59 protein-coding genes (2 of these 59 running past the window's edge) are annotated in these 57,671 nt (G+C 40.1%); 42 read left to right on the forward strand and 17 right to left on the reverse strand.

Annotation, left to right across the window (positions count from 1 at the left end):
- From CDG61_RS08330 to CDG61_RS08370, 9 genes are all read left to right on the forward strand, one after another.
- Window positions 1-14, forward strand: the final stretch of a protein-coding gene (locus CDG61_RS08330; protein ID WP_087550118.1) for a DUF1833 family protein. Its footprint begins 484 nt before the window's first position; only the last 14 of its 498 coding nucleotides appear in the window; its start codon lies off the left edge, out of view; the stop codon is at window positions 12-14.
- Window positions 14-406 carry a hypothetical protein gene (locus CDG61_RS08335; RefSeq protein ID WP_087550117.1) on the forward strand — a complete coding sequence of 131 codons (393 nt, stop codon included), beginning with the start codon at window positions 14-16 and terminating at the stop codon, window positions 404-406. Before CDG61_RS08330 ends, CDG61_RS08335 begins: the two co-directional genes overlap by 1 nt.
- Complete coding sequence (locus CDG61_RS08340; RefSeq protein WP_087550116.1) at window positions 363-3,170, forward strand: host specificity factor TipJ family phage tail protein; 2,808 nt, start codon at window positions 363-365, stop codon at window positions 3,168-3,170. The genes CDG61_RS08335 and CDG61_RS08340 overlap by 44 nt, the downstream gene beginning before the upstream one ends.
- A gap of 51 nt (window positions 3,171-3,221) precedes the next feature.
- Window positions 3,222-4,958, forward strand: coding sequence for an SGNH/GDSL hydrolase family protein (locus CDG61_RS08345; RefSeq protein ID WP_087550115.1), 1,737 nt, complete (start codon window positions 3,222-3,224; stop codon window positions 4,956-4,958).
- Window positions 4,959-5,702 carry a hypothetical protein gene (locus CDG61_RS08350; RefSeq protein ID WP_087550114.1) on the forward strand — a complete coding sequence of 248 codons (744 nt, stop codon included), beginning with the start codon at window positions 4,959-4,961 and terminating at the stop codon, window positions 5,700-5,702.
- Between the two features lie 71 nt (window positions 5,703-5,773).
- Window positions 5,774-6,160: a hypothetical protein gene (locus CDG61_RS08355; protein ID WP_087550113.1), complete on the forward strand. Its 387-nt coding sequence runs from the start codon at window positions 5,774-5,776 to the stop codon at window positions 6,158-6,160.
- A 431-nt stretch (window positions 6,161-6,591) separates the two neighbouring features.
- Window positions 6,592-6,789, forward strand: a complete 198-nt coding sequence (locus CDG61_RS08360) for a hypothetical protein (RefSeq protein WP_087550112.1) — start codon at window positions 6,592-6,594, stop codon at window positions 6,787-6,789.
- A gap of 77 nt (window positions 6,790-6,866) precedes the next feature.
- Window positions 6,867-7,454, forward strand: a complete 588-nt coding sequence (locus tag CDG61_RS08365) for an N-acetylmuramidase family protein (RefSeq protein ID WP_087550111.1) — start codon at window positions 6,867-6,869, stop codon at window positions 7,452-7,454.
- Window positions 7,455-8,052: 598 nt separating this feature from the next.
- Entirely contained in the window at window positions 8,053-8,568 is a 516-nt protein-coding gene (locus CDG61_RS08370; protein WP_087550110.1) for a hypothetical protein, read from the forward strand.
- A 70-nt stretch (window positions 8,569-8,638) separates the two neighbouring features.
- Here CDG61_RS08370 and CDG61_RS08375 read toward each other — a convergent pair whose 3' ends face one another.
- Window positions 8,639-8,872 carry a DUF2171 domain-containing protein gene (locus CDG61_RS08375; RefSeq protein ID WP_087514236.1) on the reverse strand — a complete coding sequence of 78 codons (234 nt, stop codon included), beginning with the start codon at window positions 8,870-8,872 and terminating at the stop codon, window positions 8,639-8,641.
- Window positions 8,873-9,152: 280 nt separating this feature from the next.
- Here CDG61_RS08375 and CDG61_RS08380 point away from each other — a divergent pair, with 280 nt between their 5' ends.
- Together CDG61_RS08380 and CDG61_RS08385 are read left to right on the forward strand one after the other, a co-directional pair.
- Window positions 9,153-9,434 (forward strand): type II toxin-antitoxin system RelE/ParE family toxin, encoded by a 282-nt coding sequence (locus CDG61_RS08380; protein ID WP_087550109.1) that lies wholly within the window; start codon window positions 9,153-9,155, stop codon window positions 9,432-9,434.
- A gap of 24 nt (window positions 9,435-9,458) precedes the next feature.
- Window positions 9,459-9,743, forward strand: a complete 285-nt coding sequence (locus CDG61_RS08385) for a HigA family addiction module antitoxin (RefSeq protein WP_087550108.1) — start codon at window positions 9,459-9,461, stop codon at window positions 9,741-9,743.
- Between the two features lie 20 nt (window positions 9,744-9,763).
- Here CDG61_RS08385 and CDG61_RS08390 read toward each other — a convergent pair whose 3' ends face one another.
- On the reverse strand, window positions 9,764-9,937 hold the full coding sequence (locus tag CDG61_RS08390) for an excalibur calcium-binding domain-containing protein (protein ID WP_087550107.1): 174 nt from the start codon (window positions 9,935-9,937) through the stop codon (window positions 9,764-9,766).
- A 150-nt stretch (window positions 9,938-10,087) separates the two neighbouring features.
- Between CDG61_RS08390 and CDG61_RS08395 the strand changes: the two genes are divergently transcribed.
- Genes CDG61_RS08395 through CDG61_RS08405 form a run of 3 tightly spaced genes read left to right on the forward strand, consistent with a single transcriptional unit; the run spans window position 10,088 to window position 13,844 of the window.
- Window positions 10,088-11,278, forward strand: a complete 1,191-nt coding sequence (locus CDG61_RS08395) for a DNA adenine methylase (RefSeq protein ID WP_171405585.1) — start codon at window positions 10,088-10,090, stop codon at window positions 11,276-11,278.
- Window positions 11,279-11,281: 3 nt separating this feature from the next.
- Window positions 11,282-13,039: an AAA family ATPase gene (locus CDG61_RS08400; RefSeq protein WP_087550105.1), complete on the forward strand. Its 1,758-nt coding sequence runs from the start codon at window positions 11,282-11,284 to the stop codon at window positions 13,037-13,039.
- Window positions 13,026-13,844, forward strand: a complete 819-nt coding sequence (locus tag CDG61_RS08405; RefSeq protein WP_087550104.1) for an HNH endonuclease — start codon at window positions 13,026-13,028, stop codon at window positions 13,842-13,844. The genes CDG61_RS08400 and CDG61_RS08405 overlap by 14 nt, the downstream gene beginning before the upstream one ends.
- Window positions 13,845-13,908: 64 nt before the next feature.
- Here CDG61_RS08405 and CDG61_RS17805 read toward each other — a convergent pair whose 3' ends face one another.
- Window positions 13,909-14,430 carry an Arc family DNA-binding protein gene (locus tag CDG61_RS17805; protein ID WP_228199629.1) on the reverse strand — a complete coding sequence of 174 codons (522 nt, stop codon included), beginning with the start codon at window positions 14,428-14,430 and terminating at the stop codon, window positions 13,909-13,911.
- Window positions 14,431-14,569: 139 nt separating this feature from the next.
- Between CDG61_RS17805 and CDG61_RS08415 the strand changes: the two genes are divergently transcribed.
- The 5 genes from CDG61_RS08415 (at window position 14,570) to CDG61_RS08435 (ending at window position 19,756) form a co-directional block, all read left to right on the forward strand.
- Window positions 14,570-15,385, forward strand: coding sequence for a Bro-N domain-containing protein (locus CDG61_RS08415; protein WP_087550103.1), 816 nt, complete (start codon window positions 14,570-14,572; stop codon window positions 15,383-15,385).
- 243 nt (window positions 15,386-15,628) lie between these two features.
- Window positions 15,629-16,636, forward strand: a complete 1,008-nt coding sequence (locus tag CDG61_RS08420; protein WP_087550102.1) for an NAD-dependent epimerase/dehydratase family protein — start codon at window positions 15,629-15,631, stop codon at window positions 16,634-16,636.
- A 121-nt stretch (window positions 16,637-16,757) separates the two neighbouring features.
- On the forward strand, window positions 16,758-18,152 hold the full coding sequence (fumC, locus tag CDG61_RS08425; RefSeq protein ID WP_087550101.1) for a class II fumarate hydratase: 1,395 nt from the start codon (window positions 16,758-16,760) through the stop codon (window positions 18,150-18,152).
- Window positions 18,153-18,418: 266 nt separating this feature from the next.
- Window positions 18,419-18,910: a hypothetical protein gene (locus tag CDG61_RS08430; protein WP_087550100.1), complete on the forward strand. Its 492-nt coding sequence runs from the start codon at window positions 18,419-18,421 to the stop codon at window positions 18,908-18,910.
- 243 nt (window positions 18,911-19,153) lie between these two features.
- Window positions 19,154-19,756: a nitroreductase family protein gene (locus CDG61_RS08435; protein ID WP_087514225.1), complete on the forward strand. Its 603-nt coding sequence runs from the start codon at window positions 19,154-19,156 to the stop codon at window positions 19,754-19,756.
- A 114-nt stretch (window positions 19,757-19,870) separates the two neighbouring features.
- Here CDG61_RS08435 and CDG61_RS08440 read toward each other — a convergent pair whose 3' ends face one another.
- Together CDG61_RS08440 and CDG61_RS08445 are read right to left on the reverse strand one after the other, a co-directional pair.
- Window positions 19,871-21,085 carry an MFS transporter gene (locus tag CDG61_RS08440; protein ID WP_087550099.1) on the reverse strand — a complete coding sequence of 405 codons (1,215 nt, stop codon included), beginning with the start codon at window positions 21,083-21,085 and terminating at the stop codon, window positions 19,871-19,873.
- Window positions 21,075-21,521, reverse strand: coding sequence for a MarR family winged helix-turn-helix transcriptional regulator (locus CDG61_RS08445; protein WP_087550098.1), 447 nt, complete (start codon window positions 21,519-21,521; stop codon window positions 21,075-21,077). The genes CDG61_RS08440 and CDG61_RS08445 overlap by 11 nt, the downstream gene beginning before the upstream one ends.
- Before the next feature lie 260 nt (window positions 21,522-21,781).
- Here CDG61_RS08445 and CDG61_RS08450 point away from each other — a divergent pair, with 260 nt between their 5' ends.
- The 7 genes from CDG61_RS08450 (at window position 21,782) to CDG61_RS08485 (ending at window position 28,111) form a co-directional block, all read left to right on the forward strand.
- The gene (locus CDG61_RS08450; RefSeq protein WP_087550097.1) at window positions 21,782-22,228 is read left to right on the forward strand and encodes a DUF2946 domain-containing protein; all 447 of its coding nucleotides are present in this window, start codon (window positions 21,782-21,784) and stop codon (window positions 22,226-22,228) included.
- Between the two features lie 267 nt (window positions 22,229-22,495).
- Window positions 22,496-23,968: a cytochrome ubiquinol oxidase subunit I gene (locus CDG61_RS08460; RefSeq protein ID WP_087550095.1), complete on the forward strand. Its 1,473-nt coding sequence runs from the start codon at window positions 22,496-22,498 to the stop codon at window positions 23,966-23,968.
- Window positions 23,968-24,972, forward strand: a complete 1,005-nt coding sequence (cydB, locus tag CDG61_RS08465) for a cytochrome d ubiquinol oxidase subunit II (RefSeq protein WP_087550094.1) — start codon at window positions 23,968-23,970, stop codon at window positions 24,970-24,972. The genes CDG61_RS08460 and cydB overlap by 1 nt, the downstream gene beginning before the upstream one ends.
- A gap of 52 nt (window positions 24,973-25,024) precedes the next feature.
- The gene (locus CDG61_RS08470; protein ID WP_087514218.1) at window positions 25,025-25,144 is read left to right on the forward strand and encodes a DUF2474 family protein; all 120 of its coding nucleotides are present in this window, start codon (window positions 25,025-25,027) and stop codon (window positions 25,142-25,144) included.
- Between the two features lie 143 nt (window positions 25,145-25,287).
- Window positions 25,288-26,094 carry a hypothetical protein gene (locus CDG61_RS08475; RefSeq protein ID WP_087550093.1) on the forward strand — a complete coding sequence of 269 codons (807 nt, stop codon included), beginning with the start codon at window positions 25,288-25,290 and terminating at the stop codon, window positions 26,092-26,094.
- 112 nt (window positions 26,095-26,206) lie between these two features.
- Window positions 26,207-27,679, forward strand: coding sequence for a PLP-dependent aminotransferase family protein (locus tag CDG61_RS08480; protein ID WP_228199630.1), 1,473 nt, complete (start codon window positions 26,207-26,209; stop codon window positions 27,677-27,679).
- Between the two features lie 129 nt (window positions 27,680-27,808).
- Window positions 27,809-28,111: a hypothetical protein gene (locus CDG61_RS08485; RefSeq protein WP_087550092.1), complete on the forward strand. Its 303-nt coding sequence runs from the start codon at window positions 27,809-27,811 to the stop codon at window positions 28,109-28,111.
- Between the two features lie 9 nt (window positions 28,112-28,120).
- Here the strand turns inward: CDG61_RS08485 and CDG61_RS08490 are convergent, their stop codons facing one another.
- Window positions 28,121-29,038, reverse strand: a complete 918-nt coding sequence (locus CDG61_RS08490; protein WP_087550091.1) for a LysR family transcriptional regulator — start codon at window positions 29,036-29,038, stop codon at window positions 28,121-28,123.
- A gap of 128 nt (window positions 29,039-29,166) precedes the next feature.
- Here CDG61_RS08490 and CDG61_RS08495 point away from each other — a divergent pair, with 128 nt between their 5' ends.
- The 10 genes from CDG61_RS08495 (at window position 29,167) to CDG61_RS08540 (ending at window position 37,394) form a co-directional block, all read left to right on the forward strand.
- Entirely contained in the window at window positions 29,167-30,405 is a 1,239-nt protein-coding gene (locus CDG61_RS08495; RefSeq protein WP_087550090.1) for an acyl-CoA dehydrogenase family protein, read from the forward strand.
- A 109-nt stretch (window positions 30,406-30,514) separates the two neighbouring features.
- On the forward strand, window positions 30,515-31,636 hold the full coding sequence (locus CDG61_RS08500; protein ID WP_087550089.1) for a phosphotransferase family protein: 1,122 nt from the start codon (window positions 30,515-30,517) through the stop codon (window positions 31,634-31,636).
- Window positions 31,633-32,331: a histidine phosphatase family protein gene (locus tag CDG61_RS08505; RefSeq protein ID WP_087550088.1), complete on the forward strand. Its 699-nt coding sequence runs from the start codon at window positions 31,633-31,635 to the stop codon at window positions 32,329-32,331. Before CDG61_RS08500 ends, CDG61_RS08505 begins: the two co-directional genes overlap by 4 nt.
- Window positions 32,332-32,344: 13 nt before the next feature.
- Complete coding sequence (locus CDG61_RS08510; protein ID WP_087550087.1) at window positions 32,345-33,088, forward strand: SDR family oxidoreductase; 744 nt, start codon at window positions 32,345-32,347, stop codon at window positions 33,086-33,088.
- A gap of 214 nt (window positions 33,089-33,302) precedes the next feature.
- On the forward strand, window positions 33,303-33,674 hold the full coding sequence (locus tag CDG61_RS08515; RefSeq protein ID WP_087550086.1) for an MbcA/ParS/Xre antitoxin family protein: 372 nt from the start codon (window positions 33,303-33,305) through the stop codon (window positions 33,672-33,674).
- The gene (locus CDG61_RS08520; RefSeq protein ID WP_087550085.1) at window positions 33,671-34,432 is read left to right on the forward strand and encodes an RES family NAD+ phosphorylase; all 762 of its coding nucleotides are present in this window, start codon (window positions 33,671-33,673) and stop codon (window positions 34,430-34,432) included. The genes CDG61_RS08515 and CDG61_RS08520 overlap by 4 nt, the downstream gene beginning before the upstream one ends.
- Window positions 34,433-34,447: 15 nt before the next feature.
- A complete protein-coding gene (locus CDG61_RS08525; RefSeq protein ID WP_087550084.1) occupies window positions 34,448-35,158 on the forward strand; it encodes an SGNH/GDSL hydrolase family protein in 711 nt (236 codons plus the stop codon).
- 349 nt (window positions 35,159-35,507) lie between these two features.
- Window positions 35,508-35,918, forward strand: coding sequence for a hypothetical protein (locus CDG61_RS08530; protein WP_087550083.1), 411 nt, complete (start codon window positions 35,508-35,510; stop codon window positions 35,916-35,918).
- Window positions 35,919-36,173: 255 nt separating this feature from the next.
- Window positions 36,174-36,701 (forward strand): hypothetical protein, encoded by a 528-nt coding sequence (locus tag CDG61_RS08535; RefSeq protein ID WP_087550082.1) that lies wholly within the window; start codon window positions 36,174-36,176, stop codon window positions 36,699-36,701.
- Window positions 36,702-36,803: 102 nt separating this feature from the next.
- Window positions 36,804-37,394 (forward strand): uracil-DNA glycosylase family protein, encoded by a 591-nt coding sequence (locus CDG61_RS08540; RefSeq protein ID WP_087550081.1) that lies wholly within the window; start codon window positions 36,804-36,806, stop codon window positions 37,392-37,394.
- 69 nt (window positions 37,395-37,463) lie between these two features.
- Here CDG61_RS08540 and CDG61_RS08545 read toward each other — a convergent pair whose 3' ends face one another.
- Window positions 37,464-38,327 carry a DMT family transporter gene (locus CDG61_RS08545; protein ID WP_087550351.1) on the reverse strand — a complete coding sequence of 288 codons (864 nt, stop codon included), beginning with the start codon at window positions 38,325-38,327 and terminating at the stop codon, window positions 37,464-37,466.
- Between the two features lie 203 nt (window positions 38,328-38,530).
- Between CDG61_RS08545 and CDG61_RS08550 the strand changes: the two genes are divergently transcribed.
- Complete coding sequence (locus CDG61_RS08550; protein ID WP_087550350.1) at window positions 38,531-39,925, forward strand: PLP-dependent aminotransferase family protein; 1,395 nt, start codon at window positions 38,531-38,533, stop codon at window positions 39,923-39,925.
- 55 nt (window positions 39,926-39,980) lie between these two features.
- Here the strand turns inward: CDG61_RS08550 and CDG61_RS08555 are convergent, their stop codons facing one another.
- Entirely contained in the window at window positions 39,981-40,415 is a 435-nt protein-coding gene (locus CDG61_RS08555; protein ID WP_087550080.1) for a hypothetical protein, read from the reverse strand.
- 160 nt (window positions 40,416-40,575) lie between these two features.
- On the opposite strand from CDG61_RS08555, the gene CDG61_RS08560 reads away from it, so the two are divergent.
- Window positions 40,576-41,217 carry a class I SAM-dependent methyltransferase gene (locus tag CDG61_RS08560; protein ID WP_087550079.1) on the forward strand — a complete coding sequence of 214 codons (642 nt, stop codon included), beginning with the start codon at window positions 40,576-40,578 and terminating at the stop codon, window positions 41,215-41,217.
- Between the two features lie 38 nt (window positions 41,218-41,255).
- On the opposite strand, the gene CDG61_RS08565 is transcribed toward CDG61_RS08560, so the two are convergent.
- Window positions 41,256-42,734: a phospholipase D family protein gene (locus CDG61_RS08565; RefSeq protein WP_087550078.1), complete on the reverse strand. Its 1,479-nt coding sequence runs from the start codon at window positions 42,732-42,734 to the stop codon at window positions 41,256-41,258.
- A 191-nt stretch (window positions 42,735-42,925) separates the two neighbouring features.
- Here CDG61_RS08565 and CDG61_RS08570 point away from each other — a divergent pair, with 191 nt between their 5' ends.
- The gene (locus tag CDG61_RS08570) at window positions 42,926-44,035 is read left to right on the forward strand and encodes an S-(hydroxymethyl)glutathione dehydrogenase/class III alcohol dehydrogenase (RefSeq protein ID WP_087550077.1); all 1,110 of its coding nucleotides are present in this window, start codon (window positions 42,926-42,928) and stop codon (window positions 44,033-44,035) included.
- Window positions 44,036-44,131: 96 nt separating this feature from the next.
- Here the strand turns inward: CDG61_RS08570 and CDG61_RS08575 are convergent, their stop codons facing one another.
- Entirely contained in the window at window positions 44,132-45,727 is a 1,596-nt protein-coding gene (locus CDG61_RS08575; protein ID WP_087550076.1) for an ATP-binding cassette domain-containing protein, read from the reverse strand.
- A 294-nt stretch (window positions 45,728-46,021) separates the two neighbouring features.
- Window positions 46,022-47,227 (reverse strand): aromatic amino acid transaminase, encoded by a 1,206-nt coding sequence (locus tag CDG61_RS08580; RefSeq protein WP_087550075.1) that lies wholly within the window; start codon window positions 47,225-47,227, stop codon window positions 46,022-46,024.
- Window positions 47,228-47,974: 747 nt separating this feature from the next.
- Here CDG61_RS08580 and CDG61_RS08585 point away from each other — a divergent pair.
- A complete protein-coding gene (locus CDG61_RS08585) occupies window positions 47,975-49,030 on the forward strand; it encodes a 3-deoxy-7-phosphoheptulonate synthase (protein WP_087550074.1) in 1,056 nt (351 codons plus the stop codon).
- A gap of 242 nt (window positions 49,031-49,272) precedes the next feature.
- Complete coding sequence (locus CDG61_RS08590) at window positions 49,273-50,469, forward strand: PilT/PilU family type 4a pilus ATPase (protein ID WP_087550073.1); 1,197 nt, start codon at window positions 49,273-49,275, stop codon at window positions 50,467-50,469.
- A 39-nt stretch (window positions 50,470-50,508) separates the two neighbouring features.
- Here CDG61_RS08590 and CDG61_RS08595 read toward each other — a convergent pair whose 3' ends face one another.
- Complete coding sequence (locus CDG61_RS08595; RefSeq protein WP_087550072.1) at window positions 50,509-51,687, reverse strand: MFS transporter; 1,179 nt, start codon at window positions 51,685-51,687, stop codon at window positions 50,509-50,511.
- Between the two features lie 260 nt (window positions 51,688-51,947).
- Between CDG61_RS08595 and CDG61_RS08600 the strand changes: the two genes are divergently transcribed.
- The gene (locus CDG61_RS08600; protein WP_087550071.1) at window positions 51,948-52,277 is read left to right on the forward strand and encodes a hypothetical protein; all 330 of its coding nucleotides are present in this window, start codon (window positions 51,948-51,950) and stop codon (window positions 52,275-52,277) included.
- A 71-nt stretch (window positions 52,278-52,348) separates the two neighbouring features.
- Here the strand turns inward: CDG61_RS08600 and gcvH are convergent, their stop codons facing one another.
- The 5 genes from gcvH to CDG61_RS08625 form a co-directional block, all read right to left on the reverse strand.
- The gene (gene gcvH, locus CDG61_RS08605; RefSeq protein WP_087550070.1) at window positions 52,349-52,723 is read right to left on the reverse strand and encodes a glycine cleavage system protein GcvH; all 375 of its coding nucleotides are present in this window, start codon (window positions 52,721-52,723) and stop codon (window positions 52,349-52,351) included.
- An 88-nt stretch (window positions 52,724-52,811) separates the two neighbouring features.
- Window positions 52,812-53,843 (reverse strand): AraC family transcriptional regulator, encoded by a 1,032-nt coding sequence (locus CDG61_RS08610; protein WP_087550069.1) that lies wholly within the window; start codon window positions 53,841-53,843, stop codon window positions 52,812-52,814.
- 144 nt (window positions 53,844-53,987) lie between these two features.
- Window positions 53,988-54,437 carry a MaoC family dehydratase gene (locus tag CDG61_RS08615; protein ID WP_087514061.1) on the reverse strand — a complete coding sequence of 150 codons (450 nt, stop codon included), beginning with the start codon at window positions 54,435-54,437 and terminating at the stop codon, window positions 53,988-53,990.
- A complete protein-coding gene (locus CDG61_RS08620; RefSeq protein WP_087550068.1) occupies window positions 54,437-56,290 on the reverse strand; it encodes an ABC transporter ATP-binding protein in 1,854 nt (617 codons plus the stop codon). Before CDG61_RS08620 ends, CDG61_RS08615 begins: the two co-directional genes overlap by 1 nt.
- Before the next feature lie 247 nt (window positions 56,291-56,537).
- Window positions 56,538-57,671, reverse strand: partial view of a mechanosensitive ion channel family protein gene (locus CDG61_RS08625; protein ID WP_171405587.1) — the 3' portion only. 138 nt of this gene lie beyond the right edge of the window; only the last 1,134 of its 1,272 coding nucleotides appear in the window; the start codon falls outside the window, past its right edge; its stop codon occupies window positions 56,538-56,540.

The raw sequence follows: 57,671 nt of genomic DNA on the forward strand, positions 1-57,671 counted from the left end.
AGGCATTCTTCTGATGAAAAGTATAGATGTGCTGCTCGACAGGCAGTATGACGCAGAGACTTATCATTGTGTCCATTTTGTGATTGAAGCAGCTGAGTATCTTTTTACCCAGAATTATTCAGACAGTTTTGTAGGGCTGACAGGTAATCTTCATGAGTCTTTACGGACTTCACGGCATACTGCAACCCATAACAGAAAGGTATCTGTTCCCATCAATGGTTCAATTGTACTGATGACCAATGCAAAGGGCAGATCTCATGTGGGTCTGTTTTATCAGGGCTGTGTCCTGCATCTGACAGAGCTGGGTGTGCATTTTCTGCCGGTGATTTCAGTGAGAAAATTTTATAAACGGATCCGATATTATGAGCCGACTGCGTATCATCACCAATCCGCTGGATGCGAATGACGGCATCCTGCATGTCAGATCAGACAATGTTCTGAAAGTATTTGAAGAAGTCAGAAAGAAATATCCGCAAGCGCGGATTTTTTTACGCCCTGCATGTCAGCAGAATGATGTGACACCTGCAAATCATGTGGATGGAGCAGGTCTTCAGATGCTGTCTACACAGCATGATTTTGATATTGTCTGCTGTGCAGGTGAACCTGCAACGATTCTGGCTGTAGTCTCGCTGGTACTGTCCGTAGGTATGGCGGTTCATACCTATATGAATATGCCTGAAACACCTCAGCTGAATCAGAAGTCAGGCAATAATGAGCTGTCCAACCGTATGAACCGTGAAAGGATCAATGCACGTGTGCCGGATATCTTTGGAAAAGTGAAATCAATACCTGATCTGATTGCTCCTCCTGTTCTTTACTATCGGGAAGATGGGACAGAGATAGAGGAATGCCTGATGTGTATCGGGCGTGGAGCATTTGAGATTTCAGATATCAGAGATGGAGAGACTTATGGTGCGACCATTGATGGGTTTGCGGCTTCGGTTTACAGTCCCGGACAGTCGCTGACAGGTGTACCTCAGGTACAGATAGGACAGGGATTCAGCCAGGCACCACTGGTGGCTAAGAAATCTTCAGCAGTAACAGGACAGACCATGGAAGCATGGTCACAGCCGGTTATTGATACCGCTGTGGAAGGAACCATGTATCCTCAGTGGCCAAACAGACTCTACCTGGTCGGGGGCGGACTGAATGCAAAATTTACAGTGGGTGAATCCGTCATTGTGGATGCAGAGCCACTGCTGAGTAAGGATGAAGTCCTTTCTGGGCATTCAGCTGTTAAGAAAACAGGAATACTGACAGTTACGGTATCTAACGATATTCCGGATGCAGTAAATTTCAGAAAAATTCAGATCAATACTTTACTGGTGGATGATGCTGTGAACGGCATGATTGATCTTGCGGGTCTTTATGATGTTGAAAGTATTTCACAGGATGGTGCTGCTTATGAGGTTGTTCTTAAAGATTATGAAGACATCAATCCGAACTGGCTCAGACTCAGCAGTGACAGTCATGCCACGATATCATCCCTGCTTACAGCCAATACGGCTTCAATCAATATTACAGGGACTTATCCGACCATACTGAATGTGACTTCTGAATATCTGGTGCTCAGTATTCCCTCAGCTTTACAGCCTGAATGGGATAAACTTCAGGGAAGACATATTACAGAAGCCGTGATTGAGCTTTCAAAACCCACGGATAACTGGCTCGGATGGTTTTATATCAACCATGATGAAATTGATCAGCTGATTCTTAATTTTTATTTCCCTAAAGGGATGTATTCAGTCGGGACTAACGGCAAAAACTACAGCTATAACGTGGTTTATGCAGTGGAGTATCAGGAAACTGATGTGACAGGTGCTCCGGTCGGACAGGTATATGAACATCACTTTACCAGCTGGGATCTCAAAACATACGGATTCGGGCTTTCACAGATTTTTGCTCTGCCTGCTGCATTTGTTCATGGTGTCCGTATCAGAGTCAGAAAAGGTGGTGATGTCTGGGTGTCCAGTAAGACTTCAAGAGTGAATGATCTGAAGCTGAAATCCATCTATGCCTGTTCCCGCTTAAAGAAACTGAACTACCCTGAAGTTACACTGATCCGTTCAAGAACCGTTGCCACGGATGGTGCTCTTTCAGTGAAGGAAAGACAGCTGAACTGTACGGCTGCCCGTAAGGTTCACAGTTATGCAGATGGAAGTAAGTCACCGACGGCTCATGCTTCATCAGACTTTGCAGATATTGTGTGTTCACTTCATACGGATAAGCTGATCGGTCGGAGAGAAATAACAACACTCGATACGGTCGGCCTGTATGAAACCTCAAGGCAGATTGCAGAATATTTTGGGACGGACAAGGCGACTGAATTTAACTATACCTTTGACCAGAGCAATACTTCTTATGAAGAAACCCTTGCTCAGATCGCGTTATGTGTCGGATCCTCAGCTCGCCGTGAAAGTGATCAGATCTACCTGCAGTTTGAATCTGAAAATCCAGACTCCTGTATTCTGTTCAACCACAGGAATAAAAAACCTTATTCAGAGACACGGACCAGGAACTTTGGAATCAACCGTGATTTTGATGGTGTGGAAGTGGTATGGGTGGATCCTGCTGACAACTGGACTGAAAAACGTCTGAAGCTGCCCAGTGATCTGATTTCAAATCCCAAAAAAGTTGAACTGAAAGGTGTAACCAACCACCTGCAGGCGCATTTCATCGCACACCGGACATGGAACAGAATTCAGTTTCATCGAAAGACTGTGCAGTTTACGGCATACGGTGAAGCTGATCTGGTTACCCTGAATGACCGGATTTCTGTTGCAGACGACCGTATAGCTCAGGTGATTTCAAATGGTGATATTACTGAGTGGTCAGGACAGCAGATCAGGATATCTCAGCCTGCACGTCTTGATGCAGATCTTCAGTATGTCATTCACCTGCAGCTGGTGAACAGATCTGTTGAAACCATGCGCGTAACACAGGGTAACAGTGAGTTTGAGCTGGTGCTTGAACGAATGCCTGTCATGCCATTAATCACAGGATATGGGTGCTCAAAGTATTCGGTCACACTGAAATCAGAAAATAACAGTGAAGCTTTTCTGATTACTGAAAAGAGTTCATCCGGGCAGTTTGAGAGTCAGATTACCGCAATCAACTATGACAGTCGTTATTACGCAAATGATAAGGACTATATCAAAAATCTTGTTTAAAACAGGCTTAACCATACACCCGCATTCAGCGGGTTTTTTTATGGGTGGAATATGACAAACGAAATCGTAAAAACGGTGCAGGAAACAATCCAGGACTGCCAGCATATTCAGAGTTTCAATAATGATGAAGATACTGAAAAAGTGATCACCTCCAGGCTTGGCCGTCAGTCACTGACCATGGCTGGATATATCCGTCTGCTGATGGACACAGGTGGTTTTGAACCGTTTCAGACGGAAGTCGCACTGAAAGCCTCCAGACCTACAGTAGCCAAGAAAGCGGCTAAAGCAATGGATACCAGCAAAATCTGGTACTGGAATGGAACAGTATGGACAGATACGGGGCTGAGTGAGTTTGATAAGGCGGTATCCAGAGCTCAGGAGCTGGATGATGAAGTGATAATTGCAGCATCGGCAGAAGCAGACCAGAAAGCTGCGACCGCTGTAATCAATGCCAATAAATATACGGATAACCGCGTTGGGACATCAGTTTCAAGCCGCATTATTCCATTGGCTGTGGATGCTGAAGGATATATTCCTGTATGGCTTGAAGAAGGTGCTCTGGATTTTGCTGACAGTGTTGTTATTGGAAAAGCATCCTCAGGTTCACTTGTGCCCATGGCTGTGGATCGGGATGGAAATATTCCGGTATGGATTAAAGATGGCAAACTGGGTTTTGCAGGGCTGTCTGATGAAGCGGTCGAGCTGCTGAACAGACGCTATCTTCAGACAAAATATCTGACCAGTGTCGTCAGTCTCAGACCTATCGTATCAGATGGAACATCACTGTTTCAGTGGAAAGCCAAAGCAGCAAAAATTAAAACCGGTGCAGCTCAGCAGCTCCGGGTGGCCATTACTGGTGACAGCTGGACAGAGCACAGTGTGATTACAGGTGAACTGATCAAACTGCTGAGAGCTGAATATGGTGAAGCAGGTTCAGGCTGGATCAATCTGGGAGCTGAACGGAATATGCTGGATGGCATCACAATCACTTATTCCAGCGGATGGATCATTAACGATATGGACAATGGTGCAGCTGCATTTCCCTATGGCTGTGGTCCTGATGGATTTACTCGAACCAGCAGTACAGCAGGCTCAAAAATTACACTTGGAAATCTGAGTAAAGGAAATGAGCTGAGTGTGTTTTTTGGAAATACGGGTGGTGTGTTCAGTTATTCAGTCAATGGATCCGCTGAGACTGAGGTTACAGTGGATGCTGCACAGAGACTGATGATTAACCTGTCCGGGACTTCATCCGTGGTACTGACCGTGAAAAGTGGTGAAATCTGTTTCTGGGGTATGCACATGCGGAAAACTACAGGGGCAGGTGTCGAAGTCAATAAGCTGGGTAACGGGAACTGTACTGGTCGTGATTATCTGAAAATTTCACCCGGTGCTCAGGCCAATTTATCAGAATTTATTGGTGCTGATGTAGTCATTATCATGCTGGGTACAAATGACTACAGGCGAGGGCATTCAACTGCTGATTTCGCCAATGGTATTGCCCGGATCATCAATGGGTACCGAAGTGCATCACCCGGCTGTGCCTGCATTGTCGTTGCACCGGCACAGTCCAATGTGGCCACACCACCAATACCCCTCGTGGATTTCACTGAAATGGTCTTTCTTTTAGCACCACAGATCAGAGCGGAGTACTACAACATGTATGACGACTGGGCAGGCTTTGAATCTGAAAACGCACAGGGTCAGTGGAATGACAACCTGCATGTCAGCCAGGCAGGCGCATACCGCCTTGCAAAGAAAATATATAAATCATTTCTGGAGCTTTAAATGAACGGTTATCTGAAAATTAATGCAGTACTGCCATCGGGTCCCCAGTACAAACGGCTGACAGATCTCATGCTTTTACCCTCGCTGGTTAAGGATGGACTCGCTGCCGGCTATGCCCTGAAAGATCATGGTGCATATAATTTTGCAACGGGTCTGTATTCTGAAATGATGGGATCGCCGGTGCAGGGACAACATGGACTTAAGTTCAATCAGACAAACTATATAAACACAGGAATACTGAAGCCGGAAAGCTTTACCTTTCTGGTTGTTGCTCAGAAAACTCCAGGGATGGGCTTTCTGATGGGAGACTTCGTTGATAAAACCCAGGCAGCAGATGGCAAGGAGCATGGAACCACGATGTCATCCCGTGGAGATGTATATGCAGGTGTTCCTGGTGGTGTTGGACTGGCATTCGGTCAGCAGAGTACCAACGTTAACGGTGAATATGTACTGCTTGTATATTCAGCAACGAAAAACAGTGCCACATCCTACAGTCAGGAATATGCCAATCTGCAGGGAGGTCGGGATATTTTTCTTTCAAGGGCAATTCCTGACCTCGTGAATATTACAGACAATCCAGTTGGAGTCGGCTATTCAGTGAAGTCATCACCACTGGGCTGGGTTGCAGATACCGATGTGGTTTATGCCTGCCTGTACAGCAAAGGTTTCACTAAAGCGGAACTTGAAACATGGGCAGCACAGATACGTTCTGAACTGATGCAGCTCAAAGGTATTCAGATCTGAAGTGTTTCAGATTCCAGAGCATCCGAAAGGGTGCTTTTTTATTGCTGAAAATAAAATACAGGGGGAGTTTTATGGAACCGGTTTCTACAAGTGGGGTGGCAGCATTTCTGAAATTTTACGGGATGCTGATTGTTACGACACTGGCAATAGCCATGGTTGCAACTGTTGTGCTGATGATGCGTTTTCCAAGATCACCGCAGGAATGGGCAGTGGGTCTGATCTGTACGGTGGTTTCAAGTCTGACAGGTGGAGCTTTCATTATCGTCAGATGGGGACTGCATGAATGGATTACCGATATATGGGGAGTGATCGCTCTGGGCGGTTTCTTTTTTGTCTGTGGACTACCAGGCTGGGCAATTGTCAGGTGGACGTTCAATTTTATTGACGGTCAGGAAGGCAGAACGATTATTGATGTCGTGAAAGAGCTGAAAAAAGCAAAAGATGATTTTAAAAACTGACAAAGAAAAGCCTCGATGCGGCAAACATCAAGGCTTTTTAAACCCATCAAGGAGCTTATGAAAGTGTCTATAGAAAAATACGGATTGTGGCAAACGATACTGGCTTTCTTAATACTGTTTTCAATACCGGTTTTAATCTGGAAATTGCCTGAAATTATTGCTGCTATTAAAGCCTGAACTGACACGTGGAAGCTGACTCCTTCTTTGCTTTTGAGTTACCTGATCTGCAAAAACATAAAGGACAGTTTTTAATTGTCTTTAACAAATGTAAGGCGGAATGAATGCTGAATTTGTTAATGGCTAAATGAATAAGAGCGGTGTGATTAAATAGCACACAGTTAATATTGTGATTTAATTCACTTTAAAGTGTTGATTAGCTGGTTTGTTATCAATATAATGCGCAAACTTTGTTATGTATTAAGGATTTTGAGATGGACACAATTTTATGGGATGAAGAAAATACTTTTCCTGAGAAGATTGAGTCTTTTAAGAAGTTCTTAAATAAATACTTGATTTCAGTGAACAGTGCAGATATTCTCGAAAACAAGCCATTCAATTATGATGCTGAAAATGATGAGTTTTTAAACTCGGATATTCAGGAATATTATGAGTTGTGGCAGATGGCTTAGTGCCTATGTAACCAAATTCCAGATTCAAAGTTTATACCGCCTTCCAGGCGGTTTTTTTATGCCTGAAGGAAAGTAAAATGAACAAAAAACTGACTGTGGGACAGATAGCAGCACAGGCTGCTGAGCTTGGTATTGAAGTTGCTGTTTTACGCGCCGTGATAGAAGTGGAATGCAAGGGTTCGGGTTTTAATGTTGATGGTACACCTGTCATTTTGTTTGAGCGACATGTCATGCGTCAGCGTTTGATTGCCAGTAAGCAGACAGAGATACTGAATGAAATGATAGTTAAACGCCCTGATCTGTGTAGCAAAACATCGGGTGGTTATGGACTGTATTCGGCTCAGCATGGACGTTTAAATGCAGCAGCTCAATACCACCGGACTTCAGCACTTGAATCAGCCAGCTGGGGCATTGGTCAGGTGATGGGCTATCACTGGGCGGTGCTTGGATATCAATCGCTTCAGACATTCATTAATGCAATGTATAAAGACGAAGCTTCACAGCTTGAAGCCATGTGTCGATATATCAAAGTGAATAATCTGATCAATGCTCTGAAGAGTAAGGACTGGAAATCCTTTGCACGTGGCTATAACGGGATTGCATATGCAAAGAACAGTTATGATATAAAGCTGGAAAATGCTTACAAAAAATGGGAAATAAAGTGATAAAAGTACCCAGATTCTTTTTTTATCGGGCTGATTTTTTGGAAGATAGAGCATGTGCTGCAAGGCTTTGAATATTTGAATACCCCAATTAGGGTATATTAAAATTTATTTAATAATGTACCGTATTGAATTATGAATGAAAATTCAGAATTATTATTTTTTTAAGAGGGTACTAAAATGAAAATTCTAAAATACATTACTGCAATAATTATTTATTCATTATTTTTCAGTTCATCACAGGCTATGGCTGAATCTCCTAAAACGGCAATTGCTGTTTGTTGGTTGTCCGATTCAGGGAGATATTATTGTGATGGACCAACACAAAGGACATCAAGTTCCTATGACACGGTATCGGAAGCCCTAAGCTTATCGGGTTGCAGTCAAGGTAGAACTGTACAATCCAATTTTCTGACTCACCGTTCTTTAGGACGACTTTATGCTAAGGTCTATAGTTGTAATTTTATGCTGAGGGAAGGAAGTACAGCTTCGTATACATCGAATAGAGATGTTCGTGGATGGTGGGATGGAATTACTTTTTAATGCATTAAAAGTCATTAATTTCATAATTTATTATCAATTAACTTCAGGATAACAATATATGAAAATATTATCTGCAATGTTGATTGTTGGAATGATTACTGCTTCAGCCAGTGTGTATGCTGAAACAAAACAGCAATTCAGTACTATCGAAGATGCTCAAAAGTATCTCGTAGAGAAACAGAAGCGTTATGATCTCAATGGGTTTATTGGCAATAAAAACGCAACAATTGTAGAGTTTTCAAGCCAGGGTTGTCTTACCAAATATCTTCAGATTGGTAGCAGTGTAAGTTACAGTGGTCATAAGATTGACCTGAGACAAGAAGTTGTAATTGATTGGAGTAAAGCTCGAAAGTTAAATAAAGGTTTTACTAATGACAGTTCCAGTGGATTAAGAATTATTGCGATTGGTAATGTTTTTTATACGCAATATGTCAAACTGGTCAGAGGATGGAACCCCCAAGAAAATGGAAGTGTTGTAGTTTTCAGCTTTAATAGTGATTTGGATGATAAATCAGTTTTAAAGACAATTGAGGCAATGAATTTCATCCAGTCAAAATGTTCAAAACAGGCATAGATCCTGATTAGAACGTATGCAGTCTTCTTATACATGATTCAAAGAAGCCCTCTCCAGAGGGCTTCATTATTTAAATTTGTACCCAGGTATCTTTAACTTCCTGTGAATCTTTGTTGAGTACAATTTTACTGTCAGTGATTTCACCAACCCATGAAACAGGGATCAGGTGGTGATGTCCATCCCCATGCTTTGTCAGCTTAATTTGATCTGTACCTTGCATGTGGTCGACTTCACCGACTTTGGTGCCACAGGAAGCGATAACATCTGCATGGCTCTTAATATTTTCAACATTAATAGTAGTCATTGGATTACTGTCCTATTTAAATGTGATTGAATATTCAGCCTATAGGAAAACATAATTGATATCTGAGTTTGCAATAGAAGGGCTACAAAGACGATAGGATTCTTACGCTCTTACATAGTTTTATTACATTGTAGTATTTAGACATAAGACGAAAGGGCTGAGCTACTCAGATACTAATTTCTCTTTTTCTTTGCATTCCTACACGGTAAGGATTTTTATAGACATATTTTGCCTTGTTGTGTATATTGTATATATACGCTATACATGTGGATGCTGAAGCTTGATTAAGAGTTTTAAACATAAAGGTCTTCAGGCTTTTTTCCAGACAGGCACAACAGCAGGTATTCAGGCCGCACATTCTTCCAAATTGCGTTTAATACTTGCCGCATTACATGCAGCGTCTACAGTGAATGATTTAAGAACACCCCCGAATTGGCGTTTACATAAATTAAGCGGCAATCTGCAGGATCAATGGTCACTGACTGTAAATGGTAATTGGCGGGTAATTTTTAAATTTGAGGATGGTGATGTCTACATTGTGGATTATTTGGATTATCACTAAGTTTTCAGTTCAGGAGTTATGATCATGAATATGATGTTTAATGCACCCCACCCAGGCGAAATGTTGCGGGAATATATTGGTGAAACTCCAGTGACTGAGGCTGCTCAAGCGTTGGGTGTGACCCGGGCAAATCTGTCCCGTATTCTAAATGGTCATACTGGCATTTCGGCTGATATGGCACTTCGTTTAAGTGCGGCTTTGGAAACTTCACCTGAGTTCTGGTTGAATTTGCAGATGCAGCATGATTTATGGAACGCAAGTCAGCGTCAGAGACCAGTCATTAAGAAATTGGTTCAAGATTTTGTATAAATAGAGCGCCGTGTGGTGCTTTATTTCCTCTTTTTAGGGCACTTCTTCCCATTTCCACCTGGCAGACAATCACATGCCTGACCATCGCCATCGCGGTCTAAACTTTTCCAGCCCGTCTGTCCTGAATTTTTCCTTTGTTCATACCACTTCTGAGCCTGCTGCTGTGTAGAGAAGTCAGCACATTTTTTACACAAACCTGAATGAAGTGAACTTCAAAACGGATAGGGGGAAAATTAATTTCTTATTTTTTGATCAAGCTATAACGTGAGGTTTAGATATTAAAAAGATACTATGCTAACATGCCAAGTAGACGCACAATCCAAGTTCTTTTGTTAGGTTTCTTTATGCAGTTAGCTCATACATTTCAAAGAGAAGATGTACCGCCTCATTTGATAAAATACATGGGCTCTAAGGCTAATATTATTGATTTTATTGTAGATAATATTAATAAAATCAATTGTGATGGAAGTCGAAAAGTATACGATTTATTTGCAGGTACATGTATCGTGTCCGCGCACTTGAATCGCAGCTATGAAGTGGTAATTAATGATGTACAAGAGTACTCTACAGTACTTGGAAAGTCATATCTAAAAAAAGTAAAAAAAAATGATATTAATGTTGATATATTTGTAGAGCAAGTAGAACAATATGTCGCTTTTTTTAAGAAAAAGTACGATGTAGATTTTTGTTATGGGGCAAATATTAGTCGAGATGATTATTTGGAAATTGAACAATCAGAGAGACAGTTATTATTAAAAAAATTTAATAAGAAAGATAATCACTTATTTGTACAAAATTACTCTGGAACATATTGGTCATTCCAGCAATGTTTGTATATTGATTCTATATATCGTATTGCTCAGCAATATCGTTCTACTACAGTATATGAGTTGATTTTAAGTTCTTTAATGTTTGCAATGTCGTATTCTTCACCCAGTACTGGGCATTTTGCTCAGTATAGGGATGTAAAAGATGATAAAAATTTTAAAGATATCCTTTTATATAGAGTTAAATCAGTTATTGAGTTATTTTTATCAAAGTTGAATCAGCTACTTAACTATAATCGTGCAGATAATAAACCATTCGAAAGTTTTACATTGTCTTTTGATGAGTTGTTAGAGAAATCTGATGAAAATTCAATAATATATGCTGATCCTCCTTATGGCAGTGTGCATTATTCACGTTTTTATCATGTGTTGGAAACTTTAGTTAAGTACGACTACCCTGAGGTCAAGTTTAAGGGGAGATATAGACAAGATCGTCATCAATCACCTTTTTGTAAAAAAAGTGAGGCTAGCAATGCTTTTGAAAAAATGTTCTCTTTAATTAAAGAGAAAGGTTCAGCTATGGTATTGAGCTACAGTGATGCAGGTGTTATAGAGTTAAACAGTTTATTGGCTCTTGCACAAAACACTTTTGGAGAATCTTATGATGTAAGTATTCAGACTATGGAATATTTACATAGCAGGCTTGGTCGAACTGGTGGGAAAAATATCAATGTCAATGAAATATTGATTATTGCTAATAAGGTATGATCTATGAGGTATGATATTACTAGATTAAAAACGTCTTGGACGAAATATGATATTGTTCAGACTTTAGATTTACTTTTCGACAAAGATACTCTTATTTCTTATATAGAGGCTGCTAAAGCAGGGACTCCAAAAATTAACACTCCTATTTTAAAGGCATTTTTAGGAGTTGAAAATTTAGATATTGAAGCTTTGCCTTTCTATTGGTTTGAAATTTTAAAATACCCCAAAGAAAAAAAGTTATTTGGATTGTTCTCTCTGATACTCACGCATCATGAAGTAATAGATGTTTTTAAAAAATCCTCATCTTTAAATATGATGGGTAATTTTAGTTTTGAACGGACAACAAAACAGAATACTAATATTCGCAGTTGTTTAGTTGAGTCGGAGGCAGCTAAGCCAATTTTTAGAAGAGAAAAAGAAGTCCCTTATGATTTTTCTACTATTCTATTAAATAAGAAGGTTGGTGCATTATTTAAAGAATTATTAATGGATCGGTTAAATATAATTTCATTAACTACTGAAGTGACCGAAGACAATTACTATAATTTAGTTGAGGAGCTTGAGCTCTATAAATGTTTTTGTTGTGATAATGAGGTATTTAGAAATTGGCTTGAAGAATCATCATTTTCTATAAATAATAAAAATGTAAATTTTCCACATCTAAAGGAAGTTAAAATAAATCAATTTTACTCTATTGAGGAAGAGATTGAGCTTGATTTTGAAGAATCGAAAGAGATTTATTTTGTTGGTGAGAATGGTGATGGTAAGTCCTTGATATTAATGGCGATGTATTTGACATTTAATAAGGACTATATTTTTGATCATACTGATCAAGAAAAAACAGGAAAAATTAGAGATATAATTAATGATAACCAAAAATTAATTTTATCTGGAAAAGATACAAATGGAAATTCAAAGCATTTAATTAATTTCTTTACCTATGGAACTCATCGTGGCAGATTTTCAGCAGAAAATTATGAACAATATGGGTTCATGTCTTTATTTGATTCTAATGAAACTTTAATTAGTCCTGAACAATGGATAAAAGATCAAGCATTACTAAATATGAATAATGCTGGTGTTAGTATTGAATTTATTAAACAGACCTTGTTTGAACTTCTTGATAAAACAGTAAATATTGAATTGAAAGAAACCGAGCTATTTTTTGAAGAAAAAAATAAAAAAGGGCTAAAGTTTGATCAACTTTCTGAAGGGTTCAAAAGTATTACAATTTTTGTTGTTGATCTATTGTTCAGATTGCAAAAGATATCTGGTGATAACAGCGATATTTTTCAAACTTCAGCAATCGTTGTTGTTGATGAAATAGACTTACATTTGCATCCAAAATGGAAACAAACAATAGTATCAAAGCTGAGATCAATCTTTAAAAATATTCAATTTATTTTTACTACGCATAGCCCAACTATTATTCAAGGTGCATCTGATGATGCAATTATTTTTAGAGTTTTTAGAAATGATGATGGCGTAACTCGTATTACTGATAAGTATTATCGTAAAGATTTAAATAATATGATGTTAAATACTTTAGTAACTTCATCATTATTCGATTTGGAGTCTGCTAGACTAGATCAAGATAATAATAATGCTGATACTAGTGAAAATTTTTTAATGTCAAAAATTTACGAAAGAGTTTGTCTGGAACTTGAAGAAAGTAAAAAAGATAGAAAGTTTATGAGTGATGATGAGATTGATTTTTTAATCGATAATGTTTTGAGTAAATATCAAAATGATGAAAGTTAAAAAAGACTTAGACAAAATTCCTCCTTCGTTAAACTCTCAACTAGATAGTTTGGTTAGCCATGATCGAACAAAAGCGAGAACAACTCATAAAAGAAGGTTGGAATTAATAAGTTTTAAAAATTATAAAGATGAAAGTCTATACAATGATAGATATAAAATTCAAGATATAAAAAATGCTTTAAATTTAATTTATTATGGAAAGTGTGCTTATTGCGAGTCTAATGAAGAGTTATTACATGTTGAACACTATAGGCCAAAAAAAATATACTATTGGTTAGCGTATAGTTGGGATAATCTATTATATGCTTGTTTTTTTTGTAATACTGGAAAGAATAAAAGTTTCAGTATAGAGAGTTCTGTTAAAGCTGCTTTTAAACCTAGTGCAAAAAAAATATTGTCTATAAATAATTTATCATATATTTACGATAAGTTTGAAAATCCTAAAATTATTAATGTTGAAAATTTTGATCCATATCCATATTTAGAATTTTTTCATAATGGAAAAATTCGAGCAAATCATCCTAGAGTTAGACATACGATTAATATTTGTAATCTTAATAGAGTAAAATTAAAAGATAAAAGAAGAACAATTATAGATGACTTTAAAAAAGAGGTAACTATTGCTTTTAGAGAAAAAAATAAAAGTAGACGTGCTGCAAAACTGGAGCAGGTTATTGAGAGTTTTGTCATTAAACTCCAAGAACCTGAAAGAAATTTCTTAGCATTACGAAAATATCTTATTGATAAAAAAGTTATATATGAAATCATCAAAACGATAAGAAGCCAATCTACACAAGTTGAGTAGATTTTCATATTTATTGGAATGTTTTGTATTATTTATCTATTACTAAGATGAAATCTAACGAAAGTCAGTTTTCTTCACTTTTTCTATACAAATTTTCCATATATTTATCAGTGATATGATCTTCTACTGTCAACCACCCAAGACTTCCTTCACCATTATCAACTACATCAATATGATTATCGCCTTTGTAGACTAGAACATCTTTACCTAAAAACTTTAATGAATTCCAAAAAGAAGAATCACTTAAGACCTCAAGAGCAAGATGAATATCGTCACGAAGTTGATCAAGTTCTTGTGTGTAATCTAAGCTAAGATTATTGACAAGCTTGCCGTAAATAACACGCTTCTTACCATTTTTTAAATGAAGAATTTTTACATCGGAACGTGCAGGTACGGAACTATCCTTCTTTAAAAAACTATCCTCTAATCTTGCAATAATATCTGCATTCATCGATCGATTATGTTCTTTTGCTGATTCAACGATCTTATCTTTAAGATCTTGCGTCATACGCATTTTGTATTCAACATCTGCTAGGTTTTTACCCATATCTATTTCACTTGCAAAATATCGATTTATTAAAATCATAATAATATCCCTAGTAGGGATTGACAATAGGGTGTGATAATAATAAATTTAAAACATCCCTAGCAGGGATATAAAAACGCCCCGAATAATCTTGGCGGATCACGGGGCGAGTTACCAATCATTTTCGAGAATAATTGATATGAACAGTCTATCATTTAATGCAATGCAATTTCATCCAATTCAGCGTAATGATGATCAAATTTGGATTACATCCTCTGATCTTGCTCGCGCTTTAGGATATGCACGTGAAGATTCAGTTTCACGTATTTATGACCGTAAGGCAGATGAATTTACTTCTGATATGACATTGACCGTCAAATTGACGGTCAATGGAATTAATGAAAGTGTACGTGAAAAAGAAACACGTATCTTTTCTTTACGTGGGGCTCATTTGATCGCCATGTTTGCGAAAACACCAATAGCTAAAGAGTTCCGCAAATGGGTACTCGATGTCCTGGAAAATGAAATACAGCATCAGAATATCGGCACTCGGGTAAAGATCAACGCAGGACAGCAGGCGGAACTGAAGGAAATTGTTGATCGACGGTGCAGGGGTATCATCAGTCTCCGAACAGAATTATGGAGCAGACATAACAGACATTTCCGTATACCACGTTACAGTGAACTCTTGGCCATACATTTTCAGGATGCGGTGGACTACCTTGAAACCATGGAGCTTAAAAGTGGAACGGGCATAGTCATAGAGGACAATCAGTCACTCCGTATACTGTGTACCCATTCAAAGCTGTTTATGACGTGGTGGAGAACACACAGCCCGGCACTGGGGAAACTGAATCCTCAGCTTGTATACATGCTCAATGACAATATGTTCTATATGTCCTGCGCCATAGATGACCTGTGTAAAAAGTACGCCATAGAGCTGCCGGCTTATGACTACCAGCGTATGTTCCTGCTGGAGACAGAATCAGATAAAAGATTCAGATTGATCGGATAAGAAAAGACCGCCTGAAAGGGCGGTTTTTTTATCGTTAAAGAAAATACAGTTGATCACCATAATTGCTACATACTCAATATTCTAAAGCTGTAAGATAATAGGTAAAACCTCTTAGTGGTTCGTCTGCTCACAAGAGAGTTTCAGCTGGGTTTGAGGTTTCTGAAATCAGACTGAATAACTGTGAGCACCAAATCTGCACCATGAAGATATAAGGTTCTGATAATCAATTGGAGATTCTAAACAATGATTTTAGTGACTGGTGGTTTAGGCTTTATAGGCTCACATATTGCTTTAAGTCTGATGGCTCAGGGTCAGGAAGTCATTATTGTTGATAATTTGTCCAATTCAAGTCTGCAGACTCTTGAAAGGCTTGAATATATTTCTGGTCTGTATATTCCTTTTGTCAAAATTGATGTCAGAAATACGCCGGCATTAAATAAAGTCTTTGAGCAGTATTCAATCCAGGCGGTCATACATGCTGCCAGTTTTAAGTCACTTGAAGAGTCGGTTCAGAAACCACTTGAATATTATAATGATAATGTCAGTTGTATCATGAGCCTGCTCCGCGCCATGCAGCGTACTGGAACCCGTAACCTGCTGCATATTTCAAGTCTTGTTGTTTATGGGCAATCCAGTCTGGAGTTGACGGAAGCGACTGAATTCAATTATCGGTTCCAGAATCCCTATGTGAAGTCGCAGCAGATGGTTGAAACCATTATTCAGGATACTTACAGTACAGACGATGAGTGGAATGTTGCCATTTTAAGACCTGGTAATATCGCGGGTGCATTTGAACATGGTGTACTGGGTGAGTTTGTTACACCATTACCTAAAAATATTGTTCCTCTTGCAATGCAGGTGGCTTCAACACAGCGCGACTTCATAGAACTGCACAAGCATGCGCAGACAGAAGATAAAACAGCGGAGCGCAGCTTTCTACATGTCCTTGATTTCTGTGACGCAGTATCTAAAACATTACAGTGGTTAAGCATGCAGCATCATGCATGTGAAGCTTTTGATATTTATGGTGATCATATTTCCATTTTGAAATTGCTGAACTTAATTGGTGAAACGACACATACAGAAATACATACAGTGGATGTTGAAAGCTGTGAATATCCTGTACTGGATCAGATTGGAAGTGTATCCACCAAAGCACACGATGTCCTCCAGTGGCAAAAAGTCCGATCCTTAAAACAAATGATTGAAGATGAATGGCGGTTTTATCAGCAGTCATTAAGGTCATACTGATTTTGGGTTTTAATGAAAATAATTATCATTTACTTAATGGCTTGAATTGATTAGTATCAATGCAGCCATAGCAGATCAATTGCGCTTAGCCAGTCTATTCTGAACATACAAGAGGTTTCAAATGCAGACACGTATTGAACATGACACGATGGGTAATGTGGAAGTTCCATCAGAAGCAATGTGGGGCGCACAGACTCAGCGCAGTTTGCAGAATTTTAAAATTGGCGGTGAGCGATTGCCACGTGCAATGATCCGTGGCATGGGGCTTGTAAAAAAAGCTGCAGCAATTACCAATGCTGAGCTTCAGCAGATTCCTGAGGAACTGTCAGGTTATATTATAGGTGCAGCTGATGAGGTTATTTCAGGTCAGTGGGATGCACAGTTTCCATTAGTGGTCTGGCAGACTGGTTCTGGTACGCAAAGTAACATGAACTGTAATGAAGTGATTGCCAATATTGCCAACCAGAAACTGGGGAATCCGCTGGGTTCACAGAAACCCGTACATCCAAATGATCATGTTAACCGTGCTCAGTCCACCAATGACTCTTTCCCGACGGCTATTCATGTCGCTGCAAGCCTTCAGATCAATGAACTTCTGATTCCTGCTGTTCAGAGATTAAGAGATACACTGAATGCAAAATCAGAAGAATTTTCAGAAATTGTTAAAATTGGTCGTACACATTTACAGGATGCTACGCCATTAACGCTTGGACAGGAATTCAGTGGTTATGTTTCTCAGCTGGATCATGGGCTGAAACGTCTTCAGCAGGCACTGGCAGGATTATATGAATTACCTTTAGGTGGTACAGCTGTCGGGACAGGACTGAATTCACATCCTGATTATGCAGAAAAGGCAGCTGTTCAGCTTGGCAGTCTGACGGGTCTTCCATTTGTAACTGCACCCAATAAGTTCGAAGCACTGGCTGGACGTGATGCCGCCGTGTTTGCGTCGGGTGCGTTAAAAACCCTGGCTGCCAGTCTGAATAAAATCGCCAATGATGTTCGATGGCTTGCGAGTGGTCCTCGTTGTGGTTTTGGTGAAATCAGTATTCCTGAAAATGAGCCAGGCTCCAGTATTATGCCAGGTAAAGTGAATCCGACTCAGAGTGAAGCGATGACCATGGTTGTTGCTCAGGTCATGGGGAATGACACCACCATCAATATAGCGGGTGCATCCGGTAATTTTGAGCTGAATGTTTTTATGCCCGTCATTGCATTTAACCTCTTACAGTCCATTCAGTTGCTTGGAGATGCCTGTAACAGCTTCAATGATCACTGTGCTGTTGGTATTGAACCTGTACGTGAAAAAATTGATTACTTCCTGCATAACTCTCTGATGCTGGTTACAGCGCTGAATCCTGTGATTGGTTATGAAAATGCAGCAAAAGTCGCTAAGACCGCTTATAAAGAAGGTAAGACTTTGAAACAGGTTGCTGTTGAACAGAACCTGGTGACAGAGGAGCAGTTTGATGCAGTTGTTAAACCTGAGGACATGATTGCTCCAAATGTAAAATAAGTCGCAAGTTGCTTACATTCAGTACAGCTCAGAAAATGAGTCTGTACTGAACATAAAAACTGATATAAAACCTGTTGTTTTTTTATGTAGCAGTTCACGGGAGCAGTATGCGGCCTGATGGATTGGTAGCTCATTGGCATTGAATAAAATGTCAGAATTGTTAGAATGCCTTTCTTTTTCTGTTTTCATTTTATTGTTGATGTGACCAGTTGAACTGGTAATGCAATAAACTGAGTTATAAACAGTTTTGTATCTAGGATTTTTTAATGCTCTCTATCTATTTAACCGATGTTCGTAAAAATGTGCAATTTAGTGATTATCCTGGCGAGCATCCCGTTAAATTTATTCTGAGTTTCAAAAAAATCTTTCCGAGTGTCATGGAACTTTTGTTGCCAGTACTGCCTGAAAATGAAAACCTTGAAGAAATGACCTGGGAATCTACAGTTGCAGATTTTGAACTGTTTAAACTTTTACTCAGCGGTTGGGGCGTGGTTGAATTACGACTGAATGCTCTGGCGGCATTTCGTGATAAAAAATTTGCAGACCAGACTGTGGTAAAGATCAAACAGAAGCGTAAAGAATTTTCAGTAAAAAACAGTGCACTGACTTCAGTTGAACTGGATTATCTGTTTTTACATGAGCTGCATGCTCAGATTGATGCAGAACTGGTTGAGGTTGGTGAAAAGTTTTATTTACCCGTACTGCGTGATATCTGGAAAGGTCATGTATCAGACAAGGTGCTGAACGCGAAGTTCTGAAGATCAGATTTTTAATCCTCCATATATGGGGGATTTTTTATATGAATGCTGTGTACAAGTTGAATGCTTACTGTACAGGCAGTTCCAGGATATCAATAAATAACAGTATCAACCAATAAAAATCTATAACATATTTGCATTGTTTTGGCTTTACAAAGCAAGCTTATTCACGGTTAAGTTCAACTAAATAGTTGAAACGTCGCTTTCAAAATTTCCCGAAGATATATTCAAGGATTTCATCAAATGTCGAATAACTTTTTAGAATTAATTCAGAATCGTCGTACTATTTATGCAATTGGTAAAAATGTTAAGCATGATGCTGCATATTTAACAGACCTGATTCAGAATGCAATCAAGCAAAGTCCTTCTTCATTTAACTCTCAGTCTTCACGTGCGGTGATTCTGTTTGGTGCTCAGCACGAAAAATTCTGGAACATCGTTAAAGATAAACTGAAATCTTATGCAAAAGATGAAGAATCAGCTGCAAAAACATCAGCAAAAATGGACAGTTTTATTGCAGGTGCAGGTACGGTTCTGTTTTTTGAAGATATGAATGTGATTCAGGGTTTACAGGAAAACTTCCCATCTTATGCTGACAACTTCCCAGTATGGGCAGAACATTCAACAGCAATTGCTCAGTTTGCTGTATGGACAGCACTGCACACTGATGGGCTTGGTGCATCACTGCAGCACTACAACCCGATTGTAGATGAACAGGTTCATGCAGAATGGGATATTCCTCAGAACTGGAAACTGCGTGCTCAGCTGGTTTTCGGTTCTGTTGAAGCGCCAGCCGCAGAAAAGTCCTACATGTCTGATGCGGATCGTTTTAAAGTATTCCAATAATTCTGATGTGTGAATAAAAAGCCTCTTTGACAGAGGCTCTTTATCTGGCGAATCTTTAAAATCAGCCCCGTTGTATATTTTTAAGTTATTCAGTGCTGGCTGAAAACAGCTGAATCAGTGAGGCTGCTTCCGTATACGTATATCCGCAGCTTTTTTCCCATGAAGTACATAATAAACAACGATACAGAACAGTGTGAATATCGCGCTGTATAGATAAAGTTGCTGAAAACTGATCCAGTTTAAGGCAAGTCCGAGAAAATAAGGACCAAAACCAAGCCCTGCATCAAGGAAAATGAAAAAAGTGGATGTGGCAAAGCCCATACGTTCAAGGTTTGCACTTTTGATGGCAATGGTCTGACAGACAGACTGAATATTGCCGTAGCCAAATCCGAGAAGTGCAGCGCTGATCAGCAGTGTTGTGGCATGAGTGGCAAAGCTCAGTGTAATCAGCCCGAGTGCCATAATGATGAATGCCGGGTACATAATAATGTTCTCACCTTTACGGTCCAGCAGTGGACCTGTGAAAGGGCGGGAAATCAAAATGGCGATGGCATACATCAGGAAGAATACAGAAGCACTTTCAATCAGGTTGATTTCTTTGGCATAAAAATGAATAAAAGACAGAACACCTGAGTAACAGATGGAAGCCAGCAGCATAACCAAGGAAACGGGCAATGCATTTTTTTCAATAAATTTTGAGATAAAGCCCGTTATGTTACTGGCATCAGTATTTTCACCTTGCCGAGTTTCTTTTTTAATTTCGGGAATTTTGATGAACTGTGCTGTAATGACACAACAGCAAGCAATGAAACTGGAAATGATAAAAATCACATGATAACCGGTATGTATCATCAGCCAGATTGCCATAAATGGACCAATTGCAGTGCCGAGAGTACTGCTCATGCTGTAATAGCCAATGCCTTCACCACGCCGTGCAGGGGGAAGGATCTGAGCAATAATGGTTCCCAGTACCGTCGATGCCATGCCCATCATAAATCCGTGTGCGAATCTGACCAGTAAAAGCATGCCTACTTCAAAATGAATGAAATAGAGTCCCGAAAAAAGTAAAAATCCCGTCAGACCTGTCAGTAATGTTGCTTTCTGTCCAAATTTTTCAAGGAATCGACCTACCAGTAAGCGTCCAATCAGCGTACCCACAATAAACAGACCGGAAACCAGACCTGCCTGAGCGGGACTTGCATGCAGTTCAGCTACTGCATAACCGACGATGACAATCACAAGTAGGTAAAAGATCAGAACCAGCTGAAAGTTGATGGCACTGACCAGAATAAAATTTTTGGTCCATAAGGGGGCATTTTCAGTGTTCATGATGTACACCTGATTTTTTATGCTGCAATTGTTGGGTCAGTTGATGAATCAGCTTAATACTCAGCTGAATATCAGTGTCACAACTTTGCTCAAGCAGTTCCTGCTCAAGTTGATCTATTTTGTGCATACACTGAATAACCAGCTGTTGTCCTGAATCTGTCAGCCTGAGTATCCTGACACGTCGGTCAGTTTCTGTGTACTGTGAAACAGCCTGTAGCTTTAATAATGGCTGGATGCGTTTGGCAATGGATGGTCGTGAAATATTGAGATATTCAGCGATTTCGGTAGAGGTGCAGGGCTGATGCTGCTGAATATAGTGAAGAACCTGCCACAGAGAATAGTTCAGTTGATGTTCAAGCAACAGCGTGTTTATTTCATCATTTAACATTCTTGAAAATTTAAGAATGACGGATCTGAATTTTAATGAAGTGCTCATAAGAATAGTCAGCTACTGAATCAGTTACCCTGGGTAATGATTTAAATTTACGCTCATTTATGTGAATTTTCAAATTATCTTTCTATTAAAATAAAAAAGTGATTGGAAAAATAAATACAGTAAAAAGTGAAACGGCAGACCACTTTTAAAATATGTTTTTATAAACTATATTGAACAGAGTGGAAAGTTGATCACACCGCTTGGTTTTTAAGCAGTCGTGAACTTTTCAAATTTAACGAGCGAAGATCTGAGATTCTGTTTTGCTGAAACGCAGTGGCTTGTTGCTTGCTATAGCAACAATACTTTTACAGATAGCTGTTCACTTACAGCCTTTGCTACCGGAAAAATATCATATTGCTCCGGTATGTCTTTCTATCACTCATAATTTGATTGCTTCACCACTTCATTCTTCTGAGACTCAGATTTCAGCTCATGAGCCACACGACATTCACAGTCATTTACATTTTCTGAAAGATTATTTTGATTATCATCATGAGCATGTTCACGATGCCCATAATCATCAGTGTCAGTACTGTACGGTTTATGGTGATCTGGTCATGCCGCCCGAACTTGGGGTGCAGGAAGTCTTTGACCGTCTGAATATCCGGCTGATCACTTTTGAGAAAGCGCATAAGCACATCTACTTTGAGCTGCAAAAACTTTTTCTCATGCCTCAGGGGAGAGCCCCACCTTCTTTATCTGCATAAACCACAAATTAATGAATTTTAAGCATTAACTTTTATGTAGGTAACACACATGAATCCTGAAACAATCTGTTCTGTACAGAGGGACTTACACATCCTGAAATTTGCAGAACTGCACAAAATATCAGCAAAAAATAAGCAACAGACAGTCTTTTCAGAGAAGCGGTATGCTTTGAATGACAGACTAAATAATGATTTTAATGATGGCTTCAGCAATATCGGCTTAATGCATATTTCTGCAAGTCCTGTGCTTATCAAAAAGGTGGTGTCATGAATCTGGGACTGACTGCACTTGAGCTGGCGCGTATCCAGTTCGCTTTTACTGTTTCATTCCATATTATTTTTCCGGCGATTTCCATTGGGCTTGCCAGTTTTCTGGCGGTGCTTGAGTGGCGCTGGCTGAAAACCCAGAATCCTGTCTATCAGGATCTGTTTAAATTCTGGGTCAAAATCTTTGCCGTCGCTTTTGGTATGGGCGTTGTGTCTGGCGTAGTCATGAGCTATCAGTTTGGGACCAACTGGAGTGAATTTTCACGGATAGCAGGCTCTGTAACCGGACCTTTACTGACGTATGAAGTCCTGAGTGCTTTCTTCCTGGAAGCAGGCTTTCTGGGCATCATGTTGTTTGGCTGGGGGCGCGTTGGACCAAGGGCACATTTCTTTGCCACTGTTATGGTTGCGGTCGGAACCTGTATTTCCATGTTCTGGATTCTGTCCTCAAACAGCTGGATGCAGACACCGCAGGGTTTTGCTATAGAAAATGGCATTATTGTTCCGACAGACTGGTTTGCCATTGTTTTTAACCCATCATTTCCATACCGACTGGCTCATATGGCAGCGGCGGCATTTCTTGTGTCTGCTTTACTGGTTGCATCGACAGCAGCGTGGCATTTGCTGAAAGGTCGCCGTGACGATCTTGTTAAAAAATCTTTTTCCATGGCAATGTGGATGATTCTGATTCTGGCTCCTTTACAGGTCATTATTGGAGATAACCACGGTCTCAACACATTGAAGCATCAGCCTGCAAAACTTGCTGCCATTGAGGGACACTGGGAAACCAATACAGATGAAGGTATGCCGTTATATCTCTTTGGTATACCAGATATGGAAGCTGAAGAAACAAAATATGCCGTTGGTATTCCCAACCTGGGCAGCCTGATCATGACTCACAGCATGGATGGTGAGGTGAAAGGTCTGAAAGAATTTGCACCTGAGGACCGTCCAAATTCGACTGTTGTATTCTGGAGTTTCAGGATTATGGTCGGTCTGGGCATGTTAATGATTCTGCTGGCTTTCTTTGCACTTTTACTCAGAAAAGGTGGAAAACTTTACGAAAATAAATGGTTGCACCGTTTTGCATTTGTGATGGGGCCATCCGGTTTTATTGCGCTGCTGGCGGGCTGGTTTACGACCGAAGTGGGTCGTCAGCCCTGGGTGGTATATGGTGTTCTTCGTACCAAAGATGCACTGTCGCCAGTTTCTGCTGAACAGGTGGGATTAACACTGATTATTTTTGTTGTGGTCTACTGTGTCGTGTTTGGTATAGGCATCTATTACATGCTGAAGCTGATGCATAAAGGACCACAGTTCATTCATGCGACTCCTCAGGGACAGGTTCACAGTGAAGAAGCCGTGATCCTTGCATCTAAACGTCCGTTGACCAGTGTGGAGGACAGTGTTGACTCAGAGCCGTCATCTACATCTGAAAAACCTGAAAATGATCATCAACAGGAGCAGAAATAATGATTGATTTATCTTTAATCTGGATTGTTATTATTGCCATTGGTGTTTTTATTTATGTCGTGCTCGATGGCTTTGATCTGGGTATCGGTATTCTGTTTCCCTTTATTCAGGGGCAACAGGAGCGTGATGTGATGATGAATACGGTTGCACCTGTCTGGGACGGTAATGAAACCTGGATGGTACTCGGCGGCGCAGCTCTGTATGCTGCATTTCCGCTGGTATATGCAACGGTGTTGTCCGCACTGTATCTGCCGATTATTTTAATGGTGGTTGCATTGATATTCCGTGGCGTGGCTTTTGAATTTCGTTTTAAAGCCAACAGAACGAAACATCTGTGGGACAAAGCCTTTATTGGTGGTTCAATACTGGCGGGTTTTTTCCAGGGAATGATTCTTGGGGCATATATTCAGGGCATAAAAGTAAGCAATAACATGTATGCAGGTGGTGGACTGGACTGGCTGACTCCATTTTCAGTATTTACCGGCATTGGTGTGGTTGTGCTTTATGCAGCACTGGGTTGTGGCTGGTTAATCTTTAAAACTGAACTGGATCTGCAGAATAAAATGTACAGCCTGATGCCAAAACTGATTATTGCATTATTTGTTATTTTTGGCGCCGTGAGTATTTATACACCAATGGCTCATCCTGAAATAGCAGCCCGCTGGTTCAGTCAGCCTCAACTGATGTATTTCAGTCCTGTACCTGTACTGGTGGTTGTATTTACATTGCTGATTTTACGTGCCTGCAAGCAACGTAAAGAACTGAGCCCGTTCATTTATACACTTGCTTTGGTGTTCCTGGCATATACAGGCTTTATGATCAGTTTATGGCCTTATGTTATCCCGCCATCCATTACCATCTGGGATGCAGCAGCTCCAGAAAGCAGTCAGTTATTTGCTTTGATCGGTGCTTTGATCCTGATTCCGATTATTCTGATCTATACAGGACTTTCCTACTGGGTATTCCGTGACAAAGTCCGTGTAGGCGATGAGGGCTACCATTGAGATATGGCTGTAATTAGCATTGTGTCGTTACGAGATTGAGAGGAGTAGGCAAATGAAACTTTCACAAAAACTGTCTGAGACTCAGTGGTTCATAGTGTTATGGCTGGGCGGATTTCTGGCGCTTGCAGTGATTGCAGGTTTGTTCAGAATGCTGATTCAGCTGGCATATTAGTTTTCTGATATTCTCAGCCTGATTTGAGTTACTGAAAAAGTGGTCTGATGAATCAGACCACTTTTTTTATATCCAGCAGACCATTAACATGGATAACCTCGTTATAGTGGCTGTTAGAAAAGTATCGGTATTGCGGGTAAGGCATGAAGTTGGAAAGCATCAGTTCTGTATTCAGTTTATTGCAGGAATCATTGGATGTGACAGAGCCAGAGGCACTGAAAGCACTCAATCTGCTGGGTTTTGAAAATGAACAACAATATCAGGAGCAGCTGGCGCAGAATCATACGAAACGTAGAGAGCAGACTGAAAAGCATATTTATGTGATTCAGAATACAGGTGCTCAAAATAGCCTAAGCTTTTTATTCACTCCTTTCATTTACTCCGTTTTAAATCTTAAAACAGTCTATATCACCTCAAGAATGCCATTGACCGAACAGGTTTTTGCACACTATTTTCGACTGGAAGCACTGGAACTTCAGCACAGCTTATCACTGTCTGAAATGAATATCAGTCTGGAGCTGGTTGAGGAAAATCAGTTTCAGTTCTATGCATTTCTAAAAGCATTACTTGATCCATATTGTCATCATATTGACTGGATCACTGCATTGGCAGGTCAGGAAGAACTGACACAGCAGCTGAAACAGTTGAATATCAGACTGAATACGATCGTTGTAGGGGAACAGAAATGTGGTATCGAGTCTGATCAGATTGATTTTGCAAAACTGTTATGGAAAAGAAAAAATACCGAAACAGCCAGTATCTGTGAATATATCTGCAAGGACAACGCTCCACTGGTCAGTCAGCACCTGAACATCAGTCTCAAAGATGCTGAAAGACTGGTGGATGACCTGATGTACAGTGAACATTTATTTGAAAAATTTTCAGTCTTTGGTGAGTTTACAGAAACTGTTTTTAAACAGCACAATTCAACGCAGCGGCTAAATGCCTGATCCAGCGTTTGCATTTAAAATGGAATCAGTTTCTTTAGGGTTCTGAAGCTGTCGCAACTGAAAGCTGAATGTAGATGAACTGATCGCGTGGATTTTTACTGATAGCAGGCTAATGATGAATCAAAAAGAGTTTATGGAGCTATTAAGGCATAATCTTGAAAAAAATAACGATGCCCGGCTAAAAGTAAAATTTTATCAGTCCCTTAAATCACTGGTTTTGAGTATTCAGAATACAGAGGATTTTAAATGTCCATCCTCCCGATTTCTTTCTGAAAGTTTTGGGGTCTCCAGAGATACTGTTGAGAAAGTTTATACACAACTTGAAGATGAAGGCATTTTATACCGCATCAAAGGCAAAGGTAGCTTTGTTTATGCAAAATCGGGGCAGCACAGGCAGTCTGCACAAAATATGCAATACGATCTGGCACCCGAAAGCCAGCAGCTGGAAGATCTGTTCTTTGATCAGAATCTGAATTTCTTTGCCGATGGTATCCCTGAAATTCGGAATTTCCCGTTTAAAAAGTGGTATGAAACTGAAAAACAGGTGCTATACAGTGTCGGTCTCAGTATTTATATGAAAGACAACAGTGCCGGAAATGAGCTGTTACGCGAACAGATTGCCCAGCTGGTTAACTTACACCGCCACACCCAGGTCAGTCCAGAACAGGTGCTGATTGTGAACAGTACGCAACAGGCAATGTATTTATGTGGCAGGGTGCTTTTACCCGAAAACAGCCAGGTAATACTCGAACATCCGTATTATTCAAATGCCTATCATCTGTTTAAACATATGCATATGAGTCTGAAATGTATAGGACTGGATGCTGAAGGTCTGAAAATTCAGGATGCAGAAAAACTCGAAAATATCAGGGCAGTTTATGTGACGCCTTCCTGTCAGTATCCATCTGGGATTCAGATGAGTGAACAGCGCAAAAGACAGATTATAGAATTCGCTGAAAAGAAAAATGCATACATCATTGAAGATGATTACGATGCATTTATGCTGAAAAAAGAAAAAAATAAAGCTGTTTTTGCTTCTGATCATTATCAGCGTACAGTTTATATTGGTTCTTTCAGTAAATATCTATTACCTGGATTACGCCTGTCTTACCTGATTTTACCTGAAAGACTGGTTGAACCGTTCAAGCGTTACCGTAACTATATTGATGGCAGTGCGCCATCTCAGCATATACAGGTACAGCTGGCTCATTTCATGAAAAATGGTGAATATGCAATATATCTGCATAAAATGCAGCAGATATATCTGAAACGTTATCAGGCATTTATTCATTATTTTAATCAGTATCTTGCATTTTATTGTGAGCTGAAAGAGCATCATCCTTCCATGCAGATCGCCTGTTATTTCAAAAACCTGAAACTGGCAGAAAAGCTGGAAGACGCACTGGTCAAAGGGGCAGAGCTGAAAGGAATTGCCATAACACATTTGAGTCAGTTTTATGAAAATGATCCTGAATATGGTTTTGTTCTTGGATTCAGTGCGTTGAATGATACAGAGATCAAGGCCTGTATGCTTGAATTGACCCAGATGATTTCTGCTGAAATCAAACGCGTAAATACAAAGTAGGGGATTAACCTGGATTGAGATTTTCATCAATTTAATATTTAATTTGTGTGACACAATTCAAACAAACCTGATTTATATTTTTAATTAAAATGATTAAATATTCACCAGAATAAAAATCAGGTACGTGAAATGAACAGTCATAATTCAATTTTTATTTTTAAAGCAGAAAATGCTGCGCTGACTTCCGCTGTTTTTTCCAGTTTTGAATCCATGTGTGACTGGATTCAGAAATATTATCTCAGTGGTATGGTAATTGAGTATCCACTGGATGTCTCAAGCTATGACTGGGCGGTGGAAAATGGCTATTTTGCAAGAAAAAGCCCGATTGATTCCGCACCGATTTTCATTGCAAGTTTTGTATCTGCATATCAAAAGCAATGGCATTTCAAACATGGTGAAATTCTTGAAGAAATTACTGAAGAAAATCAGTAGTAAAATAGCCTAAGCAAAAATTTTAATAATTTCTTCTCTTAAAAACTGATGTCTGGAATTCTCCTGAATATCCTTATGCCAGTAAATTCCCATATTTAAAACAGGGATATTCACAGGATGTTCAAAAACCTGAATCCGACTGGACATCTGCAAATTATCCAGGATGCCCTGAGGGATTGTCAGCATGGCTGAAGGGTACTGTTCCAGTACCTGTAGTGCGGTGGAGTAATGCTGACAGCGTAAAAATATCTGACGTGTCAGCTTATTTTTCTGAAGATACATATCTTCCAGCAGGGTACCTGTACGTCTGGAAGAAACGCCAATGTGTGGTGCGCTCAGATATGAAGCTGTATCAATGGAACCATGATGTGTACAGATCACAAAATGGTCCTGAACCAGATTGTGATACTGAACTTTTTCACCATAGCTTTGCTCAAGATCAATAATAAAATCAATCTGTTGTGATGCTAAATCTGCAACCGCATTTTTACGGTCAACTTTGGAACTCAGAAACTGAATATCAGGATTGATTGCCTGAAAGTGCTGAATAATTTTAGGGAAAATAATCGGTTCAATTTCATCATGAACTGCAATTTTCAGGGTTTTAATCACCAGAGGATCAAACTGCTGTTTCTGCCTTGAAATATTCTGTATGGCGTAGAGTGCGTTTTTGACCGGCAGATAAATCTGTTCTGCAAACGGTGTGGGAAGCATTCGGGTACCTGCTCTGACAAATAAGTCATCCTGTAAATGTATACGCAGACGCTGTAGAGCATGGCTTGCAGCAGACTGAGTGATATACAGCATATGTGCAGCCTGAGAAATACTTTTCTGTTCATAAACAGCAATAAAAAGTGGGTATAAATTAATATCAATATGGTGGAAAACTGACATATCTATACGAGTTTTATTATGAATATCATTCATAGTGATTAATAAAATTAAATCATTTTATTCATAATAGTTTTATGGGTACTGTGTTGTAAAGCCTCCATAAATAATTACTTTCGAGTGGCTCCCGGATTTTGTGAAATATCCATCCAAAGGATCTGAATATGTTTGAATTATCAGCACGTGCGCAGGATTTTGTAGAACGCACCAAAGCTTTTATTAAAAATGAAATTGAACCTGTAGAAACGGAGTTCTGGAATGAAGTCCATCATCTGAATCAGGGTGGGGACTGGACAAAATGGCAGTGGCCAGCTCAGCTTGAAGTCCTGAAGAAAAAAGCAAAAGATGCGGGTCTGTGGAATATGTTTTTACCTGATGCCGAACTCGGTCAGGGCTTATCTGTTCAGGAATATGCACATATTGCAGAACTTTCCGGTCGCAGTCTGATTGCACCGACTGTATTTAACTGTAATGCACCTGACAGTGGAAATATGGAAGTCCTGTGGCGTTATGGCTCTGAAGCACAAAAAGAACAATGGCTGAAACCTTTACTTGAAGGAAAAATCCGTTCTGTATTCTGTATGACTGAACCTGCTGTTGCATCAAGTGATGCGACCAATATGCAGGCTACAGCAGTTGTGGATGGCGATGAAATTGTGCTGAATGGTCGTAAATGGTGGTCTTCAGGTCTGGGAGACCCAAATGCAAAAATCATCATTTTCATGGCACACACGCCTGATGAAAGCAAAGATCGTCATCATCAGCATTCGATGGTACTGGTTCCTGTTGATACACAGGGTGTAACGATTGAACGTATGTTGCCGGTTTTTGGTGATTATGATGCACCACATGGACACGGCGAAATCAGCTTTGATAATGTCCGCGTTCCTGTAACCAGTTTTATCGGTGGTGCAGGACAGGGCTTTGAAATTGCACAGGGTCGCCTTGGGCCTGGTCGTATTCACCACTGTATGCGCTGTATCGGTGCTGCTGAAAAATCTTTAGAGCTGATGATTGGTCGTGGTATGAGCCGTACAGCTTTTGGTAAGGAAATTCTTAAACTGGGTGGTAATCTTGAACGTGTAGCAGAAGCCCGCGTTGCCATTGATCAGGCACGCTTACTGACTTTATATGCTGCTTATAAGATGGACACACAGGGGAATATGGCTGCTTTGACTGAAATTTCAGCGATTAAAGTGGTTGCACCATCAGTGCTCGAAAAAGTGGTGGATATGGCGATTCAGATTCATGGCGGTATGGGCGTTTCAAGAGATACGCCCCTGACAGGATTTTTTGCTCAGGCACGCAGTTTAAGACTGGCTGATGGTCCTGATGAAGTGCATAAAGGCATGATCGCAAAACTTGAACTGAAAAAACATGGATATGGTTCACGTAAAAAATAAATCAGTGACTGATCAATAAAATTTACCCTGCATCACTGGATAATATTCAGGATGCAGGATAATCTTTTTATAGACGTTATATAAGAAACAGAAAATTCAGGGAAAAAATATGTCAGTTATAGATGTTGGTGGAAAAGTTCGTGAAGGTGAAGAACTGGATATACGTGCTGTCAGTAACTGGTTAATTGAAAATGGTTCAGAAATTTCAGGACCTGCCGAAGTGACACAGTATTCAGGCGGGGCTTCCAACTGGACTTATCGCTTGAAGTATGAAAATGCCGATCTGATTTTACGTCGTCCACCAAAAGGTACGAAAGCAAAATCTGCACATGATATGGCACGTGAATACAATGTTCAGCGACTGCTTGCACCGTTCTATCCGGTTTTACCTGAAATGATTGGACTGTGCCAGGACGAATCCGTCATTGGTTGCGATTTCTATGTCATGAAGCGCATTGAAGGGATTATTCCACGTGCCAAATTACCACCTGAGCTGCAGTTTGGCGAAGCTGAGGTCCGTAAACTCTGTATCAATGTCATTGATAAACTGATTGAGCTGCATCAGGTTCCATATCAGGGAACTGAACTTGAGAAAATTGGTAAAGGTGATGGTTATTGCCGTCGTCAGGTTGAAGGTTGGGATGCCCGTTATGAAAAAGCACATACCCTCAATGTTCCTTCATTTAAATATGTCCGAAAATGGCTGAATGACAATATTCCTGAAGATTCGACCAGCTGCATTATTCATAATGACTGGCGTTTTGATAATGTCATTCTTGACCCGAAAAATCCGACAGAAGTGATTGGCGTACTGGACTGGGAAATGGCAACCATTGGTGATCCATTGATGGATCTGGGTTCTGCACTGGCTTATTGGGTGGAAGATGCGGACAATCAGATTTTCAAATCGACCCGTCGTCAGCCAACCAACTTAAAAGGTATGTTTAGCCGTAAAGAAGTGGTTGATTATTATCTTGAAAAAACGGGGTTACAGACTGAAAACTGGAGCTTTTATGAAGTATTCGGAATTTTCCGTCTTGCTGTAATCGCACAGCAGATTTATTACCGTTATTATCATAAACAGACCGACAATCCGGCATTCAAAGATTTCTGGATTGTCATTCATGCTTTACATATCCGTGCACTGAAACTGATTGGTATGCAGAAACTGGAAGCCAATGACATTGCTCAGAAATATATAGAAAAATTTAAGGAAATTTTAGGAAAATGACCACCATATATCTTGTTCGGCATGGTCAGGCATCATTTGGTGCTGAGAGTTATGACAAACTTTCTGCCAATGGTGAGTTACAGGCAAAAGTGCTTGGGCAGTATTTTAAAAGTATTTTAAAGGAAATGCCTTATGTCGTTGCAGGTTCCATGCAACGACACCAGCAGACTGCCAATATAGCTTTGGCTGAGTGCTTTCCCGATGCAGCTGTAGTGACTGACAGTGAATGGAATGAGTTTAACCATCAACAGGTTTTTTCCCTGTATGAGCCGAAATTCAATGAACCTCACTTACTGAAACAGGAAGTTGCAAAGGAAGCAAATCCAAGAGCATATCTTGCGAAGATTTTTGAGTCTGCAATTGGACGCTGGACTGGTGGTGAATATCATCATGAATATGATGAAGCATGGCCATCATTTAAAGGGCGTGTGGAAAATGCCCTGGAACAGCTCTGTCTTGAACTGGCTGAAAAAAAACCACGTTATGCTGTTGTATTTACATCAGGTGGCGTGATTTCTGTAGCAGCAGGTCAGATTCTGGGGCTAAGTCCTGAAAAAACTTTTGCACTGAACTGGGCAATTGCCAATACAAGTCTGACCACATTGCGTCTGGTTGGCACTGAACCACAGTTACTCAGTCTCAATGAGCATCATTTTATAAAAGCAGAAAATCCTCAACTACTGACATGGATATAACAGGGAACTGATCATGGCTAAAACAATTCTGATAACAGGAGCAAGTTCAGGTATCGGTGCCGGTATGGCACGTGAATTTGCTCAGAAAGGCTACAACCTTGCTGTCTGCGCACGTCGTCTTGAGCGTCTGGAAATATTGAAACAGGAACTTGAGTCAAAATATGGAGTGAAAGTCAGCTGTAAAGTTCTGGATGTCACCAATTATGATCAGGTCTTTCAGGTGTTCCGTGAGTTCAGACAGGAGTTTGGCACGATTGACCGTGTTATTGTCAATGCAGGTGTAGGTGACGGTCGTCGTATTGGAAATGGTAAGTTTGAAATCAACAGAGCAACTGTAGAAACAAACTTTATCTCAGCTTTGGCTCAGTCTGAAGCAGCGGTCGAAATTTTCCGTGAACAGAAGTTTGGTCATCTGGTTATGATTTCGTCCATGAGTGCAATTCGGGGGATGCCTAAACATCTGACAGCTTATGGCGCAAGTAAAGCTGCGGTAGCTCATCTGGCAGAAGGTATCCGTGCTGAACTGATTGATACTGACATTAAAGTATCCACGATTTTCCCTGGTTATATTCGTACTGAAATTAACGAAGGTGCTAAAAAACTGCCTTTTGAAGTGGATGAAAAAACAGGATCACATCTACTCGCAAAAGCAATTGAAAAAGAACCGGTGAAAGCTTACGTCCCACAGTGGCCGTGGTTGCCACTTGGTCTGGCAATGAAAGTCTTACCTCTGAAAATTGTCAATAAACTGGGATAATATCGGTCTGCAGTTCAGGTAAATATCCGTATAGAAATAACAAAAGGCTCTTAAAGAGTCTTTTGTTATTTATGGAAACTGGATTGCATTCTTCAGGCTTAAATCCTGAAAATTTATTCTCTGTGCCTACAGATTGAATACACTTGACTTGTTGTGAAAAAATAACATTTACTATATATTATGTGAAAATACATCATAAAAAAGGTTTTTGGTTATGAGTGCATTACTGAAACAACCTATAGAAAAAAATGTCGTTCTGGCAAAAGCTGTACTGAATGCAGCAGAACAGCTGGAACTGAAACAGACACAGCTGGCTGCCATTTTAGGTGTCCATCGTACTGCCATCAGTCGTTTAAAAAGCAATCCTGAGCTTGATCCATCATCCAAGCAGGGTGAACTGGCACTGTTGCTGATTCGTATTTACCGTGCGCTTTATGCTCTGGCGGGTGGAGATCTGGATTGGATGCGTCATTTTATCAATACACCGAACCTGGTCACAGGTGGTGTACCTGTACAGCAGATTGAAAGCATCACAGGTCTGGTCAGCGTGGTCAATTTCCTTGATGCGCTGCGGGGTAAAGTATGACTGCTGTACTTGATCTATGGCAGGAATGTCATGGACAGCAACAGATCAAGCCTATAGCAGGTACGCTGTACAGACTTGTAGAAAGTCAGGAACAGATCGCAACCCGACAGCTTGTCGACACACTGGAAGAACAGGCTTTACTGGAGGACTTACTCGAATCAGTGAAGCCACCCTATCCAGCAGATATGGAAAAACTTCATTACCTGCTGAAATCACCATTCAGATACCCACCTTTAAAATGGGGTTCACGCTATGGAAGGACTTTTGAGCCGAGTATTTTTTATGGTGGATGCAGCGTAGCAGTTACTTTGGCAGAATCTGCATACTATCGTTTTGTATTCCTGAAATCCATGCAGGGCACATCTGTAAAAAGTATGATACGCTCAGAACATACTTTATTTTCAGTGGGTTATAAGTGTAAAAAAGGTCTTCGTTTACAGGATGTACCTTTTAACAGACATCTGGAACTGTTGGCTCACCCTAAAAATTATGCTTATTCTCAGGCTTTAGGTACATCCATGCGTGAAGCGGGTATTGAAGCGTTTGAGTATCCATCTGCACGGGATGAAAATCATGCAACCTGTGTTGGATTGTTCAGTGCTCAATATTTTACAGGAAACAGCCCTAAGACCAGAGAACAGTGGTTCTGTGATGTTTCTGCAAATGATGTCGTATTTAAAGCGGTAGAAAGTGCAACCATCGTCCGTTTTGAACTGTCTCAGTTTTTGCAGCACGGACAGTTTCCTTTACCTGCCTGAAAGTGTCTTCTGAATATGCTATTAAAACTATATACACTGGCGTTATTACCTTCCCTGATTGTGCAGGGTTATACCGTAAAGAAAAATACGCCACGGTTACCCGAACCTGAAGGGATACGCAAAGGTCAGACTGCAACAGGTAAAAAGTCGCTGTCAGTCTTGATTGTAGGCGACTCAGCCGCAGCAGGTGTCGGTGTTCAGACACAGGAAAATGCTTTACTTGGCAGCATTCTTACACAACTGCAGAATGATTATACCGTTCAGTACCAGCTGGAGGCACGTACAGGAGATACCACGGCTCAGGTTTTGCAGAGGGTCAGACAGCTCGACAGTTTTCATACTGATGTAGTCATCAGTTCTGTAGGCGTAAACGATGTGACAAAGCTGACTTCACCAAAGAAATGGATACAGCAGCAGAAAGAATTTTATGCGGAAATTGAGGCTAAATTTACACCTGATCAGGTATTGATCACAGGTGTTCCTCCTATGAATCTGTTTCCTGCATTACCCAACCCTTTGGCTTGGCTGTTCGGACAGTATTCAGCTCAGATGAATATGCAATTGAAAAACCTTGTGGAAACGAAAAAAAATTATGCTTTGATCCAGTTTAATCTTAAAGAGTTTAAAGCCCAACAACTGGAAATGGCTGAAGATGGATTTCATCCTGGTAAGGATATTTACTGGGTCTGGGCTGAGGAGCTTGTTAAAAAGATTAAGAGTATGTAGACCCATCTGATTTATAAAAATGTAGCGAAAAGTAATAATTTTAAAATACTCAATTTTTTAGTTATATAGTTTTACAGTAATAGGAATATAAAATTATAAAATATTGTAATTAATTAATAAAATCAATAGGTAGTGCGAATAAATCATTAAGAATTAATTCAATCATCATTTACTTTACCACTGCGCGAAATGAGTAAAAGATTTAAAATTATATTTTAAATGGTATACAGGGAGATAGTAAGTATTTAAAAAGGTATAATTTACAATTTAATAAAGCTGAGTAATTTCTAAATACTATGCTTATGATTGCACTAGATAAATTGTTGTTTTTATTAATAAGGTTATCAAAATGAATAAAATTTCTGTTTATCTCGCTGGAAAAAGGTTGGTAATCTTTATTGCATGGTGCCTTGTGGTGTTTCCGTATTTCTTTATATCAATTTCATCTGATATTATTTTTGCACCACTTATTCTTTTATTGTTAGTGATTTACCTGCAAAGACCAAAGAAAAACATAATAATAGTTTCATTTTTATACGGATTTTTTATATTTTTCCCAATATATATTGTATTTTTAAGATGGGTTTTTGTTTATTTTGATGGAAGTGAGACTTTTATAGGCTGCATGAACCAAATTTACAATTTAATGGTAATATTTTTAACTAATGAAACAAGTTTTAATAGATTAATTATAGCTCTATTGGTCATGCCATCTATTTATTTTATTAATTTAGGTAATCGATTAAAGCAAAAAGGATAATTAAATAAAATACGTTTATTAGATTTTTTTGCATTCGATAAAGCTTTAGATGAAACTGTTATATCATTGCCTGGAGAAGATGCATATGATGAATAAAAGGTTTCAGTTTATATAATGAAAAATTAAATTTTTTTCTGGTTATTCATAGTTGAAAAAATATAACACAATGATTTTATATACTTTTGTAGTAGTGTTGTGCATGGTGATCTAGTATTTAATTATGCAATAATATGAGGGTATTAAATTCTCGTGTCAATGAAAATCAAAATATTAGTGTTAAGTATTCTGTTCTTAAGTGTACTCAGCGCATGTCAGAGTGAATATGCACCAGTTGGGAAACACTCAGAAACAGCGACTTTTACTGAACAGATTTCTAAAATGGAAGATGCTGGTGAACTTCCTGAACTTGAAAGGACTGATACTATTGCTGGAATTGATACTGATGAAAATGGTATCCGGGATGATATAGATGCATATATACAAAAGAATTTTAAAAATATTGATCAACAGAATGCTGTAAAGCAGTTCGCAAAAAGTATGCAGCAGTTTATTTTGATTGATCCGGGTAACAGACAGGCAGCTAAAGAGGCTTCGATTAAAAACTCTATGGCAATCAGTTGTATTTATCTAAGGTTTTCAGCGGACACAGCTTATAAAACGGTCAATGAAATTGATGCAATAACAACAAATACAAAAAAACGTTTGCTGGCTTCAAATGCCGTTGATAAAGCACTGGATGGAACAGTGATTTCAGAGCAGAACGGAGAAGTATGCGATGAATAAGGATGTTTAGGCATCTAAGGGTTTGGTTTTACACTTTCTTTTATGGTTCAATGAATAATGTTAAGATTTAAACTATAAATATCAAATTTTATAATGCATTAAATGACTGATCTGGAAATAGAAACCCATCCACTTAAACCCTTTTTACCACAAAATGCCAGATTACTGATGCTGGGCAGTTTTCCGCCACCTGAAACACGCTGGAAAATGGATTTTTACTATCCAAATTATCAGAACGACATGTGGCGGATCTTTGGACTGATTTTTTTTCAGAATAAAGATTATTTTCTGGATATACCGAATAAAAATTTTAAAGAACAAGTGATTAAAGATTTTCTGAATGAAAAAGGAATTGCCATATTTGATACGGCTTATCAGGTTGTCCGTTTACAGGGTAACGCATCAGATAAGTTTTTACAGATTGTTACGCCTACAGACATGAAGCAGTTACTGAGTGCAATTCCACAATGTCAGAGTGTTATGACAACAGGAGATAAAGCAACAGACACCCTGATGTTATCCATGTCTGAGGGAACACAGAAACCTGTGATTGGTCAGGCTGTAGAGACACATTTTGCAGGTCGGGAGCTGACACTCTACAGAATGCCATCTTCCTCAAGAGCCTATCCTTTAGCGCTTGAAAAGAAAGCAGAAGCTTACTTGAACTTATTTAAAGAAATAGACTTACTTTAATAAATTATTGGTTAAACAGGATTCGCTTACCTGGGGTATCATGTAGAAGTATTCAATCCATTTGCCATCCTAAGCAACTTTTTTTGCCATAGCGACACAGCAGATGACAGCACAACTGACGATCAGCATACCTGTACTGACATGCTCATTTAACAGGACTGCTGCAAAGCCAAGTCCTATAAAAGGCTGTAACAGCTGTGCTTGTCCAACACTGGCAATTCCCCCTAAAGCAAGTCCTTTGTACCAGAAAAAGAAACCGATCAGCATACTGAATAAAGACACATAAGCCAGTCCTGACCATTGGGAAATACTGATCTGGGTCAGACTGACAGGAAAGTAGTACACACTGAAAACAAGCATTACAGGCAAAGCAATAATCAATGCCCAACAGATAACCTGCCATCCACCAAGATTTCTGGACAGTTGTCCACCTTCAGCGTATCCAAGACCACAGACAATAACAGCAAGGATCATATAAATATCACCTTTGCTGAAACTAAGTGCTTTGTTTTCATAGAGGGTAAATGCAATCACAAGCGTACTGCCCAGAATTGCAAAACACCAGAAAGCGGGTGATGGCTTTTCAGCAGCTCTAAAAACGGCAAAAATTGCGGTACAAAGGGGGAGTAATGCTATAAAAACAATAGCATGAGCAGAAGTAACGGTCTGTAATGCCAGTGCGGTAAAGAGAGGAAAACCGATGACCACGCCCAGGCAAACAATGGCTAAACGATAAAACTGTTGCGCCGAAGGTATTTTCCTCGAAAAAAATAAAATGCAGAAAATGGCAAGTACACCCGCAATAGCAGCTCTGGCTGCAGTCAGAAATTCAGGAGTAAAGCCCATCACAGCAATACGTGTTGCAGGCAAAGAACCTGCAAAGATAATGACGCCGACTATGCCATAGAGCCATCCTTTTGATGAGCTGTTGATTGCTGAATTCTGCATGGACAATATCCATAAAATATAAGGGATACCGTCAATACTGAATGTTCAGGAGAATGATGAACATACACAGTAACCATACAGTTGGAGCAAACTGTTATGGAAATAAAAGCAGTACAATTTGCAGAAAAAGAAATTTCATATTAAGTTTTGAGACACTGTTTCATTCATCACAAAGATCACTGAAAGTCATGGCTAAAAATAAAGTGGAATTGAGCATTCAGTATATTGAAGGTCTGATCGACAGCAGGCAGTTAATTGCAGGCTCAAGATTACCTTCAGTACGCAGACTGGCAACTGAACTTGGGTTTTCAGTATCAACTGTTGTTGAAAGCTATGCGCGTATGGTCAGTAAGGGATTGATTGAGCCGAGAAAAGGTGCTGGTTACTATGTCTCTGGATATATGCCGGAAGTCAGTTTTCCAGTCAGTTCGATTCAATACCAGCGTGAGATCGATCCTTTATGGATTTCCAGACAGTCACTGGAAGCAGATCGCGATACTCTGAAACCTGGTTGTGGCTGGTTGCCTGCACACTGGATGCCCGATGCTCTGATCCGTAAGGCAATGAAACAGGTTGCTAAAGCTGAAACTTCATTACTGATGGATTATGCAGTACCTCATGGTCATACTGGTTTAAGACAGTATATTGCACGTAAAAAAGCATACATTCAGCAGGAATTAAGCCCTGCACAGATTTTACTGACAGATTCTGCCACACAGTCGATTGATCTGATTTTCAGACTGTTGTTAAAACCAGGGGATGTTATTTTAATTGATGATCCCTGCTATTTTAATTTCCATGCATTGGTGGAAGCACACCATATACAGGCTATCGCTGTGCCATTTACAACCAATGGACCAGATATTGAGCACTTTCAGCAGGCTTTACAGTTAAAGCCGAAAATTTATCTGACTAACTCAGGCATTCACAATCCAACCGGTGCTGTTTTGTCATTACAGACAGCATACAGCATTGCAAAAATGGTCGAAAAATCAGATATGCTCATCATTGAAGATGATATTTTTGCTGATTTTGAATATTTGCAGGCACCACGATATGCAGCTCTGACAGGTTTGAAACAGGTGATTCAGGTTGGCAGTTTCAGTAAAACTTTATCTGCATCTGTACGTTGCGGTTATATTATTTCTACTGAAAAGCGTATAGATGAACTGATTGATTTACGGATAGCCACCAGTTTCAGCAGCAGTTTTATCAATGCCGATATTATTTATCATGCTTTGATGGACAGTGGTTATCAGAGACATACGGACTGGTTAAAGAAACAGTTAATGAAAGCTTTTCAGGAACAGATTCAGCAACTTGCACAGTTGGAGATTCACCCATGGATTATTCCTAAAGCAGGGATTTTTCTCTGGTGCAGACTTCCACACGGCGTTCTGGCTGCTGATCTGTCACAATACTGTCTGCAACATGGTGTAATCCTTGCACCTGGTAACTCATTCAGTAAATCTGGAAATGCAGGGCAGTTTTTAAGGTTTAATGTTGCACAAAGTATTGATAAAAAAGTTTTTAATGTGCTTGCAGATGGTCTGAATGATCTGAAAAAGAATTCATTACCGTAAAAAATGATTTTGAGATCCGGTGCAGGCGCTGCAATCAACAATACAGATATGTAATTCAGTCACTGGAAGCGTAGTCCCATAGATTCAGTCTGGATTTTATTTCTGTGCGAATACCAGGAAGCATAGGGAGCAGTGTTCCATCAATCCACAGCTTAAGAGCCTGTATACTGATGCACTGATCATTCTGATCAACCAGCACCGCACCTTTTACCATCATCATCGTTGTTTCATTTTCAACAGTCTCTATACCTTTAAATAAGACATTCAGGCTATAACCTGTATCTTCAATCAGCCATTCAAGTTCAATTTCAGTTTTTTCATTTGAGCAAAGTACAACCTGACCGGAAATAATCTGAGTATCAGTTAAACAATCATGTTCAATTCTGACTTTACTCAGAAACCATTCCTGCTGTTGAAGCTCAGTTAAAGTTTTGCGGGGAGTAAGAATATTATCTAAGTTAAATTTACGGCTTAAATCAAAAAATTGCATGCAGACTGGGGAGTTTTCAGGAAAGTGCTATCTTAGAGAAATGCTTCAGGCGTGTAAAACTAAGTGTTTTATTGATTGAAATTATGTATAAGTAGAAAGTAAATTTATCTTATAAATAAGACATGCATCGAATTTTGAATATATTGATAGAGTTATAAAAATGAATCATGAAAATCCCGTATCAGTTTCTGAAGATGTACCCAGTCCTGTTGATTTACGGAAACAGACAGATGCTGCACAGTGGGCAAATGAAGTAAATGTTAAACGTCCGTGGCGTTACAGCTTCTTTGAAATGTATGCTGAACTGATTCAGCAGCAGAATGCTGTCGATATTCTGGAACTTGGTTCTGGTCCAGGATTTCTGGCTGAATATTTACTGGAGCATTGCCCAGAAATTAAATATTCAGCACTGGATTTCTCAGATGCAATGCATCAGCTTTCGATTCAGCGACTTCTGCCTGAGCAGTTGAAGCGTTCTAAGTTTTATACAGCAGACTTTAAACAATCTGGATGGAATCAGGGGCTGGGGCAATACGATCTGATTATTATTCATCAGGCATTACATGAGTTAAGGCATAAAAATCATGCTTTGAATTTCCATCTACAGATCAAAAAACACCTGAAAGATGATGCCATTTACCTGGTGTGCGACCATCTCTATGCTGACGATGCAATGAGTAATAACGAACTGTATATGTCTATGGAAGAGCATTTCAAAACTTTTGAACAGGCAGGCTTCAGACAGGTTCATGTTTTAAAGCAAATAAAAGGCTTATGTGCTTTCAGCTGTCAGAAAACCTGAAATGAGCCGGAATGACGAGCACTATCCTTACATTGTCATTACATCAGCCATTCAACAGGCAAGTATGAAACACTGTGCATGATAAACCGCTGAAAACCAGTGGTATGTGGATCAGTATGAAACTGAACAACTTTTCCATTATCCTGATGATCAAACCATATCAGATCGCCATTTTTATCGAGTTTAACCTCATAAGCGACTTTCAGAAGTGTACGGTCCAGCAGGTATGAAACCTGTTCCTGTAAAGCATCAGACCGAACGACCAGACCGACCTCGGTATTTAAGTTAAAAGAACGGGGGTCGAGGTTGAATGAACCAATAAAGGTTTTGTCATCAATACTGATAAATTTGGCATGCAGGCTGGATTTATTTTTTCCTTTTTTAGGAATCACATTACCTGTGACCACTTCGTACCAGGTCCGTCTGGTGCGCTCAATATAAGGTTTAAACTCATACAGTTTTGCACCACTTTTAAGTAAATCGACCCGGTATTTCTGATAGAAAGCATGCACTAGAGCAACATCATTTGCGACATAGGAGTTGGTCAGGATTCTGACATTAACCCCTTTAGCAGGTAGCTGTGAAATATACTGTGTCCCATTTTTTGCAGGAACGAAATAGGCGGCGATCAGATCCATTTCTTCTGTGGGATCGCCCATAAGATTACGGATCTGATGTGAAATCAGCTCATTTCCTTCAGCTTCACCAACTGTTTTTTTCGGAGAATCAGCCAAAAAGTCAGCGTATGCCCAGTTTACATGGTTCTGATTGAGTTCATTGGCCAGTTCTTTCTGTTCAAAGTCTACTTTTTCATCTGCTGAATGTTTATTGTTTTCCAGTGCTTTATATTGTTCACGTAACTGTAGAAGTTCCTGAGCAGAGCCTGTGCTGATAAACTGCTGAGCGGGATAACTCAGCTGATAATTCCAGAAATCTGTAAATGTATCATTGGCTTTATGGACTGCCGTGCCATAAAACAGAATGTCCATATCGGTAAACTGAAATGAGTCACTTGCATCGAAGTATTCACTACTGATATTTCTACCACCAGTCACTGCAATTGCACCATCTGCAATGATCAGTTTGTTGTGCATTCGACGGTTGATTTTCATTGCTCTGAACAGATAGTCCATGACCCGAAAATTTCTGAATTTATACGGATTATAAAATTTCACCTGAATATTCGGGTGAGCAATCAGGGCAGTCAGCTGGCTGTCCAGTTTTGTACCATTCTGATCATCGATCAGTAATCTGACTTTTACACCACGATCTGCTGCTTTCAGCAGTTCATGCAGCATGAGTTTCCCAATGAAATCATCAGCCCAGATATAGTACTGTAAATCAAGCGTATATTTTGCATGGCGAATCAGATGCACACGTGCTGCAATGCTCTGAAAGGCATCATTCATTGCAAGATAGGCAGACATTCCTTTCTGTAGTTTATGTGCGGTGTCTGGTTCATTAATCCAGTGCTCAGAATGGACTGCAACGTTTGCTTCCGGTTTCGCCTGATTCATAGGTAAGCTACAACCTGTCAATGTAAATACAGCACAAATTAAAATGATCTTAGTTTTATGTTGTTTCATTTTTGGGTACACAAACTGTTTTCAGACAAATCATAACATTTTCTATCTACTTGAATCTTTAAAGCGAAAAAGGTTACTGTAGCTGAACTGTTAATGGATCATTCAATCAGGAATTATTTGAGATGAAATCACGTGCTGCGGTGGCGTTTGCGCCAGGTGAACCTTTACAAATTGTCGAACTGGACGTTGCTCCGCCTCAGAAAGGTGAAGTCCTGATTAAAATTTCACATACGGGCGTATGCCATACCGATGCATTTACTTTATCCGGTGATGATCCTGAAGGTGTTTTTCCAGCAGTACTGGGGCATGAAGGTGCTGGTGTCGTGGTTCAGGTCGGTGAAGGTGTAACTTCCGTACAACCAGGTGATCACGTGATTCCGCTGTATACAGCCGAATGCGGTGAATGTCTGTTCTGTAAATCCAATAAAACCAATCTGTGTGTATCTGTACGTGCAACTCAGGGTAAAGGAGTGATGCCGGATGGAACAACCCGTTTTTCCTATAATGGCCAACCGATTTATCACTATATGGGCTGTTCAACATTCAGTGAATATACTGTAGTTGCTGAAGTTTCCCTGGCTAAAATCAATCCAGAAGCGAACCATGAGCAGGTTTGTTTACTGGGCTGTGGCGTGACCACGGGGCTTGGAGCAGTATCAAACACAGCCAAAGTTCAGGAAGGCGATTCTGTTGCTGTATTTGGGCTGGGCGGAATTGGTCTGGCTGTGGTTCAGGGAGCGAAAAAAGCCAAAGCTGGACGTATTATTGTCATTGATACCAACCCTGAAAAATTCAAACTGGCAGAACAGTTCGGTGCTACGGATTTCCTGAATCCTAAAGATTACGACCAGCTAGTTCAACAGGTGATCGTGGAAATGACAGGCTGGGGTGTGGATCATTCATTTGAATGTATCGGAAATACCAGTGTCATGCGTTCTGCACTTGAATGTGCGCATCGTGGCTGGGGACAGTCAGTGATTATTGGCGTGGCAGGTGCAGGTCAGGAAATTTCAACCCGTCCGTTCCAGCTGGTGACCGGACGCAGTTGGAAAGGTACAGCATTTGGTGGCGTGAAAGGGCGCAGTCAGTTACCTGGCATGGTTGAGGAAGCTATGCGTGGTGATATTCAGCTTGAACCTTTTGTTACGCATACCATGGGGCTTGAAGACATTAACAAAGCCTTTGATTTAATGCATGAAGGTAAATCCATCCGTACAGTCATTCATTTTTAAGCGTTATATTTTTTAAAATCAGCTGAAATGATCATATAACTGAACATAAAAAAACCTGCCATAGCGCAGGTTTTTTATATTCCAGGTTACATCATTTTATTTTTTTAATTCGACAGATTCAGTAATACCGCAATCCCGAACAAAACAGTCATCATGTGAAACGAGCAAAACAGCTCCTGAATAAGTTCTGACTGCATGTGCCAGTAATCGTCGGGACTCGATATCCAGATGATTTTCGGCTTCATCAAGTAACAGTATATGATCAGGGCGCAACATCTGACTGATTGCGAGTAAGCTAACTTTCAACTGTTCACCGCCACTTAACTGAGATAAAGGCTGCAAAGGCTTATCTCCAGACAATCTTAACTGACCGAGAGACCTGCGCCACTCAGATTCAGAAACCTCAGGACTTAACAGCTTTAAATTTTCCAGAGCACTCAGTTCTGTATTTAAAAAGCTGAAATTCTGGTCAAGGTAGACTGTACCCGCAGCACAATAGATCGTTGCAGAATCTTTCTGATGAATCAGTTTTAATAAGGTCGATTTCCCACTGCCATTTTCACCACAGATATGCAGTTTCTGATCAGATCTGAGTGATAAAGAAACAGGACATCGTGTTCCAGACGGTAAGGTCAGTGCTGAAACTCTCAGAACTTCCCTGGAAGTATGAGTAACTGTGAAAGGAAAATAAAAACGTTGTGCTTTGACATGTTCCAGCTGTTGCTGATTGTCTTTTAACGTTGCCTGCACCTGATCCATCTGGTTCTGCTGTTGTGTTCTTAATTTTCCCAGGCTTTTTCCGGCCTGATCTTTCTGATAATCAAGCAGGATTTTTGCCTGAGAGCCTGAATCACGCAAAGCCTGACCATGACTTTGTCTTTTCTGAGATTTCATTAAACTAGTATGTTGCTGATGTCTGAGTTGTTTCAGTTCACGCTTTTCCTGTGCAATTTTTTCCTCAAGTGCAACAGTATGCAGCTGCTTAAGTTCAGAGAAATCTGAATAATTCCCCTGAAAACATTGCAGACCATGCCCAGAAAGCTCATAAATCTGTTCCGCATGCTCAAGCGACTGAACATCATGACTGATCAGGAGCACACCAGGTGCATGCGAGCGCATTTTTTCCAGCAGCCATTTTCTGGATTTATGATCCAGATGATTTGCCGGCTCATCCAGCAGTAAATAGTGATCCTGCTTCAGAAACAGTTGCATCAGTGCCAGGCGGGTTTTTTCACCCTCACTGAGTTTATGGACAGGAAAATCAAGGCATGTGGGCAATGCCGCTTCTGCAAGCTGCTGTTCCCACAGTGCAGGCAAATGCCAGCTGTCTTGAACCGTATTATAATCATCCATATCTGCAACAGCATTTTCAATACGCTGAAAAGCATCATGTAAATGCCGGATTTCAAGAGCATCAGCAATGGTTCTTGCTTGTAGCCGGTGTAACTGAGGTAAATGTGAGTGGGGAATATTCCAATGAATGCTTCCTGTCGTAAAAGCATGATTGTCTGATGTGTCAGTGCGGCAGTTCATGCTGTGCAACATCTGCATCAGCATGGATTTTCCCTGACCATTACGACCTGTCAGTGCAGAGAGTTGTCCTTTATTGAGGCTGAAATTCAGCTGTTGAAACAATATTCGGGCAGGAAACTCCAAGGAGAGAGCGGAAATAATACATGCCTGTTGAGTCATAAGAAATCCTTATAAAAAAGGACGTACAAAACAGTGGAACTACAGATTTAAAATGTCGTATCAGACATAAAAATACAGAAAATAATGATCGAGGCAATTGCAGCACGAGTTCGTCTATTTTGCACATCAGATTAATTTAATTAAAAAATAAAAAATGATGGAAAATGACTTACTTCACTGGCGTTGCTCTTTTATAGGGATGGGGAATGACTATTGTATGAATTTTATACTTTATGTCAACAGATATAAAAAAATCCCTGACAGTACAGGGATTTTTAACGCGCTTCAGTAACTTTAAGCTGTTGCTTTCAGCACTTCAACAATCGAGTTAGCCACATAATCAATATTTTTCAGATTCAGACCAGCTGCGCACATACGACCACTGCGAACCAGATAAATACCATATTTATCTTTCAGAATATCAACCTGCTCAGCAGTTAAGCCGGTATAGCTGAACATCCCTTGCTGAGCTGTCAGATAGTCAAAATTACGCTCTGGTAATGCAGCACTGAGTTTCGCGCGTAAAATTTCACGCATCTGAATGATACGTTCACGCATTTCCTGAAGTTCTGCATGCCATTGAGCTGTCAGTTCAGTACTGTTCAGTACCTGATCGACAACCAGTGCACCAGTGGTAGGAGGGCTTGAGTAAATACGGCGAACTGTTGCTTTCAGCTGTCCAAGTACTCTCTGAGCTGCATCATGATCATCACAGATGAAAGTCAGACCGCCAACACGCTCACCATACAGTGAGAAAATCTTGGAGAAAGAATTGCTGACAATGAAATTCATGCCTGACTTATCCAGTGCACGAATAGCATACGCATCTTCTTCAAGACCCTGACCAAAGCCCTGATAAGCAATATCCAGGAAAGGAATCAGATCACGGGCTTTCAGAACTTCAATGACACGATCCCACTCAGCAGGGGTTAAATCTGCACCAGTCGGGTTGTGACAGCATGGATGAAGCAATACGATGCCTTTAGCAGGAATGGTATTTAAATCTTCCAGCATTGCTTCAATGTTTACACCATTGGTGGAAGCGTCGAAATAACGGTAAAAGTGTGACTTGACACCTGCACCATTAAAAATAGCAATGTGGTTTTCCCATGTTGGCTGACTGACCCAGACATCAGAGTCAGGGAAGTATTTATTCAGAAAATCTGCACCAACTTTTAAAGCGCCTGAGCCACCCAGGGTCTGTACAGTAACCGCACGACCATCTTTGCGAGCCTGAGAGTTTTCACCCAGAACCAAAAGCTGTGTTGCAGTGTTGTAGGATTTTGAACCATCCATAGGTAAATACAGTTTTACCTTGTCATTAAGAGGCTCAATATTTTTAAGTGCCTGTTTAACTGCATTTAACTGAGGAACAATAGTGTCTTCGTTATAGTACAGTCCAATACTTAAATTGACCTTTTCTGTACGTTCATCCTTACCAAACTCTTCCATCAGAGAAAGAATTGGATCTCCTGCATATGCATCTACATGTTGAAACATGAATTAATCCTTGGAAACATCAACAACAATTAAGTTTTCGAAACTGAAAAGCTCTTTCTCATTCAATACCAATTGCGACCGAACGGTTTTTCTATCTGACGAAACAAGCAAATATCAGACTTTCATACAGCAATTTACATATCTGGAGAGCAGCTCACAACCATTAAAATTCCGAACATAAATAAAATACAGAGAAAATGAATAAAAGGGGAAGTAATACTTTAGTTTTTGATGAATAAATATGCAGTTGCATCCATTTTTTGATAGACATCCACTTAAATCAGATTCTATGTATGCTGATGCAAAAATAAACTGAGCTGAATCACATTATCCTGCGCTTCAGGAACAGATAAATTACGGCTTTTTTACATAAAACTATTGTCAAGCTTCGAAAGAGAGCGTATTTTGTTTTTTAACACTTAATATTTTTGTAGAAGCAGAAATGAAAGCGCATTCAGTACAGGTATCTTATTACTTTTGGCAATTTAAATAGTTGCCTGGATGTGTTCGGGCAATGAAAAGTTGCCCACCAGTTAATACCTGATCGGCAACCCTGATCAGGTTTTTTTATGCTTCTTATTTACAGATTTTTGGAGATTATCATGAACAAATTTAACTATTCATACTTTAGCAATGTTTACTGGTTTTACTTTAGTCAGGTGATGACTCTTATCAAGCAATCGAACAGCCCCATAACGCTCAAATAAAAGTTCGGACTGCGACAGCAACAGTCCAAAGGAAAAATCAATGAACGCATTAAATACATCACTGAAACATACAGATAATTCAGAACTGACATTAAGCCTGCCACAACAATTAAAGGCAAAATTTTCTTTATCTCCAGAAATTGCATATCAAATCAAAGAACAGCGCGAGACAATTCAGAATATTCTTAATGGTACTGATCCACGACTGCTTGTGGTGACAGGTCCATGTTCAATTCATGACGAAAAATCAGCCCTCGAGTACGCAGAGCATCTACAGAAATTACAACAGCTGGTAGGTGATCAGATCTATCTTGTGATGCGTGCCTATATCGAAAAACCAAGAACCACTGTGGGCTGGAAAGGGTTCATGTACGATCCTGAACTGAACGGTTCTTCTGACTTACAACAGGGGCTGGAGCGTTCAAGATCACTGTATTTAAAAATTGCTGCACTGGGGTTGCCACTGGCAAGTGAAATTCTGAGTCCCATGGCAACGGCATATTTTGATGATCTACTGGCATGGGGAGCAATCGGTGCCCGTACCAGTGAGTCGCAGATTCATCGTGAGATTTCCAGTCACATGGGTTTCAGTATTGGATTCAAAAATGGTACTGATGGTTCAGTTCAGATTGCACTCGACGCCATTGAATCTGCTTCCCGTCCGCATCAGTTTCTGGGGATGAGTCAAAGTGGTTTGCCTTCAGTACTCCAGTCTAAGGGAAACCCTAAAGCGCACATGATTTTACGTGGCTCTAATAAAGGAACCAATTTCCATCAGGCAGACATCAGGCAGATTAAAGATTCAATAAAAGGTGAAATGCCGGCTCTTGTTGTGGATTGCAGTCATGGAAACAGCAGTAAAAATCCAATGCTGCAGCCGGATGTCCTTAGAACAGTGATTAATGAACGTCATTTGACGCAGGTTCGAGGGGTTATGATTGAAAGTCATCTGGTTGATGGAAATCAGAAAATTTCATGTGATATGGTCTACGGTCAGTCTGTAACTGATGGATGTCTGGGATGGGATAAAACCAGTGCGGTACTGATTGAAGCTGCGGAACAGTTAAGAATGGGGTTGCTGAAACACAGTGCCTGATTCTTTACCCAAGTGTGTAAAAGCCTCTGAATTCAGGGGCTTTTTATTTTTTATACTGACTGTTTAAAAATAAAACAATAAAAATTGAAATAAATCACTTTATTTAAAAATATAAACAACTGTTATGAATTATAGTGTTTGAGCATGTTACTGAATTTATGCAAAATTATAAGCAACAGACTTAGCTTTATGTTGCGCTGTCCTAAAGGCAATAAATAAAAAAATTAAACATCGGGGAATATATGTATACCAGTGAATTGTTGGAAGAAGCACGTCGTTTCATGTTTCATATGCTGAGTAAAGTTGTGGAATATGGTGGGTCAGACCTGTTTATTTCAGCAGATTTTCCACCCAGTATTAAACATCAGGGGCTGATGAAACCGATTGGGCAACAGGCATTAACCGCTGAGAAAACCAGACTGTTTGCCTATAGCCTGATGAATGAAAAACAACGGGCAGAGTTTGAAACTGAACTTGAATGTAACTTTGCTATTTCAGTACCTGAGGTGTCACGGTTCCGGGTCAATGTCTTTCAGCAGCAGTTACAGGTGGGCATGGTCATTCGAACCATTACTGCAGAAATCCCAAATTTTGCCAAACTCAGGCTGCCTGAATCCCTAAAGCACATCATTATGGAAAAACGTGGTCTGATTCTGGTGGTGGGTGGGACAGGTTCTGGGAAATCTACGTCGCTTGCTGCCATGATCGATCATCGGAATGAAAACTCAGCAGGACATATTATTACTGTTGAAGATCCAGTCGAATATGTTCATAAACATAAAAAATCCATGATTACGCACCGTGAAGTCGGGGTCGATTGTCACTCATGGCACAATGCACTGAAAAATACTTTAAGACAGGCACCCGATGTGATTCTGATCGGAGAAATCCGTGATACAGAAACTATGGAACACGCCATTGCCTTTGCTGAAACAGGACATCTGTGTTTAGGGACTTTACATGCCAATAATGCCAATCAGGCTCTGGACCGGATTATTAACTTTTTCCCTGAGGAGCGTAAAAACCAGCTGCTGATGGACTTATCCTCAAATATGAAAGCCATTATTTCACAACGGTTGATTCGGACACAGGATGGTCGGGGCAGACGTGCAGCTGTAGAAATACTGTTAAATACACCTTTGATAGCAGATAACATTCTGAAAGGGCAGTTTCATGCTCTGAAAGAGATTATGACCAAATCCCGTGAACTGGGCATGCAAACTTTTGATCAGGCATTATTTGATTTATACAATGATTCTTCAATTTCCTATGAGGAAGCAGTGCGTAATGCCGACTCAATGAATGAACTGAGGCTTCAAATTAAACTGCGTTCAACCCGACAGGATCAGGCTGTGCCTGGTAGTGCAGCAGTATTTTCGGTAAAATCTGAAGAAGCTGAAACAGCAGAAGATACAGACTCTGCACAGTCTGCATCATAATAACTTTGCGGGAGCGGCAGTTCTGCACTCCTGCAGATTTCATACAGCTTTGGGTGCAACGATATATCTGTAAAACAGCAGACTGCCTGCTGTAAGCACTGCACACAGCAGATAAGCAAAACTGTAACCCTGAGCTGCGATAATCACTCCCAGCAATATAGAACCTAAAGCAATACCGATATCATAAAACGTGAAAAAAGTGGATGTTGCATGTCCAATTCGGTGCTTAGGTGCACGCTGGATTGCCAGTGTCTGTAAACAGGGCTGCACAGAACCAAAACCTATGCCAATAAATACTGCAGCGATCATTAAACCCGTCAAAGTGTTGATCTGGCTTAAAATAACCAGTCCAATAGAAAAGAGTATAAGTGCAGGATAAATCACATAATGTGGACCTTTATTATCGTACAGTTTTCCTGTCAGCGGTCGCAGGCTCATCATTGAAACAGCAAAAACAATAAAAAACAGACTGGCATAGGACAGCAGGTTTTTAGATGCGGTAAAAGTCGAAATAAAGGACATGATACTTGCATAGGAAAATGAAACGATCATGGCAAGTGCAGCAACAGACAGCGATTTCTTTTCTATAAAATCATTGATGCTTAATGACTTTTTCTCAGTAACAACTGGTCGTTGATGCTGTTCATTATGGACAGGAATCATAAAGCAGAAAACATATCCCAGACATACAATAGCCGCCAGTATTGCTGCTACAGACAGATAGGAAAGTGGCTGAATTAAAGTCAGACCAATCAGTGGACCCAGAACAATCCCTAAATTGATGGACATGACAAAATAGCCCATACCTTCACCTTTGCGCTGTTCAGGGATAAAATCATTGACGATTGGAACCACCACTGTAGTCAGTATGCTGAACCAGATGCCATGTAAAAAACGGATCACCAGTAGAGCTGTTAAATTATCTGCAAACAGATAAGCGACTGAAAACAGGCAGAATAATCCTTCAGCAATAAATAAGGTTTTTTTCCTGCCAAATTTTTCAATAATCAGACCACTGAAAGGACGTACAGCAATGGATGAAACCATAAACAGCGTCATCGCAAGCCCTGCCTGTGTCAGTGAGCCATTCAGATCATTTACAATATAAACAGGCAAAACCGTTGTCTGAGCAAAGTAAAATATGAATAAAAACAGATTGTTTGTCAGGCACAGAATAAAAGACTTATTCCATAGTGACAGCGTATTTTCCACAGACATAATATTTCCACATTGAGTAAAACAGCGGTCGCTTTTATCTGTACTGGCTTTTAATAATGTTTTTATATTTATTTCAGAATATAGCTTTGCTGAATATATGTTTAAATTTTAACTCAAATTACGTGAAATATAAAATAAATATTTGCTTTGGATCAATGTCCTGATATCGATTGAAACATAATTCAAATGGTTTTAGCCGCTAAATTATTATACTGATAGTGAAATCATAGACAGTTTTATGCTGCTTACAGGATATTGAGATGAAAATAATCAGTTTAGTGGTGGGATTGCTATGTTTTCAGGCATCAGCGGTATTTGCCTGTGAACCTGCTGAAATCGGCTGGACGGCACTTTTTAAGCAGTATGATATGAATAACAATAAAACGTTTGAATGGTCTGAGTTTAAAAAAATTCAGGATTTTTTACCCTATGAATGGCCTGATAATCCTGAGTTCAAAGGAGAAGATGGACGTCGCAAGTTATTTCAGCTCATAGATAAAAATAAAGATGAAAAACTTGATCAGACCGAGCTGTATGAAGTGTATACGTATCTGGAAAATCCATGTGCTGGGTGGCCATGGGCTTCGTAAACTTTATAAAAACGAAGGTAATAAAAAAAATCAGCCATCAAGGCTGATTTTTCTTAAAACGAACAGCGATCTTACAGACCAGCTTCATATTCTTCACTTGAAAGCAGTTTTGCAACATCAGCCATATTGTCTGGCTTAATTTTATAAATCCAGCCTTTGCCATAAGGTTCATCATTTACAAAATCAGGATCATCTTCAAGGGCAGTATTTACTTCAACAACTGTACCTGAGACAGGGGCATGAATATCTGAAGCGGTTTTGACAGATTCGACAACACCTGACTGAGCACCTGCGCTAAGTTGCTGACCAACTTCCGGTGCTTCTACATAAACCAGGTCACCTAAAGCATCCTGTGCATGGTCAGAAATACCTGTTACAACCAGATCACCTTCAATTTTTACCCATTCATGAGTTGCAGCATACTTCAGTTCTGAAGGATGATTCATAATGACTCCTTAAATGCTTTGCATTATTTTTGCCAAGAGTTATACATGCTTTTGTTACAAAACAAAAGACTTTCGCCAGTCATAAAACTTATAAGTATGGATCTTTACGCCAGTTACTTGGGCTGCGACCGCTCCAGCGCTTAAATGCACGACTGAAATTTGCGACATCACTGTAACCCAGTTCATCAGCAATCTGCTCAAGCGTATAATCAGTACGGGACAGTAAAGAGGTTGCATGACGGTAACGGACTTCATCCACGAGCGTGGAAAATGATGTGCCTTCAGCTGCCAGCTGACGTTTCAGCGTCCGGTCAGACATATGCAGACGGTCTGCGACATTTTCAATACTCAGATAGTGCTGTTCAGAGTTGGTGAGAATATCACGTACACGCATGGAAACACGGCGACGCTCTCCAAGGGCAGACAGTTCAGCTTCACACTGATTGATCGCAATCTGGCTTGCAATTGGGTCTGCATTGACCATTTTCAGTCCCAGATATTTTTTATCAAAACTGGCAAGCAGATGAGGTTGATCAAATCGCATATTGTAGCGGTTCTGAAACTTATCAATATATTTATCAAAGCCTTCAGGTTTGGGGAAATCGAAGTCGATATCGCCATAAAGCTCATCAATGCCTGTCAGTGCCTTCGCCATGGTCATGATGCCAAAAGTCAGCCCCATCACGATTTCAGTTCTGAGAGGTTCAATTTCCACTTCACACTGCAGCTGCAGGGTTGCCTTTTCGCCAAATGTGGAAAAATACAGCTGTAAGAAGGGCATGCGTAACTGAATGAAGCGGTTGGCAAGTACCAAAGCATCTGTTATGTCACCAGCTGTCATAATGGCATAGCCAATAAAACCATGAATGGAAATCCGCATCTGAGTTCCGAGATGAAACCCAAGAGTTGATTCACCTGTCATTCTTAAGGCATGTTTGACCAGTTCATTGGCAACAGTGGTAGGAATCCTGAAATCAGGTTCAGCAAGCTGTTCGCTTGTGAAATTAAAAGGAGAAAACAGGGTTTCATCGTTATATCCCCAGCGGGAAACAATATCAAGAAGTAATAAGCCATAAACTCCAGGTATACCCTGATCCTGGCGAGGGGAAACTGCTTTCATGCGCGATCCGTTGCAATCAATTTTTTTCTAATGTGCTCATGTTTATACTGACATGAATCAATGACGTATTTCTTTAAAATTGTTTGACAATATCAGGAGCTAAACGAAAGTAGTATATCCTGATACCGCTATATTCTAACAGGATTATTCAGGTTTAAAGTCTTTTTTAAATACAACAATTTTAGTTGTAGAAATCAACAGGACATCATCATGCTGATTTTTAGCCTGAGTCACATAACTGACAATTGCACGGTCAGTACGGGTCTTTGAGGGTGTGATGGCTGTAATTTCAACTTCAACATGAATCCGGTCACCCGGACGGGTCGGTCGTGGCCAGCGCAGGGAAGATTCTGAACCAATCAGACCATAGGCAACAGGAAAGCATTCTGTCCAGAGACGCATGGTTACTGCAGAGGTATGCCAGCCACTTGCTGCAATGCCCTGAAAAACAGGATGTGATTTTGCCTGTTCTTCATCGGTATGGAAAACCTGAGGATCATATGCACCGGCAAACTGTTTTATTTCCTGCAATGACATTTCATATTCACGGCTTTTGAAATGATCCCCAACTTTAAGGTCTTCTAAATACAGCATTAATCAACTTCCTTTTTTTTAAGTGCCTGTTGTTCTATCAGAAATCCACCGGTCTGACGTTGCCATAACTGAGCATAGATCCCATTTAATGCAACGAGTTCGTCATGCGTACCCTGTTCGGCAATTTTACCTTCATCCAGCACAATCAGCCTGTCCATCTGTGCAATTGTAGATAATCGGTGCGCGATAGCAATGACCGTTTTACCTTCCATCAGGTCATCAAGGCTCGACTGAATTGCTGCTTCCACCTCTGAATCCAGAGCACTGGTCGCTTCATCTAAAATAAGAATAGGTGCATCTTTTAAAAATACACGGGCAATTGCGATACGCTGACGCTGACCACCTGAAAGTTTTACACCACGCTCACCGACATAAGCTTCATAGCCTTGTTTACCACGTAAGTCGGTCAAAGCAGGAATAAATTCATCGGCTTTGGCTTTACGTACCGCAGCATACATTTCTTCATCTGTTGCATCAGGGCGACCGTATTTAATATTTTCAGCCACAGAGCGGTGCAGCAGAGATGTATCCTGAGTAACCAGAGCAATATTTTTACGTAAACTGTCCTGGGTCACATCTTCAATATTTTGATTATCAATGGATATACGACCTTGGTTGATGGTGTAAAAGTGTAGTAACAGCTGAATAAGGGTGGATTTACCTGCACCTGAACGTCCCACAATACCAATTTTTTCACCGGGCTGAATGTTCAGATTCAGATGATCAATCACATTTTTATCGTTATAGGCAAAAGTGACATCACTGAACTGAATATTGCCTGCTGTCACCTGTAACGGTTCTGCATCGGGCTTGTCCTGAATGCTGATGGCTTTGCCCATGGTTGTCATACCATCCTGAATGGTTCCGACATTTTCAAACAGTGCAGAAGTCTGCCACATCATAAATTCAGCCATGCTGTTCAGTTTCAGAATCATGGCAGTCGTTGCAGCAATAACACCAATTGCAGCCTGACCGTTTAACCATAGCCATACCGCAGTTCCGAGTACCCCAAAGAAAAGCACCGCAGTCAGTAGATTAATACAGATCTCATACAGCGTGCCTAAACGCATCTGCTTGAAAACAGTGACCATGAACAGCTGCATGGACTCTTTGGCATACTGACTTTCACGACCAGCGTGTGCAAACAGTTTGACTGTCTGAATATTGGTGTATGCATCCGTTACACGCCCAGTCATGACTGCACGGGCATCTGCCTGTTCTTTGGAAATACGTCCCAGTCGTGGAATAAAAAACAGTGCTGCTGAAATAAAAAGAACCAGCCAGAGCAGTAATGGAACCAGCAGGACAGGGGAAATACTACCCAGTACCACACTGATGGTAATAAAGTAGATCACAACATAGGTCACCATGTCACCCAGAATAACCCAGAACTCACGGACGGCAAGGGAGGTCTGCATGACTTTTGCTGACAGACGTCCTGCAAAGTCATTATGGAAAAAATCAAGACTCTGCTGTAACAGTAAGTTATGAAAACGCCAGCGCAGGCGCATCGGGAAACTGCTGTATAAAATCTGATGTCTGACGACAGACTGCAGACTGGAAAACAGAATATTACCCAGCAGGAAAAGGCTGAGTATAATCAGATTACTTTTATGATTTTCATAGAAGTTCTGTGGCGTGGACTGAGTCAGCCAGTCAACCAGGTGTCCAATCTGAGCAAAGAAAATCGCCTCGAAACTTGCCGTGGCTGCTGTCAGTAAAATCAGTAAAATCAGATAACGACGTACGCCATATGCTGCTTGCCAGACAAATGGGAAAAATTTGACAGGCAATGGTTCATTTAAGCCTTTGGTGGGATATGGGTCAACCAGACGTTCAAACCATTGCAGCATAGTTTCTCACTTTTTTAACAGTCGTTTTGATCATGGAAAATTTGATCAGGAAATGTGGGAGTCAGGAGATTTTAAATCGCTGCTATTTTAGCATGTGCTTAAATCGTATTTCATCAATATAAGTATTTATATTTTTATCCGTGTACATTTACAGAAATGTATCGGAATTTAGCTGACATTTCCTTTGTTCAATGTGCAGATACAGGAAATGTCAGCAGTCTAAAACGCTATACAGCTGTTTTATAAATCAACTGTTTATAGACGTTTTCTGAGTTTCTGGAAGAGCAGGCTGTGTCAATGCTTTCATATCAGAACCAGACGGTGCCTGATAGATTCTTAATCCAAACTCAGGAAGTATCGCGATCAGATGATCGAAGATATCTGACTGAATGGCTTCATAATCTTTCCAGACCGTTGTATTTGCAAAGGCATAGATTTCAAGAGGCAATCCTTCGCTTGTGGGCTGCATCTGACGGATAATCAAAGACATATTATGAGCAATACCCGTATGCTGTCTTAAATAGAACTCTACATAGGCACGGAAAGTTCCAAGATTGGTCAGTCTTCGCTGGTTATAGACAGACTGGTTAGAAAGCTGCTGATTGAACTGTTCAAGCTCTTCGGTTTTTGTATCCAGATATTGATCCAGTAACAGGAACTCTTTCAGTTTCTGCTGTTCATCTGTTGTCATAAAATGAATACTGCTTTGATCAATATAGATGGAACGCTTGATTCTTCGCGCACCGGCATTTGCCATTCCACGCCAGTTTTTGAAGGTATCTGTCACTAGTTTGTTGGTTGGAATGGTAGTAAATGTTTTATCAAAATTCTGCACAGTGATGGTATGTAATGACATATCAATGACATCACCATCGGCATTCAGACTCGGCATTTCAATCCAGTCACCAATGCGAACCATGTCGTAAGAAGAAATCTGAACTGAAGCGACAAGGGATAAAATTGTGTTCTGAAAGACGAGCATAAGAACGGCAGCCATAGCACCGAAACCAGCCAGCAATGTGAAAACATCCTTTTTCAGGAATGTACCCAGTATCATCAGTCCACAGACAACAAAAATAATCAGTTTGACCAGCTGAAGATAACCTTTGATCGGTTTATTTCTGGACTTGGGATTGCGCTGATAAATTAAATTGAAAACATTTAAGAATTCGCTGATTGCCAGGGCAATGGTCAGGAAAATAAATGCCTGAGCACCCATCTGTACAAAAGTAACCACTTTTTCAGAGAGGTGAGGAACCGTTACAATACCATTCAGAATAACAATGGCAGGCACAATATTGGCGACCCGACGGATGACACTGTGCTGAGCAAAGATGGAGTTATTAGACGGAGAAAACTTCGTGATCAGTTTACGTATGCC

Source organism: Acinetobacter sp. WCHAc010052, from assembly GCF_002165295.2.
In the GTDB taxonomy this organism is placed as follows: Bacteria; Pseudomonadota; Gammaproteobacteria; order Pseudomonadales; family Moraxellaceae; genus Acinetobacter; species Acinetobacter chinensis.

Coding starts and splice junctions, on each gene's coding strand:
- CDG61_RS08335 (WP_087550117.1), top strand. CDS start 14: ATGAAAAGTATAGATGTGCTGCTCGACAGGCAGTATGACGCAGAGACT.
- CDG61_RS08340 (WP_087550116.1), top strand. CDS start 363: ATGAGCCGACTGCGTATCATCACCAATCCGCTGGATGCGAATGACGGC.
- CDG61_RS08345 (WP_087550115.1), top strand. CDS start 3,222: ATGACAAACGAAATCGTAAAAACGGTGCAGGAAACAATCCAGGACTGC.
- CDG61_RS08350 (WP_087550114.1), top strand. CDS start 4,959: ATGAACGGTTATCTGAAAATTAATGCAGTACTGCCATCGGGTCCCCAG.
- CDG61_RS08355 (WP_087550113.1), top strand. CDS start 5,774: ATGGAACCGGTTTCTACAAGTGGGGTGGCAGCATTTCTGAAATTTTAC.
- CDG61_RS08360 (WP_087550112.1), top strand. CDS start 6,592: ATGGACACAATTTTATGGGATGAAGAAAATACTTTTCCTGAGAAGATT.
- CDG61_RS08365 (WP_087550111.1), top strand. CDS start 6,867: ATGAACAAAAAACTGACTGTGGGACAGATAGCAGCACAGGCTGCTGAG.
- CDG61_RS08370 (WP_087550110.1), top strand. CDS start 8,053: ATGAAAATATTATCTGCAATGTTGATTGTTGGAATGATTACTGCTTCA.
- CDG61_RS08375 (WP_087514236.1), bottom strand. CDS start 8,872: ATGACTACTATTAATGTTGAAAATATTAAGAGCCATGCAGATGTTATC.
- CDG61_RS08385 (WP_087550108.1), top strand. CDS start 9,459: ATGAATATGATGTTTAATGCACCCCACCCAGGCGAAATGTTGCGGGAA.
- CDG61_RS08395 (WP_171405585.1), top strand. CDS start 10,088: ATGCAGTTAGCTCATACATTTCAAAGAGAAGATGTACCGCCTCATTTG.
- CDG61_RS08400 (WP_087550105.1), top strand. CDS start 11,282: ATGAGGTATGATATTACTAGATTAAAAACGTCTTGGACGAAATATGAT.
- CDG61_RS08405 (WP_087550104.1), top strand. CDS start 13,026: ATGATGAAAGTTAAAAAAGACTTAGACAAAATTCCTCCTTCGTTAAAC.
- CDG61_RS17805 (WP_228199629.1), bottom strand. CDS start 14,430: ATGATTTTAATAAATCGATATTTTGCAAGTGAAATAGATATGGGTAAA.
- CDG61_RS08415 (WP_087550103.1), top strand. CDS start 14,570: ATGAACAGTCTATCATTTAATGCAATGCAATTTCATCCAATTCAGCGT.
- CDG61_RS08420 (WP_087550102.1), top strand. CDS start 15,629: ATGATTTTAGTGACTGGTGGTTTAGGCTTTATAGGCTCACATATTGCT.
- fumC (WP_087550101.1), top strand. CDS start 16,758: ATGCAGACACGTATTGAACATGACACGATGGGTAATGTGGAAGTTCCA.
- CDG61_RS08430 (WP_087550100.1), top strand. CDS start 18,419: ATGCTCTCTATCTATTTAACCGATGTTCGTAAAAATGTGCAATTTAGT.
- CDG61_RS08435 (WP_087514225.1), top strand. CDS start 19,154: ATGTCGAATAACTTTTTAGAATTAATTCAGAATCGTCGTACTATTTAT.
- CDG61_RS08440 (WP_087550099.1), bottom strand. CDS start 21,085: ATGAACACTGAAAATGCCCCCTTATGGACCAAAAATTTTATTCTGGTC.
- CDG61_RS08445 (WP_087550098.1), bottom strand. CDS start 21,521: ATGAGCACTTCATTAAAATTCAGATCCGTCATTCTTAAATTTTCAAGA.
- CDG61_RS08460 (WP_087550095.1), top strand. CDS start 22,496: ATGAATCTGGGACTGACTGCACTTGAGCTGGCGCGTATCCAGTTCGCT.
- cydB (WP_087550094.1), top strand. CDS start 23,968: ATGATTGATTTATCTTTAATCTGGATTGTTATTATTGCCATTGGTGTT.
- CDG61_RS08470 (WP_087514218.1), top strand. CDS start 25,025: ATGAAACTTTCACAAAAACTGTCTGAGACTCAGTGGTTCATAGTGTTA.
- CDG61_RS08475 (WP_087550093.1), top strand. CDS start 25,288: ATGAAGTTGGAAAGCATCAGTTCTGTATTCAGTTTATTGCAGGAATCA.
- CDG61_RS08480 (WP_228199630.1), top strand. CDS start 26,207: ATGATGAATCAAAAAGAGTTTATGGAGCTATTAAGGCATAATCTTGAA.
- CDG61_RS08485 (WP_087550092.1), top strand. CDS start 27,809: ATGAACAGTCATAATTCAATTTTTATTTTTAAAGCAGAAAATGCTGCG.
- CDG61_RS08490 (WP_087550091.1), bottom strand. CDS start 29,038: ATGAATGATATTCATAATAAAACTCGTATAGATATGTCAGTTTTCCAC.
- CDG61_RS08495 (WP_087550090.1), top strand. CDS start 29,167: ATGTTTGAATTATCAGCACGTGCGCAGGATTTTGTAGAACGCACCAAA.
- CDG61_RS08500 (WP_087550089.1), top strand. CDS start 30,515: ATGTCAGTTATAGATGTTGGTGGAAAAGTTCGTGAAGGTGAAGAACTG.
- CDG61_RS08505 (WP_087550088.1), top strand. CDS start 31,633: ATGACCACCATATATCTTGTTCGGCATGGTCAGGCATCATTTGGTGCT.
- CDG61_RS08510 (WP_087550087.1), top strand. CDS start 32,345: ATGGCTAAAACAATTCTGATAACAGGAGCAAGTTCAGGTATCGGTGCC.
- CDG61_RS08515 (WP_087550086.1), top strand. CDS start 33,303: ATGAGTGCATTACTGAAACAACCTATAGAAAAAAATGTCGTTCTGGCA.
- CDG61_RS08520 (WP_087550085.1), top strand. CDS start 33,671: ATGACTGCTGTACTTGATCTATGGCAGGAATGTCATGGACAGCAACAG.
- CDG61_RS08525 (WP_087550084.1), top strand. CDS start 34,448: ATGCTATTAAAACTATATACACTGGCGTTATTACCTTCCCTGATTGTG.
- CDG61_RS08530 (WP_087550083.1), top strand. CDS start 35,508: ATGAATAAAATTTCTGTTTATCTCGCTGGAAAAAGGTTGGTAATCTTT.
- CDG61_RS08535 (WP_087550082.1), top strand. CDS start 36,174: ATGAAAATCAAAATATTAGTGTTAAGTATTCTGTTCTTAAGTGTACTC.
- CDG61_RS08540 (WP_087550081.1), top strand. CDS start 36,804: ATGACTGATCTGGAAATAGAAACCCATCCACTTAAACCCTTTTTACCA.
- CDG61_RS08550 (WP_087550350.1), top strand. CDS start 38,531: ATGGCTAAAAATAAAGTGGAATTGAGCATTCAGTATATTGAAGGTCTG.
- CDG61_RS08555 (WP_087550080.1), bottom strand. CDS start 40,415: ATGCAATTTTTTGATTTAAGCCGTAAATTTAACTTAGATAATATTCTT.
- CDG61_RS08560 (WP_087550079.1), top strand. CDS start 40,576: ATGAATCATGAAAATCCCGTATCAGTTTCTGAAGATGTACCCAGTCCT.
- CDG61_RS08565 (WP_087550078.1), bottom strand. CDS start 42,734: ATGAATCAGGCGAAACCGGAAGCAAACGTTGCAGTCCATTCTGAGCAC.
- CDG61_RS08570 (WP_087550077.1), top strand. CDS start 42,926: ATGAAATCACGTGCTGCGGTGGCGTTTGCGCCAGGTGAACCTTTACAA.
- CDG61_RS08575 (WP_087550076.1), bottom strand. CDS start 45,727: ATGACTCAACAGGCATGTATTATTTCCGCTCTCTCCTTGGAGTTTCCT.
- CDG61_RS08580 (WP_087550075.1), bottom strand. CDS start 47,227: ATGTTTCAACATGTAGATGCATATGCAGGAGATCCAATTCTTTCTCTG.
- CDG61_RS08585 (WP_087550074.1), top strand. CDS start 47,975: ATGAACGCATTAAATACATCACTGAAACATACAGATAATTCAGAACTG.
- CDG61_RS08590 (WP_087550073.1), top strand. CDS start 49,273: ATGTATACCAGTGAATTGTTGGAAGAAGCACGTCGTTTCATGTTTCAT.
- CDG61_RS08595 (WP_087550072.1), bottom strand. CDS start 51,687: ATGTCTGTGGAAAATACGCTGTCACTATGGAATAAGTCTTTTATTCTG.
- CDG61_RS08600 (WP_087550071.1), top strand. CDS start 51,948: ATGAAAATAATCAGTTTAGTGGTGGGATTGCTATGTTTTCAGGCATCA.
- gcvH (WP_087550070.1), bottom strand. CDS start 52,723: ATGAATCATCCTTCAGAACTGAAGTATGCTGCAACTCATGAATGGGTA.
- CDG61_RS08610 (WP_087550069.1), bottom strand. CDS start 53,843: ATGAAAGCAGTTTCCCCTCGCCAGGATCAGGGTATACCTGGAGTTTAT.
- CDG61_RS08615 (WP_087514061.1), bottom strand. CDS start 54,437: ATGCTGTATTTAGAAGACCTTAAAGTTGGGGATCATTTCAAAAGCCGT.
- CDG61_RS08620 (WP_087550068.1), bottom strand. CDS start 56,290: ATGCTGCAATGGTTTGAACGTCTGGTTGACCCATATCCCACCAAAGGC.